This is a genomic window from Brevundimonas sp., assembly GCF_035561115.1.
Lineage (GTDB): Bacteria > Pseudomonadota > Alphaproteobacteria > Caulobacterales > Caulobacteraceae > Brevundimonas.
This window is the reverse complement of sequence record NZ_DATMYH010000060.1, coordinates 1-55453: the sequence shown is the minus strand read 5'-3', so window position 1 is coordinate 55453 and position 55453 is coordinate 1. Positions and strand designations below refer to the sequence as shown.

The 55453-nt window shown below is 68.1% G+C and carries 61 protein-coding genes (1 of these 61 cut by a window edge); 46 read left to right on the top strand and 15 right to left on the bottom strand.

The window, feature by feature from the left end; genetic code table 11:
* On the bottom strand, positions 1-680 hold the 5' portion of the coding sequence (locus VN378_RS08080) for a cytochrome b/b6 domain-containing protein (RefSeq protein WP_325742687.1). It extends 22 nt beyond the left edge of the window; 680 of the gene's 702 nt are visible here — the first part of the coding sequence; the start codon lies at positions 678-680; its stop codon lies beyond the left edge, outside the window.
* Positions 681-1003: 323 nt separating this feature from the next.
* Here VN378_RS08080 and VN378_RS08075 point away from each other — a divergent pair, with 323 nt between their 5' ends.
* From VN378_RS08075 to VN378_RS08000, 16 genes are all read left to right on the top strand, one after another.
* The gene (locus VN378_RS08075; RefSeq protein ID WP_325742685.1) at positions 1004-1720 is read left to right on the top strand and encodes a TorF family putative porin; all 717 of its coding nucleotides are present in this window, start codon (positions 1004-1006) and stop codon (positions 1718-1720) included.
* 30 nt (positions 1721-1750) lie between these two features.
* Positions 1751-4051 (top strand): methyl-accepting chemotaxis protein, encoded by a 2301-nt coding sequence (locus tag VN378_RS08070; RefSeq protein ID WP_325742683.1) that lies wholly within the window; start codon positions 1751-1753, stop codon positions 4049-4051.
* A complete protein-coding gene (locus tag VN378_RS08065) occupies positions 4051-4344 on the top strand; it encodes an STAS domain-containing protein (protein ID WP_325742681.1) in 294 nt (97 codons plus the stop codon). The genes VN378_RS08070 and VN378_RS08065 overlap by 1 nt, the downstream gene beginning before the upstream one ends.
* 2 nt (positions 4345-4346) lie before the next feature.
* Complete coding sequence (locus VN378_RS08060) at positions 4347-4706, top strand: response regulator (RefSeq protein ID WP_414642227.1); 360 nt, start codon at positions 4347-4349, stop codon at positions 4704-4706.
* A 10-nt stretch (positions 4707-4716) separates the two neighbouring features.
* Positions 4717-6840, top strand: coding sequence for a chemotaxis protein CheA (locus tag VN378_RS08055; protein WP_325742678.1), 2124 nt, complete (start codon positions 4717-4719; stop codon positions 6838-6840).
* 3 nt (positions 6841-6843) lie between these two features.
* Positions 6844-7317 carry a chemotaxis protein CheW gene (locus VN378_RS08050; RefSeq protein WP_325742676.1) on the top strand — a complete coding sequence of 158 codons (474 nt, stop codon included), beginning with the start codon at positions 6844-6846 and terminating at the stop codon, positions 7315-7317.
* Positions 7314-8174, top strand: a complete 861-nt coding sequence (locus VN378_RS08045) for a protein-glutamate O-methyltransferase (RefSeq protein WP_325742674.1) — start codon at positions 7314-7316, stop codon at positions 8172-8174. The genes VN378_RS08050 and VN378_RS08045 overlap by 4 nt, the downstream gene beginning before the upstream one ends.
* The gene (locus tag VN378_RS08040) at positions 8171-9199 is read left to right on the top strand and encodes a chemotaxis response regulator protein-glutamate methylesterase (RefSeq protein ID WP_325742672.1); all 1029 of its coding nucleotides are present in this window, start codon (positions 8171-8173) and stop codon (positions 9197-9199) included. The genes VN378_RS08045 and VN378_RS08040 overlap by 4 nt, the downstream gene beginning before the upstream one ends.
* Positions 9200-9589, top strand: a complete 390-nt coding sequence (locus VN378_RS08035; RefSeq protein WP_325742670.1) for a response regulator — start codon at positions 9200-9202, stop codon at positions 9587-9589.
* On the top strand, positions 9589-10140 hold the full coding sequence (locus tag VN378_RS08030; protein WP_325742668.1) for a chemotaxis protein CheD: 552 nt from the start codon (positions 9589-9591) through the stop codon (positions 10138-10140). Before VN378_RS08035 ends, VN378_RS08030 begins: the two co-directional genes overlap by 1 nt.
* Before the next feature lie 9 nt (positions 10141-10149).
* Positions 10150-10506: a hypothetical protein gene (locus VN378_RS08025; protein ID WP_325742666.1), complete on the top strand. Its 357-nt coding sequence runs from the start codon at positions 10150-10152 to the stop codon at positions 10504-10506.
* Positions 10503-11114: a response regulator gene (locus VN378_RS08020; protein ID WP_325742664.1), complete on the top strand. Its 612-nt coding sequence runs from the start codon at positions 10503-10505 to the stop codon at positions 11112-11114. Before VN378_RS08025 ends, VN378_RS08020 begins: the two co-directional genes overlap by 4 nt.
* The gene (locus tag VN378_RS08015; RefSeq protein WP_325742662.1) at positions 11111-11605 is read left to right on the top strand and encodes a hypothetical protein; all 495 of its coding nucleotides are present in this window, start codon (positions 11111-11113) and stop codon (positions 11603-11605) included. Before VN378_RS08020 ends, VN378_RS08015 begins: the two co-directional genes overlap by 4 nt.
* A 100-nt stretch (positions 11606-11705) precedes the next feature.
* Complete coding sequence (locus tag VN378_RS08010; RefSeq protein ID WP_325742660.1) at positions 11706-12320, top strand: response regulator transcription factor; 615 nt, start codon at positions 11706-11708, stop codon at positions 12318-12320.
* A 151-nt stretch (positions 12321-12471) separates the two neighbouring features.
* Positions 12472-13563, top strand: coding sequence for a sensor histidine kinase (locus VN378_RS08005; RefSeq protein WP_325742658.1), 1092 nt, complete (start codon positions 12472-12474; stop codon positions 13561-13563).
* Positions 13556-14182, top strand: a complete 627-nt coding sequence (locus VN378_RS08000) for a response regulator transcription factor (protein WP_325742656.1) — start codon at positions 13556-13558, stop codon at positions 14180-14182. Before VN378_RS08005 ends, VN378_RS08000 begins: the two co-directional genes overlap by 8 nt.
* Positions 14183-14248: 66 nt before the next feature.
* Here VN378_RS08000 and VN378_RS07995 read toward each other — a convergent pair whose 3' ends face one another.
* Both VN378_RS07995 and VN378_RS07990 read right to left on the bottom strand, forming a co-directional pair.
* Positions 14249-15844 (bottom strand): EAL domain-containing protein, encoded by a 1596-nt coding sequence (locus VN378_RS07995; RefSeq protein ID WP_325742654.1) that lies wholly within the window; start codon positions 15842-15844, stop codon positions 14249-14251.
* A 216-nt stretch (positions 15845-16060) separates the two neighbouring features.
* Positions 16061-16879, bottom strand: a complete 819-nt coding sequence (locus VN378_RS07990; RefSeq protein ID WP_325742652.1) for a hypothetical protein — start codon at positions 16877-16879, stop codon at positions 16061-16063.
* Positions 16880-17055: 176 nt separating this feature from the next.
* On the opposite strand from VN378_RS07990, the gene VN378_RS07985 reads away from it, so the two are divergent.
* Together VN378_RS07985 and VN378_RS07980 are read left to right on the top strand one after the other, a co-directional pair.
* On the top strand, positions 17056-21405 hold the full coding sequence (locus VN378_RS07985) for a hypothetical protein (protein ID WP_325742650.1): 4350 nt from the start codon (positions 17056-17058) through the stop codon (positions 21403-21405).
* An 823-nt stretch (positions 21406-22228) separates the two neighbouring features.
* Positions 22229-22867, top strand: coding sequence for a hypothetical protein (locus VN378_RS07980; protein WP_325742648.1), 639 nt, complete (start codon positions 22229-22231; stop codon positions 22865-22867).
* Positions 22868-23058: 191 nt separating this feature from the next.
* Here the strand turns inward: VN378_RS07980 and VN378_RS07975 are convergent, their stop codons facing one another.
* Positions 23059-23466 carry a DUF983 domain-containing protein gene (locus VN378_RS07975; protein ID WP_325742646.1) on the bottom strand — a complete coding sequence of 136 codons (408 nt, stop codon included), beginning with the start codon at positions 23464-23466 and terminating at the stop codon, positions 23059-23061.
* Between the two features lie 134 nt (positions 23467-23600).
* Between VN378_RS07975 and VN378_RS07970 the strand changes: the two genes are divergently transcribed.
* The gene (locus tag VN378_RS07970) at positions 23601-26471 is read left to right on the top strand and encodes a hypothetical protein (protein ID WP_325742644.1); all 2871 of its coding nucleotides are present in this window, start codon (positions 23601-23603) and stop codon (positions 26469-26471) included.
* A 12-nt stretch (positions 26472-26483) separates the two neighbouring features.
* Here VN378_RS07970 and VN378_RS07965 read toward each other — a convergent pair whose 3' ends face one another.
* The 3 genes from VN378_RS07965 to VN378_RS07955 all read right to left on the bottom strand — a co-directional run bounded on the left by VN378_RS07965 (position 26484) and on the right by VN378_RS07955 (position 28121).
* Complete coding sequence (locus tag VN378_RS07965) at positions 26484-26762, bottom strand: HU family DNA-binding protein (protein WP_284223625.1); 279 nt, start codon at positions 26760-26762, stop codon at positions 26484-26486.
* Positions 26763-26880: 118 nt separating this feature from the next.
* Complete coding sequence (fliP, locus tag VN378_RS07960) at positions 26881-27690, bottom strand: flagellar type III secretion system pore protein FliP (RefSeq protein WP_325742693.1); 810 nt, start codon at positions 27688-27690, stop codon at positions 26881-26883.
* Between the two features lie 161 nt (positions 27691-27851).
* Positions 27852-28121: a flagellar biosynthetic protein FliO gene (locus VN378_RS07955; protein WP_325742692.1), complete on the bottom strand. Its 270-nt coding sequence runs from the start codon at positions 28119-28121 to the stop codon at positions 27852-27854.
* A 116-nt stretch (positions 28122-28237) separates the two neighbouring features.
* Between VN378_RS07955 and flgB the strand changes: the two genes are divergently transcribed.
* From flgB to VN378_RS07935, 4 genes are all read left to right on the top strand, one after another.
* Positions 28238-28645, top strand: coding sequence for a flagellar basal body rod protein FlgB (gene flgB, locus VN378_RS07950; RefSeq protein ID WP_325742640.1), 408 nt, complete (start codon positions 28238-28240; stop codon positions 28643-28645).
* An 11-nt stretch (positions 28646-28656) separates the two neighbouring features.
* Positions 28657-29076, top strand: a complete 420-nt coding sequence (gene flgC, locus VN378_RS07945; protein WP_325742639.1) for a flagellar basal body rod protein FlgC — start codon at positions 28657-28659, stop codon at positions 29074-29076.
* Between the two features lie 10 nt (positions 29077-29086).
* A complete protein-coding gene (locus tag VN378_RS07940) occupies positions 29087-29386 on the top strand; it encodes a flagellar hook-basal body complex protein FliE (RefSeq protein ID WP_325742638.1) in 300 nt (99 codons plus the stop codon).
* 90 nt (positions 29387-29476) lie between these two features.
* Positions 29477-30052 (top strand): hypothetical protein, encoded by a 576-nt coding sequence (locus VN378_RS07935; RefSeq protein ID WP_325742636.1) that lies wholly within the window; start codon positions 29477-29479, stop codon positions 30050-30052.
* A 10-nt stretch (positions 30053-30062) separates the two neighbouring features.
* Here the strand turns inward: VN378_RS07935 and VN378_RS07930 are convergent, their stop codons facing one another.
* Positions 30063-30941 (bottom strand): 2OG-Fe(II) oxygenase, encoded by an 879-nt coding sequence (locus tag VN378_RS07930; protein ID WP_325742634.1) that lies wholly within the window; start codon positions 30939-30941, stop codon positions 30063-30065.
* Positions 30942-31054: 113 nt separating this feature from the next.
* Between VN378_RS07930 and VN378_RS07925 the strand changes: the two genes are divergently transcribed.
* The gene (locus VN378_RS07925) at positions 31055-31438 is read left to right on the top strand and encodes a VOC family protein (protein ID WP_325742632.1); all 384 of its coding nucleotides are present in this window, start codon (positions 31055-31057) and stop codon (positions 31436-31438) included.
* Positions 31438-31887, top strand: a complete 450-nt coding sequence (locus VN378_RS07920; RefSeq protein WP_325742630.1) for a GFA family protein — start codon at positions 31438-31440, stop codon at positions 31885-31887. The genes VN378_RS07925 and VN378_RS07920 overlap by 1 nt, the downstream gene beginning before the upstream one ends.
* On the opposite strand, the gene VN378_RS07915 is transcribed toward VN378_RS07920, so the two are convergent.
* From VN378_RS07915 to folE, 3 genes are all read right to left on the bottom strand, one after another.
* Positions 31884-33032, bottom strand: a complete 1149-nt coding sequence (locus VN378_RS07915) for an acyltransferase (RefSeq protein WP_325742628.1) — start codon at positions 33030-33032, stop codon at positions 31884-31886. The genes VN378_RS07920 and VN378_RS07915 overlap by 4 nt on opposite strands.
* A gap of 54 nt (positions 33033-33086) precedes the next feature.
* Entirely contained in the window at positions 33087-33599 is a 513-nt protein-coding gene (locus tag VN378_RS07910; RefSeq protein ID WP_325742626.1) for a hypothetical protein, read from the bottom strand.
* A 61-nt stretch (positions 33600-33660) separates the two neighbouring features.
* Positions 33661-34236, bottom strand: coding sequence for a GTP cyclohydrolase I FolE (folE, locus tag VN378_RS07905; RefSeq protein ID WP_325742624.1), 576 nt, complete (start codon positions 34234-34236; stop codon positions 33661-33663).
* A 239-nt stretch (positions 34237-34475) separates the two neighbouring features.
* Here folE and fliQ point away from each other — a divergent pair, with 239 nt between their 5' ends.
* From fliQ to flhA, 10 genes are all read left to right on the top strand, one after another.
* Complete coding sequence (fliQ, locus tag VN378_RS07900; protein WP_055830786.1) at positions 34476-34739, top strand: flagellar biosynthesis protein FliQ; 264 nt, start codon at positions 34476-34478, stop codon at positions 34737-34739.
* Between the two features lie 164 nt (positions 34740-34903).
* Positions 34904-35674 (top strand): flagellar biosynthetic protein FliR, encoded by a 771-nt coding sequence (fliR, locus tag VN378_RS07895; protein ID WP_325742621.1) that lies wholly within the window; start codon positions 34904-34906, stop codon positions 35672-35674.
* Positions 35667-36743, top strand: a complete 1077-nt coding sequence (gene flhB, locus VN378_RS07890) for a flagellar biosynthesis protein FlhB (protein ID WP_325742619.1) — start codon at positions 35667-35669, stop codon at positions 36741-36743. The genes fliR and flhB overlap by 8 nt, the downstream gene beginning before the upstream one ends.
* Before the next feature lie 96 nt (positions 36744-36839).
* A complete protein-coding gene (fliF, locus tag VN378_RS07885) occupies positions 36840-38480 on the top strand; it encodes a flagellar basal-body MS-ring/collar protein FliF (RefSeq protein WP_325742617.1) in 1641 nt (546 codons plus the stop codon).
* A complete protein-coding gene (gene fliG / locus VN378_RS07880) occupies positions 38480-39517 on the top strand; it encodes a flagellar motor switch protein FliG (RefSeq protein ID WP_325742615.1) in 1038 nt (345 codons plus the stop codon). Before fliF ends, fliG begins: the two co-directional genes overlap by 1 nt.
* 1 nt (position 39518) lies before the next feature.
* On the top strand, positions 39519-40187 hold the full coding sequence (locus VN378_RS07875) for a flagellar assembly protein FlbE (protein ID WP_325742613.1): 669 nt from the start codon (positions 39519-39521) through the stop codon (positions 40185-40187).
* Positions 40187-40519: a flagellar motor switch protein FliN gene (gene fliN / locus VN378_RS07870; protein ID WP_325742611.1), complete on the top strand. Its 333-nt coding sequence runs from the start codon at positions 40187-40189 to the stop codon at positions 40517-40519. The genes VN378_RS07875 and fliN overlap by 1 nt, the downstream gene beginning before the upstream one ends.
* A 37-nt stretch (positions 40520-40556) precedes the next feature.
* The gene (locus VN378_RS07865; protein ID WP_325742609.1) at positions 40557-41951 is read left to right on the top strand and encodes a sigma-54 dependent transcriptional regulator; all 1395 of its coding nucleotides are present in this window, start codon (positions 40557-40559) and stop codon (positions 41949-41951) included.
* A gap of 2 nt (positions 41952-41953) precedes the next feature.
* Entirely contained in the window at positions 41954-42847 is an 894-nt protein-coding gene (gene bla, locus VN378_RS07860; protein WP_325742608.1) for a class A beta-lactamase, read from the top strand.
* A gap of 20 nt (positions 42848-42867) precedes the next feature.
* Positions 42868-44961: a flagellar biosynthesis protein FlhA gene (flhA, locus tag VN378_RS07855; protein ID WP_325742691.1), complete on the top strand. Its 2094-nt coding sequence runs from the start codon at positions 42868-42870 to the stop codon at positions 44959-44961.
* Between the two features lie 57 nt (positions 44962-45018).
* Here the strand turns inward: flhA and VN378_RS07850 are convergent, their stop codons facing one another.
* Positions 45019-45729 (bottom strand): hypothetical protein, encoded by a 711-nt coding sequence (locus VN378_RS07850; protein WP_325742606.1) that lies wholly within the window; start codon positions 45727-45729, stop codon positions 45019-45021.
* A gap of 115 nt (positions 45730-45844) precedes the next feature.
* Here VN378_RS07850 and VN378_RS07845 point away from each other — a divergent pair, with 115 nt between their 5' ends.
* The 5 genes from VN378_RS07845 (at position 45845) to VN378_RS07825 (ending at position 49587) form a co-directional block, all read left to right on the top strand.
* On the top strand, positions 45845-47371 hold the full coding sequence (locus VN378_RS07845; RefSeq protein WP_325742604.1) for a sensor histidine kinase: 1527 nt from the start codon (positions 45845-45847) through the stop codon (positions 47369-47371).
* A complete protein-coding gene (locus tag VN378_RS07840; RefSeq protein WP_325742602.1) occupies positions 47368-47793 on the top strand; it encodes a response regulator in 426 nt (141 codons plus the stop codon). The genes VN378_RS07845 and VN378_RS07840 overlap by 4 nt, the downstream gene beginning before the upstream one ends.
* Before the next feature lie 7 nt (positions 47794-47800).
* Entirely contained in the window at positions 47801-48847 is a 1047-nt protein-coding gene (locus tag VN378_RS07835; protein WP_325742600.1) for a sensor histidine kinase, read from the top strand.
* 8 nt (positions 48848-48855) lie between these two features.
* Entirely contained in the window at positions 48856-49314 is a 459-nt protein-coding gene (locus VN378_RS07830; RefSeq protein WP_325742598.1) for an NUDIX domain-containing protein, read from the top strand.
* 87 nt (positions 49315-49401) lie between these two features.
* A complete protein-coding gene (locus VN378_RS07825; RefSeq protein WP_325742596.1) occupies positions 49402-49587 on the top strand; it encodes a CsbD family protein in 186 nt (61 codons plus the stop codon).
* A gap of 56 nt (positions 49588-49643) precedes the next feature.
* On the opposite strand, the gene VN378_RS07820 is transcribed toward VN378_RS07825, so the two are convergent.
* The 3 genes from VN378_RS07820 to VN378_RS07810 are packed head-to-tail and all read right to left on the bottom strand — an operon-like array spanning position 49644 to position 51927.
* The gene (locus VN378_RS07820; RefSeq protein WP_325742594.1) at positions 49644-50147 is read right to left on the bottom strand and encodes a hypothetical protein; all 504 of its coding nucleotides are present in this window, start codon (positions 50145-50147) and stop codon (positions 49644-49646) included.
* A gap of 35 nt (positions 50148-50182) precedes the next feature.
* Positions 50183-51373 carry a VWA domain-containing protein gene (locus VN378_RS07815; RefSeq protein WP_325742592.1) on the bottom strand — a complete coding sequence of 397 codons (1191 nt, stop codon included), beginning with the start codon at positions 51371-51373 and terminating at the stop codon, positions 50183-50185.
* A gap of 20 nt (positions 51374-51393) precedes the next feature.
* The gene (locus tag VN378_RS07810; RefSeq protein WP_325742590.1) at positions 51394-51927 is read right to left on the bottom strand and encodes a GNAT family N-acetyltransferase; all 534 of its coding nucleotides are present in this window, start codon (positions 51925-51927) and stop codon (positions 51394-51396) included.
* Positions 51928-52134: 207 nt separating this feature from the next.
* Here VN378_RS07810 and VN378_RS07805 point away from each other — a divergent pair, with 207 nt between their 5' ends.
* The 6 genes from VN378_RS07805 to VN378_RS07780 all read left to right on the top strand — a co-directional run bounded on the left by VN378_RS07805 (position 52135) and on the right by VN378_RS07780 (position 55444).
* The gene (locus tag VN378_RS07805) at positions 52135-53055 is read left to right on the top strand and encodes a histone deacetylase family protein (RefSeq protein WP_325742588.1); all 921 of its coding nucleotides are present in this window, start codon (positions 52135-52137) and stop codon (positions 53053-53055) included.
* A 60-nt stretch (positions 53056-53115) separates the two neighbouring features.
* A complete protein-coding gene (locus VN378_RS07800) occupies positions 53116-53748 on the top strand; it encodes a histidine phosphatase family protein (RefSeq protein ID WP_325742586.1) in 633 nt (210 codons plus the stop codon).
* 7 nt (positions 53749-53755) lie between these two features.
* Positions 53756-54088, top strand: coding sequence for a DHCW motif cupin fold protein (locus VN378_RS07795; RefSeq protein WP_325742584.1), 333 nt, complete (start codon positions 53756-53758; stop codon positions 54086-54088).
* Positions 54089-54163: 75 nt separating this feature from the next.
* Positions 54164-54790 (top strand): peptidylprolyl isomerase, encoded by a 627-nt coding sequence (locus VN378_RS07790; protein ID WP_325742583.1) that lies wholly within the window; start codon positions 54164-54166, stop codon positions 54788-54790.
* 55 nt (positions 54791-54845) lie between these two features.
* Entirely contained in the window at positions 54846-55094 is a 249-nt protein-coding gene (locus VN378_RS07785) for an exodeoxyribonuclease VII small subunit (RefSeq protein ID WP_325742582.1), read from the top strand.
* A complete protein-coding gene (locus VN378_RS07780; RefSeq protein WP_325742580.1) occupies positions 55094-55444 on the top strand; it encodes a tRNA-binding protein in 351 nt (116 codons plus the stop codon). Before VN378_RS07785 ends, VN378_RS07780 begins: the two co-directional genes overlap by 1 nt.
* Positions 55445-55453 lie beyond the last annotated feature (9 nt).

Here is a 55453-nt window from a genome sequence, read left to right as displayed (position 1 = left end):
TCTTCCCCTGCTTCCCCGGATTCTCCGGCCTCGGCGCGCGCGCCGGGTGTGAAGGCGGCGGGGTCGATCCGGGTCGCGGCCCAGGCGGAACCGGCCACGACCAGCGCCGCCAGCGGCACGGCGAGGCGAACCGGCGGCGCGGCGTCCCGGGCGTCGGGGAAATGGGTCGTCTTCTTCCGGCCGGTGATCATCGCGCCGATGAGATTGTCTCTCGACAGGAACGACATCGCGACGACCGCGGCGACGTGCAGGCCGATCATCGCCAGCAGGGTCCAGGCGATGACCTCGTGCGAATCCTCGCCGCCCGTGACGCCGGTGAAGACCGTCGCGGCCGTCAACGCGAGGAGCCCCAGCACCGCGATCCCGCCCAGCGGATTATGGCCCAGCGACGCGTGGACCCTGCCCGCGAAGAGGCCCCGGACGTGCCCCGCCATCCTCGACGGGCGGATCAGGTTCGCGAAGCGGGCGTGCTCCCCCCCGACAAACCCCCAGACCAGCCTGAAGGCGATCAGGACCGCGGCGGCCCAGCCCGCGGGAATATGCCAGGCCGAAAGGGCGCTCTCCTCCTCAGATGAGAGGAACGCCAGGGCGACCGATACGACGAGCAGCCAGTGGAACAGGCGCACGCCCAGGTCCCAGGTTTTGACGGTTCTGATCGAAGGTGCGGGGGCAGCTGACATTGGGGATCTCCGTTCGAGCGGAAATCTGTGCGTTGAAGCTGACGGCGGCCTGACGTCGGAGATTCGAAGCTTGGCCGACAGCGGACCTCTCGAACCGCTACTTCGGTCAAAATGCGACCGGGCGCTCTCGAAGCGATGAACTAGTAAAATCACCTATAAAAAATCGGGAATGCGACCGCTCAGATGCCTATGTATAGGTATTCACGCATATAGTTATGGCAGTGGAGATACACTTCTTATTGATTGTTCGTGACTAAACCTGTCCTCACGTCGATTGCATAGAAATCATATCTTAAGCATCGACGGCGGGATTCAGGGGCATCATGGACATTTATACTAAAAAGTGCCGCACCCCGGCGCAGGTAGGGGGGGCTATACTTACGGCGACCTTCGTCGGCTGCCTTGCCATGGCCGCACCCGCATCCGCGGACCCGATCTCGGGGCAGGTGGGCGTCGCCAGCGAGTACACCGGGAAGGGCCTGGGCAAGAGCGACGAGGATCCGGCGTTCTTCGGCTCGATGCGCTGGGAGACGAACGGCTTCTACGCCAGCGGCTTCTTCTCGCAGGCCACCTCTTCCAAGGGAGCGGACGCCGAGGTCATCGCCGCGGTCGGCTATCAACGCGACATCGGCGACTGGGGTGTCGACGTCCAGGCGATGCACCGTCAGATGGCCCACGAGACCAACGGGGTCGACAGCGCCTATGTCGAGGTTCAGGCGGACGTTTCGCGCGACCTGACCGATCAGCTCGGCGCACGTATCCGCGTCAACTATTCCCCGGACACCTACGGGGCCGGTGACGCGGCCTGGTGGTCGGAAGCCCAGGCGACGGTCAAGCTTACACCCCGGGACAAGTTGAGCGCGGCCTACGGCCTGCGCCGCATCGAAAGCGGCGTGGACTACGACGCATGGAATGTCGGGGTGAAGCACAAGTTCTCCCCTGCCATTTCGGGTGATCTGCGCTGGTACGACACCGACGGGCATGACCTGGGCAGCCGCTACGAAAGCCGCCTCGTCGCCTCCCTCTCCTACAGCTTCTAAGCCTCACGGCGCGCAATCAAGGATCGCACCATGCAGTTCTCCAATTGGAAAATCGGACACAAGCTCGCCACGGCCTTCGGGTTCATGGCCTTGATCACCGCGATCGTGGGCGGGGTCGCAGTCAGCGAGCTTCGCTCGATCGACGCCGGGCGAACCGAACTTGCCGCGCAGACAGATTCTCTTGGCCGCCTGCGCAGCGCCAAGCTCTACATGGCGCGCCAGGAAAACAGCTTCCGCGGCTTCGTCATCAGTGGCGATCCCTATTATCTTGAGCGGCTCGCCAGCCACAATGAGAACTATCTGAAAGATCTGGCGGCAGCCCGTGAGTCCTATGCGGGCGACACCGTCGGCCTTGCCCGGATCGAGGCCGCCGAGAAGGCGACCGCGGCCTGGTACGGATTGGTCGAGAACGCCGGCAAGGCCGTCGTCGCCGGCGGCGACATCACGGCTGCGGCCGCCCTCGTGGGCAGGGACGGCGTCGCCGACGCGGCTATCGGGCCGGCCGAGGATGCTCTCGACACCCTGGTCGACACCGCGGTGGCCGCCCGGACCGTCACGAGCAAGAACCTCGAGGCATCGGTGAAGAGCGCGAGCATCTATCTGGTAGTCGGCGCCGTTCTCGCCGCACTGTCGGCGGGTCTTCTCGGCTGGTTGATCACGCGCGCCATCGCCGGTCCGCTGGTGTCATTGACGAAGGTGATGAAGGACCTCGCCGCCGGCATCCTGACGGTTGAGGTCGGCGGACTGGAGCGGCGCGACGAGATCGGCGCCATGAGCCAATCGGTCCAGATTTTCAAGGAGCAGGCCATCGCTCTGGAGGCTTCGGCCATCGCGGTCAACGACGCCCGGGCCATGTTGGCCGGCGCCAATCGCGCCATGGGCATCATCGAGTTCGATCTCGGCGGCAATGTACTGACCGCCAACGAGAATTTCCTGCGGGTGCTCGGCTATTCCTTGTCCGACATTCAGGGGCGACACCACCAGATGTTCGTCGACCGCGACTACGCGTCCTCGCCCCAGTACGCCGAGTTCTGGCGTCGCCTGAACGCCGGGGAAGTGATCGCCGAAAAGTTCACCCGCTACGGTCGGGGCGGCGCCAAGGCGGTCATCGAGGCCAGCTACAATCCGATCTTGGGCGCTGACGGCAAGCCCTACAAGATCGTCAAGTTCGCGACCGACGTCACGGCCGCCGAGCTGGAGCGGGAACAGCGGGCTGAAGCGGACGCGGCGGCTGCTCGTGAGCAGAGCGAGGTCGTCAATGAAACCGCGTCGGGCCTGAGCGCTCTGGCCGCCGGCGACCTCGCCCACCGGATCACCATGACCTTCCCGGGCGAATACGCACGGCTGCAGACCGACTTCAACGCGGCCATGAACAAGCTGGAAGAAGCGATGGGCGTGATCGGCGCCAATGCTTCGGCCATGCAGTCCGGCGCCGGCGAGATCAGCCAGGCGGCGGACGACCTGTCGCGCCGCACCGAACAACAGGCGGCGACGCTGGAGGAAACGGCGGCGGCGCTGGACGAGATCACCGCCACTGTGAAGCGGACGGCCGAGGGCGCCGAACGGGCCGGCACGGTCGTGACCGGGGCCAAGGCCGCGGCGGAAGACAGCGGCATCGTCGTCGGCCGCGCCGTGGCCGCGATGGGCGAGATCGAGCGCTCGTCCGACCAGATCAGCCAGATCATCGGCGTGATCGACGAGATCGCCTTCCAGACCAACCTGCTGGCCCTGAACGCCGGCGTTGAAGCGGCGCGGGCCGGCGACGCAGGCCGGGGCTTCGCGGTCGTGGCGTCCGAGGTGCGGGCCCTTGCCCAACGCTCGGCCGAGGCGGCCAAGGAGATCAAGGGACTGATCGCGGCCAGCAGCAGCCATGTGAAGGATGGCGTCGGCCTCGTCGGCGAAACGGGGCAAGCCCTGACCGCCATCGTCGAACGGGTCTCGGAGATCAACGGTCTGATGGCCGAGATCACGGCTTCCGCCCAGGAGCAGGCCACGGCGCTGAGCCAGGTGAACACGGCCGTCAACCAGATGGACCAGACCACCCAGCAGAACGCAGCCATGGTCGAACAGTCGACTGCGGCCAGCCACAACCTGTCCCAGGAAGCCGAGGAACTGGCCGCCCTGGTCGGCAAGTTCCACGTGTCGGAAGACGGCCGCGGTGCATCCCGGGCAGGCAAGTCCAAATCCAACGTGGTCCGTCAGGCGCAATCCCGGATCGCTGACTTCGCACGCCAGTCCGGCGCGACGCCGGCCGCAGCCCCGATCCGCCGGGTCGCGGGCGGCGGCGCGGCGCTGGCCCAGAGCGCCGAGCCGCAGTGGGAGCAGTTCTGATGAGCTCCCATCTGCCGCCCGTCTTCGTGCTTCCAGCCCGGATGGACGCCTCCACCCTCCCCGGGACGCACAGCGACCTGGCGAGCCGGCGCGGCGCGGACCTCGACCTGGAAGCCTCCCAGGTCGACCGGTTCGGGGCCCAGGCCCTGCAGCTGGTGTTGTCGGCCTTCGCCTCCTGGCGCGAGGACGGCTTCCGCCTGCGAATTCTGGACCCGAGCGAGGCTGTCAGGACCGCATTTGACCAACTCGGCTGTGCGTCCGTCCTCGACCGCCAAGAGGAGACTGCAGCGTGAGCATGATGATTTTGACGGTCGATGACTCGCGCACCATGCGGGACATGCTGAGACTGGCCCTGGCAGGCGACGAGTTCGAGGTCGTTCAGGCCGTCGACGGGGTGGACGGGCTGGACGTGCTGGGGCGAAGCGACCCGGACGTCATCATCACCGACATCAACATGCCCAACCTCGACGGCTTCGGCTTCATCGAGGGGGTCCGCCGGACCGAGCGCCACAGGTCGACCCCGATCCTGGTCCTGACCACCGAAAGCGACGGAACCAAGAAGCAGCGCGCGCGGGATTCCGGGGCGACCGGCTGGATCGTGAAGCCGTTCGATCCGGTGAAGCTGATCGACGCGATCCGCCGCGTCGCGAACTGAGGATCAGATCATGGATCCGATGGAAGCCATCAAGGTCACCTTTTTCCAGGAATGCGACGAGCTGCTCGGCGACCTTGAAGGGGGACTGCTGACGCTCGAAACGGGCGGCGGCGACGACGAGACCGTGAACGCCGTTTTCCGCGCCGTTCATTCGGTCAAGGGCGGCGCTGGCGCGTTCGGGCTCGAGCCTCTCGTGCGGTTCGCCCATGTCTTCGAAACAACGCTGGACGCGGTTCGCAGTGGATCCGTGGCGGCCGAGCCGGAGGTCATCAAGGTGCTGTTGCGGGCCGCCGATCATCTGGCGGATCACGTCAACGCCGCCAAGGCCGGCGGCGCGCCGTTGGGAGGCGGCGAGGGGCTGATCGTCGCCGAATTGGAGGCGTTGATGACCGAAACGCACGCCGCGCAGGCGGCCTCGCCCGCGCCGGCCGAGGACGATTTCGGTTTCAGCCCGATGATGATCTCTCTCGATCCGGAGCCGACGGAACAGGAGCCGGACTGGCAGGTCTGCTTCACGCCCAAGGACGTGATGTACCGCAACGCCAACGACGCGATTCCGCTGATCCGCGAGCTTTCCCGCCTGGGCGAATTTTCCGTCGTGTGCGACCTCAGCGCCCTGCCGCCCCTGGACAGCCTCGACCCGCTGGGCGCCTATCTGACCTGGAGGGGCGTCCTGACGGCCCCCGGCGTCACCCGGGAAAGGATCGTCGACGTCTTCGAGTTCGTGGACGGAGACTGCGTCTTCAGTGTCGAGCCGATTGAACCCCTCGCGCCCGTCGCGGCCGATCAACCCGCAGAGCCCCTGCCTGCGGTCGAGGTTCTCCCGCCACTGGATCCGATGGTCGCGCCGTTTGAGCAGAAGCCCGCGGAAGACCGGATCCCGGCCGGAGACACGACCCCCGCGAACGACACACGGGGCGCCGAAGCTCCCGCGCAGGCGACGATCCGCGTCGATCTCGACCGGGTCGACCGGCTGATCGACCTTGTGGGCGAACTGGTCATCAACCAGGCCATGCTGGCCCAGCGCGTCATGGAATCGGGCGTTGCGCGGTCCTCGAATATCGCGCTCGGCCTCGACGATCTCGAACAGCTGACGCGGGAGATCCAGGACAGCGTCATGGCCATCCGCGCCCAGCCGGTGAAATCGGTCTTCCAGCGGATGCCGCGCCTGGCGCGGGAAGTCGCCGCCATGACGGGGAAGCGCGTCAGGCTGGTCACCGAGGGCGAAGGCACCGAAGTCGACAAGACCGTGATCGAGCGTCTGGCCGAACCGCTGACCCATATGCTGCGCAACGCCATCGACCACGGCCTGGAAACGCCGGAGGAACGACGAGCGGCGGGCAAGCCCGAAGAGGGGGTCATCAAGCTGGCCGCCCTGCACCGCTCGGGCCGGATCGTCATCGAGATTTCGGACGACGGCCGCGGCATCAACCGTGAGCGTGTTCGCGATATCGCCGTCAAGCGCGGCCTGATCGAACCCGAAACGGTCCTGACCGATGAAGAGGTCGACAACCTGATCTTTGCGCCCGGCTTTTCGACGGCCGAAACCATTTCCGACGTCTCGGGCCGGGGCGTCGGCATGGACGTGGTGAAGCGGTCGATCCAGGCCCTCGGCGGCCGCATCACCATCGTATCCCGGCCGGGGCTGGGATCGACCTTCACCATGAGCCTGCCGCTGACACTGGCCGTCCTGGACGGCATGGTGGTCACGGTGGGCGAGCAGACGCTGGTGGTTCCGATCACGGCGATCGTGGAATCCCTCCAGCCCAAGCCGGGGGATGTTCAAGCCCTGGGACCCGAAGGCAGCGTGTTGTCGGTCCGGGGCGCCTATGTCCCCCTGATCGATGTCGCGGAGGCCATGAGCTGGCCCGGGACACACGAAGGTCCCGGCGTCACCCTGCTGGTCGAGAGCGGCATGGGCGGGCTGGCCGCCCTTCGGGTCGACGCCATCCAGGGCCAGCGCCAGGTCGTCATCAAGAGCCTGGAGCTGAACTACCAGCAGGTCGACGGCATCGCGGCGGCGACCATTCTGGGCGACGGCCGGGTGGCTCTGATCCTCGATGTCGACGCCCTGATCACGCTTCGCAAGCGCACCGCGCCGATCTCCTCCATTCCCCTTGCCATAGCGAGCTGACCGATGTCCGCGACCCTCAACACCTCCGTCGCCACCCCCCGTCGGGAACTCGTCGCCTTCCGCATGGGCGCCCAGGAATACTGCGTCGACATTCGCTCGGTCCTGGAAATCCGGGGCTGGGCGCCGGCGACGCCGCTGCCGCAGTCGCCGCCTTTCGTCCGGGGCGTCATCAACCTCCGCGGCACTGTCCTGCCGATCATCGACCTCGGCGCCCGCCTCGGCCTGCCCGTCAGCGCCCCGTCCGCCCGCCATGTCATCATCGTCGCCAGGATCGATCGCAAGACCGTCGGCCTGCTGGTCGAGGCCGTTTCCGACATCCTGACGGTGGGCGAGGAGCTGATCCAGCCGACGCCGGACATCGCCTGCGAGGTCGTCCGCGCCTTCGTCAAAGGCATCATCGCCGTCGACGGCGAGATGATCAGCCTGATCTCTCTCGACGGGCTGCTGCCCGACGAAATCGCGCAGGAGGCGGCGTGACCGCGCTGGCGGCCAGCGCGTCGGATGCGGGCTCCCATGACGGCGAGTTTCCGTTCACCGCGGCGGACTTCCGCGCGATCGCGGACCTGCTGTACGCCGCGTCAGGCATCCATCTGGCCGACGCCAAGGCGACGCTGGTCTATTCCCGCATCGCCAAGAGGGTTCGCAAGCTCGGCCTCGACAGCTTCCGCGACTATTGCAGTCTGCTGAAGTCCGATCCGGATCATCCCGAACACGCCGCCATGCTGAGTGCGCTGACCACCAACGTCACGCGCTTCTTCCGCGAGCCTCACCATTTCCAGCACATGGCGAGCGATCTGCTGCCGCCCCTGATCGAGAAGGCGAAGGCGGGCGGTCGCGTGCGCCTGTGGTCGGCGGGTTGCTCGGCGGGCCATGAGCCCTATTCGATGGCCATGACGGTCCTCGAGGCCTTTCCGGACGCGGGGCGCCATGATTTCCGCATCCTGGCCACGGACATCGATCCGCTCGTGGTCGAGCACGCTCGCCGCGGAATCTACAACGCCGGCGACGTCGAACCCATCGCCGCGGCGTTGCGCGCCAGGTTCCTGACCGCCTCGGGCGGATCCTGGAAGGTCACGCCGGCCGTGAGCGAAATCATCAGCTTCGGATCGCTCAACCTCATGGAAGAGTGGCCGATGCGCGGCAAGTTCGACGCCATCTTCTGTCGGAACGTCGCCATCTATTTCGACGAGCCGACCCAGACCCGGCTGTTCACCCGCTTCGCCCAGAGACTGACCGCCGATGGCCGCCTTTACATCGGCCATTCCGAGCGATCGCTCATTCCCGAGCTCGTCTCCGCGGGTCTGACCATCTATCGCCTCAAGGGTTCATCATGAGCGCGGCGATCAGAGTCCTCGTCGTCGATGACTCGTCGACGATGCGCGCCCTCATCATCGACGCCCTGCGCGTCGATCCCGACTTGCACGTGGTTGGCCAGGCCGCGGACCCCATCGAAGCGCGCAGCGCGATCAAGGCGCTGAATCCTGACGTCGTGACGCTCGACATCGAGATGCCGAACATGAACGGCCTGGAGTTTCTGGAGCGGCTGATGCGGCTGCGGCCCATCCCCGTGGTGATGGTTTCGACCCTGACCCAGAGGGGCGCCGACATCTCGGTCGCCGCGCTTGAGCTCGGGGCGGTCGACTGCATCGGCAAGCCCGGGGGCGGCGGCGAAGGCTTCCGCGACCTGGCCGCCAAGGTCAGGGTGGCGGCGATGGCCCGGCTTCAACCCGCGGCCGCGCCGGGTCGGTCCTCCGAGATCGGGTCTGACTACAAGCCCTCCGGCGCCGTGGTGGCCATCGGCGCCTCGACAGGCGGGGTGGAGGCTCTGATCAAGGTCATCACGGCCTTTCCAGGGAACTGCCCGCCCACCGTCATCACCCAGCACATGCCGTTGACCTTCACCGCCAGCCTCGCGTCCCGGCTGGACCGGCTGAGCGCGCCTGCGGTGAGCGTCGCGGAAGAAGGGGCCGAACTCACCGTAGGCCAGGTTTATCTGGCTCCCGGTGACCGGCACCTGCGCATCGCCGGCGGGCGGACGCTCAGATGCACCCTCGGCGACGATGGCCCGATCAGCGGTCACAAGCCGTCGGTCGACGCCCTCTTCGGCTCCGTCGCTGCTTCAGCAGGGGCCCGCGCGGTCGGAGTGATCCTGACCGGTATGGGCAAGGACGGCGCCGCCGGCCTGCTTGCGATGCGCCAGGCCGGCGCCGCGACCATCGGTCAGGATCAGGACACGTCGGTGGTCTTCGGCATGCCTCGCGCCGCCTTTGAAATCGGCGGGGTCGGCCGTCAGCTCGCGCTGCCGCGGATCGCCGCCGCGGCCCTTTCCGCCGCCTCAATCTCTCCCGGAGCTCGCTAGATGCCAGCCGCATCATCCCTTCGCGTCCTGGTCGTCGACGATCAGCAGACGATCCGCTCACTCGTCAGGATCGGTCTCAAGGAAATCGGCATTACGGACGTCGAGGACGCCGTGGACGGAGAGGCCGGCCTGCGCGCGCTTCTCCTCCACCGCAGCAATCTCGTGATCTCCGACTACAACATGCCCAAGCTCGACGGCCTGAACTTCCTCCGGGCGGTCAGGGCGACCCCCGCACTCAAGAATACGGGCTTCATCATGCTGACCGGTCGCGCCGACAGCGACCTGGTCCAGCGCGCCCAGCAGTTCGGCGTGAACAACTATCTGGTCAAACCCTTCACCGTGGCGATGCTTCGGCAGAAGATCGAAGCGGTCTACGGGGCCCTGACCTGATGGGCGACGCCCTGCAGCAGATTTCCGAGCGGCGGGTCCACGTGGGGCAGGGGTCCCATCATGTCACCGGAGATCGGTCTGTGGTGTTCTCGACCATCCTCGGCTCGTGCGTCGCGGCCTGTATCCGTGACCCGCTCGTCGGCGTCGGGGGCATGAACCATTTCCTGTTGCCGGAGGCGCCGGGGGGCGGCGCCGGCGATCGGCGCTACGGCGCCCAGGCGATGGAACTGCTGATCAATGGTCTGTTGGCGCTCGGCGCCCGCCGGGACCGGCTGGAGGCCAAGGTGTTCGGCGGCGCGCGAATGACGGCCGGCTTCAATGACATCGGCGGCAAGAACGCCGAGTTCGTCCGCCGTTTCCTGCACGAGGACGGCATTCCCATCGTCAGCGAGAGTCTGGGCGGCATGCTCGCTCGGCGGATCCATTACACCCCCTCGACCGGCGCGGCTGCACAACATCTGGTTCAGGACGCCGCAGTCATCGCGCGCGAGCGGGTCGTCATGGTGCGAGCCCCGGCCCGCGATAGCGGCGCCGTCGAACTGTTTGACTGAGGCTGAGAGATGACCACGGACACCACTCTTGAAAACCTGTTCCTCGGCCTGTCGGACGAACTGGCGTGCTGGGCGCTTGCGGGCGAGGGCCTGCAGCATCTCGCCGGCCAGATTCTGGAATGCCATCCCCGGCCCAACGAAGCGCTGATCGAGGTTCAGCAACTGGACGCCCTGGTTCAGCACATCGAACAGATGGCTGTTCTGTGCGGGCGGCTTTCAATGGCCGCCGCCGCCAATGGGGGCTCGCTCGATACAGGCCGGGTCCGGGCGGCGGCGGAGGCCTCGACATTGAGCGGACTGTCGCACCGCTTCAAGGGCGGCGTCGCTCTGGAAGCGGCGCTGACGGGGGAGTGCGAGCTGTGGTGACGGAACCAAAGCCGACGCGAGCCGGCCCCCGCATCAATCTTCGGGCGCTCAAGGCTCTGTGCGTCGACAGCAACGCCCAGGGGCTCGACATCCTGAGTCAAACGCTCCTCGGCTTCGGCGTGGACCGGATATTTCGTGCGCCGACCGCCGACGAAGCCAAGGCGATCCTCAAGAAGCATACGATCGATCTCATCCTTTGCGACGCCCAGTTGGGCGACGAGAGCGGAAACGATTTCGTCCGGTGGCTCCGACTCTCCGGAGACGAACCCAACTGCCACGCCCCGGTGTTCGTCGTTACCGGCCACGCCGTCGAGCCCGAGGTGTTGAACGCGCGGGATTGCGGATCGAGTTTCGTCCTCACCAAGCCGTTGTCCCCGGCCGTCCTGATGCAGCGGATCCTCTGGGTCGCGGGCGCCGACCGGGCGTTCATTGAGGCGGAAACCTATACCGGGCCCGACCGGCGCTTCAAGTTCGAGGGGATGCCCGCCGAGGTTCCCGCCGGGCGCCGCAAGGTGGACAGGAGCGGGGTCCTGAGTGAACCGACCGGCGCCAACATGAGCCAGGAAGAACTCGATGGGCTCGTCAAACCTCAGAGGCTTTCGCTTTGAGCGTCGTCATCCGCAAGATTCGCACCGCTCTTCAACGCGAATACCAGAGACCGGGCGGCATCCGGATTGAAGAGGCGATCGATCAGGCCCGGCACAACTTGACCGGTCTGGCGGAGCAGTGCCTCGACCGGATCGACCTGGCGATCGCCGTGCTTACGGAGATGACTGCGGACCCTGGTCGGCGACCGACGCCCGCGGAACTGCGCACCATCCATCAGCTGATCAATGAGATGCTCGGGTGTTGCGCAACGGTCGATATCGAAGGTCTCCCGGATAGCCTCTACGCTGTCGGCCGCCTCGTCGGAGCCCTGATGGCCGCGGATGTCTGGCTGGAGGGATCGCTGACGCCGGCGGTCAGTCTTGTCCGACTCGTTCGCCGAAACGCGGTCCCGCCTGAAGACCTCCGGACCCTGATCGCCGGTATCGACCAGTGCGCGGCCCGGATCAGCGCCCACACGGAGTGCACGCGCGATCCCCGAAATCAGGCGTGACGGGACCTGCGCTACGTAAAAGCGCTTACTTTTCTTGACGTGGAGTAACGAGATAGGTTCGAAACTTCTTCTCGCGACTTGCAGTTCACAGGAGCGAGATTTGCCCCCGACGGTCGTCCTCATCGATGATGACGACTCGGTGTTGGCGTCGCTTGAGGCGGTCTTCGAAACGGCCGGCTACGCCGTCCATGCGTTCACATCGGCCGAGGACTTCCTTGCGACCAGGGAATCACTCGCCGTCTGCTGCGTGGTGACGGATCTGCGCATGCCCACAATGGATGGCCTGACCCTGGTCCGCCAGCTTGCGGCCTCCACACCCGCCTGGCCGACGGTCGTTATCAGCGGGCACGCCGATGTGTCTGACGCCATAGAGCTCATGCATGCCGGGGCGCTGGATTTCCTCGTGAAGCCATTCCACCCGCGGAAGCTCGTCGCGGCGGTGGAATCGGCATCCGGCCGGCTGGCCCCGCCGGCCGAAATCCCCCTGAGCGAAGTCGAGAGACGATACGCGAGTCTCACGCCCCGGGAGAAGGAGGTCGTTGAACATCTGGTCGCCGGAGCAACCAACCGGGCCTGCGGAGCCATCCTGGGGATCAGCCCCAGAACCGTCGATGTGTTTCGCGGCCGGATCCTTCGCAAGATGGATTCGCGCAACATCGCAGCCCTCTCGACGGCGATCTCCACCTTGCCTCCGACATCGAGGTCCCGGCGCTGAAAATCGCCTGCCGTCTCGCGGACGCACGTAGGCGTTTCCGCTTAGAACGCAATTTCGTCTTAACGTCAGTATGCGTACAATTCCTCAATGGTGCGTTGTGGCGACGGGTGGCAACCCTCATCGGATGCAATGCCGGTGGGAAGAAGACAGAGTGGAAGCGTCGTTTGCCAGAAGCATCCTGGTCGATGCGCCGATGGCGGTTGTGGCTGTCGATCGGACGGGGGCGATCAGAAGCTCCAATACCACGGCTGACGCCTTCTTCGGTCGCTCCCTGACCTGCGAACCGGCGTTGCAAATCGCCCAGTTCATCGATGATCTCGAACTCCCCTGTCTTACCTCTCCCGAGGAGATCGCCGGCTTCAACGCCCGCAGCCGCAGCGCGGGGGACGGCGTTCACCTGCGAGCGCAGGGCGCGTTGGGGGGGCAGGCCTTCGTGGACGTCCGGGTCGCGCCGTTTTCGGTGCGGGACGAAGATTTCCTGACGATGTTCATCAATGACGTAACCCCGATCGTGACGGCCCAGACAGCCGTGCAGGATCTGCAGTTCCAGATTACCTACAACTGGCGCCTCAACTCCCTGGGTGAAATCGCCTCGATGGTGGCCCACGAGCTCAACCAGCCATTGTCGGCGGTGATCAATTTTCTTGATGCCGCCAAGACCCTGGTGGCGCGGGACTCGCCCGACCAAACCAAGATCACCAACTACATCGAGAGAGCCCAGGGGCAGGCGGAACGGGCCGCGGACGTGATCCGCCGCCTGAGATCGCTGATGTCCCATGACACCGGCTTTCAGGCCCCTGAGGTCATGGCGGAGGTGGTGGCGGAGATCATGCCGATTCTCGTTCTCAGCGCCCGGGAGACCGACGCCGAGATCTTGATCGAGGTGTCTCCGGAGGACGTGGTCCGGTGTGATCGTGTCCAGATACAGCAACTGGTTCTCAATCTGGTCCGGAACGCCCTCGATGCTCCCGTCACGGACAGGCGGCGGCGGGTGATGATCTCCGGCCTGTCCACTGAGCGAGGCTATCGCATCCTGGTCGAGGACAATGGTCCTGGCGTCGCGCCCGAGATGACGGACCGCCTGTTCGTGCCGCTGGCGAGCACCAAGGTCGGCGGGATGGGGCTGGGGCTGTCGATCTGCCGCACCATCGTCGAGGCGCACGGCGGCGAAATTCGCACGGAGGCCAGTTCCCTGGGAGGAGCAGGCTTTTCCTGCACGTTGATGGATAGTGAATATGTCTAGGGGGCGGGTCTTCGTCATAGACGACGACACGGCAGTGCTTGCTTCGCTGGAGGCCGTGCTTGATGTCGCAGGCTTCGACGTGACGATTTTCAGGTCGTCACGAGCCTTTCTCGGCGCTCTCGACGAGGTCGGCTTTGGCTGCGTGGTGACTGACGTCCGCATGCCGGACCTTTCCGGTCTCGCCCTCGTCGAACGCCTGACCGCCAGTGGTCGGCGCCATTGGCCGGTCATCGTGATCAGCGGTCACGCCGACGTGCCCATGGCGGTCGCGGCCATGAAGGCGGGGGCCTGCACCGTTCTTGAGAAGCCGATATCTCCCCCGGCCCTCGTAGAGATGATCGACGCGGCGTTCGCGGCCCGTTCGTCCGTGTCCGGGCCGGCTACCGAAGACGCCGATGCCGCTGCAAGACTGGGGTCGCTTTCGCGACGCGAAAGGGAGGTGCTGTCCCACCTGGTCAATGGCGCCAGCAGCAAGGTGGCCGCTCTGGTTCTGGGCATCAGCCCCCGCACGGTGGATGTGTTCCGGGGCAACATCCTGCGCAAGACCCGGGCGCCCAACGTGGCGGCGCTCGCAACTCTCGCCGCCAAGGGCGGCTGGTTCTCCGGCGCCCTGCAATAATCCGAAGATCATTGATCCCGGGAGCGCGGGTCGGCGGGCGTCAGGGCTGCCGGTCCGGAAATTTCTTCATCCCCAACTGCTGACGGCTCCGAGCCGTCGGGGGGCGCCGCGACTTCTGTCGGGCTGGGCGGTCACGGGTTGCGGGGTGGGACGACCAAAGTGCCAGCCCTGGCCATAGTCCACTCCCATGGACCCAACGAGTTCGGCGACCGCTTCGGTCTCGACCATCTCGGCGATCGTGGTCAGGTTCAGAGACGCGCATAGCTCCACAAGATGGGTGACCACGGTGCGGACGCGCTGATCGGCCTCCAGGTCACGGATGAAATTGCCGTCGATCTTTACCGAGTCGACGGAGAGCCCCCGCAGATAGTCAAAGGTCGCCGAACCGGCGCCGAAGTCGTCGATACAAACCTTCACGCCCGACCGTCGCAATGCGCGCAGGCGACGGTCAGCGGCGTCGATGTCGGCCAGAGCGGCGGTTTCTGTCACTTCAATCATGAGGCGACGGCGTTCACCCGGGTCCGCGGCGGTCAGATGCAGCAGTGCGTTCACGTATGCATCGGTCGCCAGGGATGCTCCGGAAACATTCACTGCGACCTTGATCAGGCCGTTTCCGGGCTGACGGATTTTGCGAACGACCTTCTCCAGCGCGGCCAGATCGAATTCCTCGATCAGTCCAAGCTCTTCCGCCATGTGGATCACGTTTGCCGGGGCCGTATCACCGAAGCGCGCCAGCGCCTCGAAGTGGTGGACCACGCCGGTGCGCAGATCGACGATCGGCTGGTAGTGCAGGGCGAACTGACGCGCCTTCACCATGACGCGAAACCGGGATGCGTCGCGCAAGGTGTTCTTCAGCGCTTCCGAGAACGCCTGCTCTGGCCTGTCTAGGCCGCCATCGCGCAGGCACCCCTCAATTGTGAAGCGCAACGCCTTGAGAATACTCACCGGATCGGCGCCGACCGCAATCGGGGCCTCGGTTGCGCGGGATGACAGATCCAGACCCTCTGCGGCCGCGGCCTCCCGGACCTCGGTGGCGAGGTCGCGTCCGTCCGCGCCGTCTTTCAGCAAGGCAAAGCGCTCCGGGGACAAGCGCGTCGCGGATGACCCGTCGATGGATGCGGTCTGCAACGCCGCCTGGACACGGGCCGTCGCGCGCTGACCGCGCTCGCCGGCAACGGAATCGAGGCCGGAAACGTCGACGAAGGCGATCGCCATGGGCCCTCTGGCGGCCGCCTTGTCGAGCGTAGCTCGCGCCCGCTCCAGAAAGCCGTCTCCCGTAAGCAGCGGCGGTGACTGCGGCACGGTCAAGCTGAAGGGGCTGCCTTCAAATGTAATCGCGCAAGAAAGCGCCGGGGCGAGTTCCGGCAGACGGAAGGCGCGTATGCGGGCGCGTCGAACCCGGTCCTCGTCGCATATCAGCAGGACTTCCGCGGTCGGAGATCGGACTCCGACCGCCAGACCTTCCACGGCTGTATCGAAGGCGGCCCGGCTGGCCTTGCCGAAAAACTCCAACAGATGGCGACCCGGCCAGCTTTCGGGAGCCGCACAGTCAGGCGCGGGCGGGGAGCCGATCGCGAGGACAATCCTGCCTTCCTGATCCAGTTCAATCAGGATGTCAGCCGATGCAAAAGCCAGACCCAGCAAACGCGACTTGGTGTTCATTGGCTGAGACTAATGAGACCCGGTGAAGTTTCTCGCACCGAACACGCTTAACTACCCTCAGCTGTATCCGTGCCGATGCTTGTTGAACACTGTCGTAGTCCCTGGCCCGCTTACCGTGCGCGACGACGGCCCGGTGTTTCCGAGGCGTTCGAGGACCGGCTGTTTCAGCGGTTCGCGAGGTCTGACGCCAGGGGTGATGGGCGAACCAGACCGGCTTCACCGGGTAGCGGCGTCGAGGGCGCGCCGGCTGCAATGGTCCATCAGCAGGAAGCTGGAGGCCAGGAATTTGCCCACCCCCTCGACGAGCGGCGGCAGCACCACCACCGGATCACCCTCCATCCGCCCGCGGTGCAGCAGTCCCTGCTCCTGGGCGTCGCGCAACACGCTGATGACGTGGGCGCGGGACACATGGAAACGCCGCGCCAGTTCGGAGACCGACAGGTCCGCCACCTGTTCGCCGCGTTCGCCTGGCCGGCGGGCGGCGAACAGGCTGAACAGGATCACGATCCCTGCCTTGCGCTGCCCGATCAGGCTCAATTCCGTGACGTTGGCGCCGATCAGTCGGAACCCGGCGAGGTAGTGATCGAACAGGTCACTGACCAGCGACCGATCGAAGGCGGGATCGCCCATGGCGGCCAGGGAGCGCCTGGCGGCGGGCCGGAGGTGGGCCAGGGCGGCGAGGACGCAGCGCCAGCGTTCCCACTGGCCGTTCATCAGCCGCTCGGTCGGCGCCAGCCGGCGTTCGCGACGGTCACCCGAAGGGACGGGGGCGAGATAGCCCGTCGCCCGCATCAGTCCGACGATGGCGGCGGCCCGTCCCGCGCTGCAGACGCGGTGGCGTTTGCACAGGGCGATGATGCGCGACAGCGTCAGCCCTTCTCCGCCGGACAGGTTCAGGTAGATGGCGAACCAGCCGATCACGACCCGCCCCTGGTCGTTGATCACCAGGTTCAGGAGGCCGCTGTCGCGGTAAAGGCCAATGACGTTGGCGGCGCAAATCCGGGCGGCTTCGTCAAATCCGGGCTCGGCCCGCATCGTCGAGATGGCCGCGGGAGAGGCTACGAGGAGGCGCGGATCGGCACGTCCGTCGCCTGAACCCGTCCCGTCATCCAACGCCATCATGACCCTCGAAAAACACCCAATTTTCTACAGTTGAGGGCCGCGGACAAGCGATATTGATTATCGGCCTTTCTCGGGAAGGGCTGCCTGCAATGACCGTTTTGGGACCCCGGCGACCCGTAGCCGCCGCGCCCTTCCGCTTTCCGCGCCTGCGGGGCGGCCTGCTCGCGGGCGCAGCCGGCGCCGCCATCCTCTGCGGCTGGGCGGTCCTGCCGACATCCGCCGCGGCGCAGGCGACCTGCTCCAGCGGGACCGCGTCCGGCGCCAACGCCACCGCCTGCGGTCCCCTGGCGACGGCCAGCGGCGGACAGTCGACGGCGGTCGGCTATTCGGCCAACGCCACGCACCAGAACGCCACCGCCGTGGGCTCAAACGCCGAAGCCGCCAACACGGGCGCCACGGCCGTCGGCCTGAACAGCACCGCCGCCGGGGTCAACGCCACCGCCCTGGGCTCGGGGGCCGACGCCGGCGGCTCCGGCGCCGTCGCCCTCGGCAGCGCCCTCGCGAGCCAGCAGAACACCATCGCCATCGGCACGGGCGCTGAGGCCGTGTCGACCAGCGCGATATCGATCGGCCAGAACAGCGCCGCCGGCGGCGTCGGCGCCATCGCGTTCGGCGGCTCCGCCTTCGTGAGTCAGACCAACGGCGTGGCCATCGGGACGGGGGCCGGCGTCCAGGCCGTCAGCGGCGTGGCCCTCGGCCCAGGGTCGAGCGTCGACGGCGCGCGCGGCACGGCCGTCGGCGCTCGCGCCCACGCGGGGGCCGAACATGCTCTGGCGCTGGGCGGCGGCCTCAACGGCTCGATCGACGGCGCCCAGGCCACTGGCATCGGCGCCGTCGCCATCGGCACGGACAGCGTCTCCAGCGGTTTCAACGGCGTGGCGCTCGGCTTCGGATCGACGGCCACCGCCCAGGACAGCGTGGCCGTCGGCGAAGACAGCGAGGCGAGCGGAACCTTCGCCGCCGCGTTCGGGTCCGGCGCGACCGCCAGCGGCGCGGACTCGGTCGCCCTCGGCCATAACAGCGCCGCCAGCGACGTCGGCGCCATCGCCTTGGGCCGGGCCGCCAACGCCACGTCCGCGGTGGCGATGGCGCTGGGTTACGACAGCAGCGCCAGCGCCCTCTATGCGACCGCGATGGGGGCCTCGAGCCGCGCCGATGGCGAAGGCGCGCTGGCCTCCGGCTACGGGGCCCGGGCCGCCGGCACCTCCTCGGTGGCCGTCGGTCAGGATTCGGTCGGCATGGGCATCGAGTCGGTCGCCATCGGCATGGGCGCGAAGGCCGGCGGCGACGCTCTGAACGGCATCGCCAACGACGACACCATCGCCATCGGCACGGGCGCCCAGGCCGGGGCGGCCGCCCTCAACCAGGGTCAGGCCATCGCCATAGGCGACCAGGCCCGGGCCAACGCGGCCGCGGCGACGGCGCTCGGAGCCGAGGCCGAGGCCTCGGGCCTCAGCGGGGTGGCCCTCGGCGCCAGATCGACGGCGGCGGGCGTCGGCGGCATCGCCATCGGTGGCTCCGACAGCGTGGGCGGCGGGGCGTCCGTCGACGCGGGCGCGGACTACGCCATGGCCATCGGCGTCGGGGCGAGGATCGGCGCCGACGGCGACCGGTCGATCGCGATCGGCAATCTGGCCCTCGCCAGCGCCGATTCCAGCGTCGCGATCGGCGAGTCCGCCCGCACGAATTTCTCCAATGGCGTGGCCGTGGGCTATCAGGCGCTCTCGAACGCCAGCCAGAGCACCGCCATCGGCCCCGGCGCCGTGGCCGGCGGCATCGCAAGCTTCGCCGGCGGCTCCGGCGCATCGGCGACGGGGAACTACGCCATCGCCATCGGCATCAGCAGCGGGGCCGCGAGCAGCAACGCCATCGCCTTCGGCAACGACGCGACCGCCAGCGCCAACCACGGCCTCGCCTTCGGCGCCAACGCCGCCGTGACCCAGGTCGGCGGTCTGGCCCTGGGCGCCAACAGCGCTGTCGGCGGTCTGCGGGGCGTGGCGCTGGGATTCGGGGCGAACGCCGGCGCCGAGGGCGGACTGGCGCTGGGCTACAACAGCAGCGCCAGCGGCGTCGGCGCCATCGCCCTCGGCTCGGGCTCCGTGGCCAGTGCTGACAACACCCTGTCGGTCGGGGCGGTCGGGGCCGAGCGCCGGATCGTCAACGTCGCCGCCGGAAGCCTGGTCTCGGGCGGTACGGACGTCGTCACCGGCGGCCAGCTGTACACGACCAATCTGTTCGCGGCGGGGCTCGACACCCGGCTGGGGACCGCCGAAACCTCGCTGACCGCCCTGGGCGGCCGGGTGACGACGGCGGAGAGCGACATCGTCGACCTGCGCGGCCAGATCGGCGCGGTGGGCGCGGGGCTGGTGATTCAGGACCCGGTGACCGACCTGATCACCGTCGCCGCCGCATCCGGCGGAACCGGCATCGACATCTCCGGGACCGGGGGGGTCCGGACCCTGGCGGGGGTCGCCGACGGCGCCCTGACGGCGGGGAGCGCCGAAGCCGTCACCGGCGGCCAGTTGTACACGACCAACCAGTTCGCGGCCGGGCTCGACGGCCGGCTGGGAACGGCGGAGACGTCGCTGACCTCGCTCGGCGGCCGGGTGGGGACGGCCGAGGGGGCCATCGCCCTCAACACGACAGGCATCGCCAGCGCGACCGCCGACATCGCGACCACCAACGACCGGGTCGTTTCGGCCCTCGGCGGCGGAGCGGGCGTGGACGCCGACGGTCTTCTGACGGCGCCGAGCTATTCGGTGCTGGGCGTGAGCTACGACAATGTCGGCGGCGCCCTGACCGGCCTGAGCATGCGGGTGACGACCAACACCGCCGACATCGACGCCCTCGAGGCGGTGGTCGCCAGCGGCGCGGGGGGGCTGGTCACCCAGGATGCCGGAACCCTGGCCCTGAGCGTGGCCGGCGGCGCCGGCGGAACGGTCATGGACGTCTCCGGGACCGCGGGCGCCCGGCGGATCACCGGGCTCGCCGACGGCGTCGTCGCGGCGGGCGGGACCGACGCGGTCACCACCGGCCAGCTCTTCGCGACCAACCAGTTCGCCTCGGCTCTCGACGGCCGCCTGGGAACGGCCGAGATCTCGCTTGGCGCGCTGGGCGGGCGGGTGACGACCGCTGAGAGCGACATTGTCGATCTGCGCGGACGTCTGGGCGCCGTCGGGGCGGGGTTGGTCATCCAGGATCCGGGGACCGGGGCGATCACCGTGGCGGCGACCACCGGGGGGACCAGCGTCGATGTCCAGGGGACGGCCGGCAAGCGGACGCTGAAGGGCGTGGCCGCCGCCGACCTCTCCGGAACCAGCGATGAGGCGGTCACCGGCGCCCAGCTGTTCGCGACCAACGGAACCGTGGCCGCCAACGGCCAGGCCATGGCCGCCAGCCTCGGCGGCGGCGCGGCCTATAACGCCGCCACCGGCGTCTTCGCCGCGCCGAACTATGTCGTCCTCGGCGGCGCTCACAACAATGTCGGCGGCGCCCTGACCGCGCTGAGCGGCCGGGTCGAGAGCAACACCACCGACATCGCCACGCTGCAGGCGGGCGCTGGCGGCGGAAGCGGCGGCGGCAACGCGGCGGAGATCGCCGCGCTGCAGGCCCAACTCGCCGCGCTGCAGGCGATGATCGGACCGCTGCAGGCCGAGGTCGCGCGGTTGGCGGCCGGGACCGGAACCGCCACCGGCGCCGGAGCCACCGCCGTCGGCGCCGGCTCGGTAGCCAGCCAGCCCGGAGCGACCGCGGTCGGCGCCGGCGCCCGGGCGATTGGCGATCCGACCACTGCGATCGGTTATATGGCCCTGGCCTCCGGACAGCACGGCGCCGCCGTTGGCGGCAACGCCGGGGCGACCGGCGACCTCTCGACCGCGCTGGGACAGGGCGCGGTGGCCAGCGGAGGCTCGAGCACCGCCCTGGGGCAGGGCTCTACGGCAGCCTACGTCAACAGCATGGCCATCGGCCAGGGCGTCGCCACCACCCGCGCCAACCAGGTCGCCATCGGCGGGGCCCGGGCCACCTACACCCTGGCCGGCGTCACCTCGGATGAGAGCCGGTCCGCCCAGAGCGGCGACACCTGGGTCGTCACCGCCGACAGCCTCGGCAACCTGGCGACCATGGACATGAACCCGTGGTTCGACCGGCTGGAAGGGCTGGAGACCGAGTTCGACCAGCGCTGGAAGGTGACCACCGACACCTTCGACCGTCAGGCCGACGGCATCGCCATGGCCCTGGCGCTCGGGGGCGCCCAGGTGCTGCAGGCCGGCCAGCGCTTCGCCATATCGGCCAACCTCGGTCACTTCGACGGGGCCAACGCCGCTGGCTTCGGCGCCATCGGCCGGGTCAGCGACAGGGTCAGCTTCAATGTCGGTGCGGGCGTAGGCTTCCGGACCGGCGTGGTCGCGGGCAGGGCCGGCGTCAGCATGGCCTGGTAGGGCCCGGCGACCGCCAGAAGTCAGGAACGCCGGGCGGACCTCCTGCCCTGGCCCGCAAGCGGACCTTTGTCCCGCGATCGGGAACCCGACATTGCCGGCGAGGCGGCGGCCCGCAGCAGGCCCGGGCAGGATGAGCGGCTGCAACAGCAACGCCGGGCGCCCGGCCGGCGCGGTCTGGATCGCGCACCCGGACGGTCTTTTCGTCCACAGGGTTCTGCCTGCCCCAAGATGGTTTCCCTGTTTACCGGACTGCCGCCGTCCCGCGGCGCCGGCCGCCCGACGGCGCACGTTTCGATAGAGATAAGTATAGTTTTCTATCCTTCGGGGTGTGTGGCCCGAACTTTCCGCGCTGTTGACGAAGAAACCGATATGACGAACTGACACTGTTCCGGATTCATTGGCCGGCTATCCGGATATATTCTAAGTATATAAAGGTAAACATGACTGTAGGTTAAAAGTAGAACGATATATATTATGGATCACAACGTGTTGCTCACTGAAAATATGAATTATGTATGGCGCCGGTTAATTCCCAATATCAATGTGGAGGTGCATATCTGAATATCATTACTGCGTTAATGGTGTGGCTTAACCAGAATGCTAAGGTCGGAGTTAATCTATCAGCGTTCATTGAAATAAGCAGGAAGAGGTGGAATTCAGGGGAGAGCCAGACATGCATGCAGGACGGGGGGACCGGGGATACGGGCCGGTGCGCGACGACGCAGAGTCGGGGTCCGCCCCACAGCGGCGCGCCTTCGGCACGCCGTATGAAAGCGTCACCTTTTCAACGGCGACCCGGTCGCGGTGTGAACTGACCGTCACCTTGGCCTCCCAGCCCGTGTTCGACCTGGCCTCCTCCGCGCCGATCAGCCAGCGCCTGAGGCGCACCATCCGGCGCTGTGGAGAACGCTCGGTCTTCGAACGCAAGACCCTGGAAATCGACGACCTCAGGCAGATCGACGTCCTGACCATCGAACACGGCATGCGGCTGTTGCGGCTGGGGCCGGGCGACAGCGGCATCGTCCCCGCCTTCTGGCGGACCTTCGCCGCGGGGCGGGGGCCCTACGCCTTGCTTTGCGCAGCCAGCCAGCACAGCGCCGAGCCCGGCAGTCTGCTGATCGAGGTCTTCGGCGGCATCGAACACGCGCCGGTGGATGTCATCGACGACGCCCTGTCGCATTTCCAGACCCGGACGCGCGGGGTCGTGCTCCACATCGCGCCCGACGTCGATGCTGCGCGGCGGCTGAACGGCGTGCGCGCCCACTGCATCGCCATCGATTTCGCGGGCGTTGCGCATGAGGGCGTGAGGGACTGGCTTGGCGCGGCCGAACTGGTGACGGCCGCGCGTCAGATCTGCAACCAGCTGCTGCTGGTCAACCTGCGGCCGGATCGCGCGCTTGCGGCCCAGGCCGCCGGGGCGACCCATGCGGTCTTCTGCACCCTGGAGCCGAGAACGCTCTAGCTGCGGCGCCGGGAGCGCCGGCGTCGACCGCCTATTTTCGCTTGCGCGTCAGGATCATGCGAACGCCCATCCCGAGGATGACGACGGGCACGAGAATGAGGAGCCACGACAGTATTTGCTCGACGTCCATGGCGCCCCCTCCTCGAGGCCCGCGCAGGGAGCGCGCCGCCGCGCCCGGAGTCAAACGGCGATCAGCGCCATTTCGACCCTTCGCCGTGTCCGCCGACGCTTTCGAACTCGGGCGGCGCGGCCTTGTGGACATACTGCTCGGAAACCAGCCAGCCCTTCAGCGGACGCAGAACAGCGAGGCAGCCCAGCACAAGCAGCGGCATGGTCACCACCAGATGCACCCAGATCGGCGGATGGGCGCCGAACTCGAACCACATGAACAGGATCATGCCGATGACGCCGACCAGGCTCATGCCGAAAAAGGCCGGACCGTCGGCCGGTTCGGCGAAACTGTAGTCGAGGCCGCAGGCGGGGCAGGCGTCGCGGATGGTCAGGAATCCCTTCAGCAGCGGGCCCTTGCCGCAACGGGGGCAGCGGCAACGCAGGCCGGTGGACAGGGTGTTGAGGCGGGGAAACTTGAGATCGGTCACAGTCGGGGGTCCTGACAGGAAGCCAGGGTTCATGTCGGCGTGCGGGCCCTCCTGCGCAACGGGCCGCATTGTCGCGGTCACGGTCACCAACCGTTAACCGCGTTGTAAGGCCGGTCGCGCGAGGGTGCGCGCGTATGTCCGGGGTCTCCGTCAGCAAGCGCGTTCTCAGAACCACCGTGGCCGCCGCCGCGGCGGGCGCGGTCGTGTTTGCGCCCATGGCGCCGATGGCCCAGGAAGCCGGCGCCGTCGTCGATCCGATCTCGATCCGCATCGGAGCCAACGCCGAATTCACCCGCATCGAGTTCGCCGGCGTCATCGGCGCGCGCTCGAAGGTCCGCCGTGAGGGCCGAGACGTCATCGTCCGCATCGGCTCGACCGCTGCGCCCGACGTCTCGCGGCTGAAGGTCGATCCGCCCCCGGGGGTGGACAAGGTCGAGACCCGCGCGGTCCAGGGCGCCACCGAACTGGTCCTGACCCTGTCCGAGGGGGCCGACGCCCGCAGCGGCTCGGCCGACGGCGCCGTCTATCTGAACCTGTTCGCCTCGGCGCCGGATGCGCCGCCGCCGCCGGCCGTCGCCGCCCCGACCGTCGCCGTCGTCGCCCGGGCCACGCCGGCCAAGGTGTCGCTGGCCTTCCGGTGGGACAAGCCGGTCGGGGCCGCCGTCTTCCGCCGCGGCGAGGCTGTCTGGATCGTATTCGACACCCCGGCCCGGTTCGACATGTCCGGCGCGCGGCAGCTGGGTCCCGCGTCCGACGCGCACTGGACGGCCGGGCCGGATCATGTCGCCGTTCGCATCGCCGCGCCGGCCGGCCTGGCGGTCTCCGCTGTCGCCCAGGGCTCGACCTGGACCGTCGTCATAGGCGGCCAGCCGGTCGCCGTGGAGGGCGTGACCGTCGACCGCGACGACAGCGGCGAGCCCGTTCTGGTCGCCCGTATGGCCGGCGCCACCCGAGCCGTCTGGCTGACTGATCCGCTGGCCGGAGACCGTTTCGCCGCCATCACGGCCCTGGCCCCCGGCAAGGGCTTCGCCGATCGCCGCCGCACCGTTGACCTGGCTCTGCTGCCGACCGCCCAGGGACTGGCCGTCGAGACCACGTCCGCCGATCTGGGCGTCCAGGCCGACGGGGACCGGGTCACCTTCAGCCGCCCCAACGGCCTGATCCTGTCGCCGCCCTCCGCCGCGCTGGAGGCTGCGGCGGATGAAAACGGCGCGCCGCGGAAGGCGAAATTCCCGGCCCTGATCCTCGCCGAATGGGCCGACGTCGGTCACGCCGGCTTCCCGGCCCGGCATCGCCAGCTTCAGGACGCCGCCGCGCGGGAGGCGATGGCGGCCGGAGACGATCCGCGCGCGCCGGCCGAGGCGCGGTTCGCCCTGGCGCGGTTCCTGGTCGGCTCCGGCCTCGGCTATGAGGCCGTCGGCGTGCTCAACAACATCGCCGCCAAGGCTCCGAACATGGCCGGCGAGCCCGAGCTTCGCGGCCTGCGCGGCGCGGCCCGCGCCTCCATCGGCCGGATGGAGGAGGCGCAGGGCGACTTCGCCGCCGCCGCCGTGGCCGGCGACCCTGCCGCCGCCATGTGGCGCGGCTATATCGCCTCGACCCAGGGCGACTGGGCCGGGGCCCGCCAGGCGTTTGCCGCCGGAGCCGTCGCGGCCGACGCCTTCCCCGCAGCATGGCGCGCCCGCTTCGGCGCCGCCCATGCGCTCGCGGCGCTTGAAACCGGCGACCTGCCCGCCGCGCGGGCCTTGCTGGCCTACAGTTTCAGTCAGGAGGCGCCCGCCGCCGACCAGCTGACCGCGCGTCTGGTGCAGGCCAGGGTGTTCGAACTGGACGGCCAGTCCGACCGCGCCCTGGCCGTCTATAACGCCATCAGCCGGGCGCCGCTGGACGTCGTCTCGGTGCCGGCCAGGCTGGGCGTCGTCCGCCTGTCGCTGGCCAAGGGCCGGATGAAGCCGGACGCCGCCGCCATTGAGCTGGAAGGGCTGCGCTGGCGCTGGCGCGGCGACGCCACCGAACTGGCCGTCATCCGCCAGCTGGGCCAGCTCTATCTGTCCCAAGGCCTCTATCGCGAGGCCCTGACCGCGCTGAAGGGCGCCGGACCGGGCCTGAACCGGCTGGAAGGCGCCGCCGACATCCAGGCCGATCTGGGCGCGGCCTTCCGCATGCTGTTCCTCGAGGGCGGGGCCGACGGTCTGCAGCCGGTGCAGGCGCTGGGCCTGTTCTACGACTTCCGCGAACTGACCCCGATCGGCGCCGACGGCGACGAGATGGTCCGCCGCCTCGCGCGCCGTCTGGTCGACGTCGATCTGCTGGACCAGGCCGCCGAACTGTTGAAATACCAGGTCGATAACCGACTGGAAGGGGTGGCCAAGGCCCAGGTCGCAACCGATCTGGCCGCCGTCTATCTGATGGACCGGCAGCCCGAACCGGCGCTGCAGGCGATCTGGAGCTCGCGGACCACCATCCTGCCCACCGCCCTGAACGCCGAGCGTCGCGCCCTCGAGGCCCGCGCCCTGGCGGGGTTGGGGCGGTTCGATCACGCACTGGAGGTCCTGGGCTCGGACGCCTCGCCCGAGGCCGGCGACGTCCGGGCCGAGATCTTCTGGAAGCAGCAGAAATGGCTTCAGGCGGCCGCTCTCTATGACGCCCGTCTGGGCCAGCGGTACGCCGATCCCGCGCCGCTTGCCGCGGAGGAAGAGGCGCGTCTGATTCGCGCCGGCATCGGCTATTCCCTCGGACGGGACGGTGCGGCGCTGAACCGTCTGTCGCGGAACTATCGCCCGTTCGTGGCGGGCGCGCGAGCGAAGACGGCCCTGTCCATCGCCCTGGATGACGACGGCGTCGCGCCGGGAGATTTCGCGGCCCTGACCGCCTCGGCCGACACCTTCGCCGGCTGGGTCACGGCCATGAAGGGCGATCTCAGAACGAAAACGGGCGGGAACCGCGCCGCGGCCCCCGCCCGTCCTCAAGCTGCGGCGGCGGCCCCTGCGAGGCCGGCCGCCTGAGACCCTGTGGTCTTACTTGTTCACCGCATCCTTGAGCGGCTTCGACACGCGGAAGCGCACGGCCTTGGAGGCGGCGATCTTGATCGTCGCGCCGGTGGCCGGGTTGCGGCCTTCACGGGCGGCGCGGGCGGCGGTGTCGAACACGCCGAGGTTCGAGATGCGCACGTCGCCGCCGCCGATCAGCGACTTGTGGATGTTCTTGACGAGGGCGTCGAGCATGCGGCCGGCGTCGGCCTGGCTGACGCCGGCGTCCTTGGCGACGGAGGCGATGAGTTCTGCTTGGGTGGTCATGTGGGTCGTTTCCCGATGAAAGCTCGCCCCGATTCAGGGGCGATGACGGACGGATTGACGCCGCTTTTTATTCCCTTGGCAAGCGACTTCGCCGCTGTAAGCCCCACGGGCTGGGGATTTACCCGGCGCCGGAGGCTCTCTGGAAGCTCTCGACGAGGCTTCCCGCGACCAGTCTCCAGCCGTCCACCAGCACGAAAAAGATCAGCTTGAACGGCAGGGAAATCACCACCGGAGGCAGCATCATCATACCCATGGACATGAGCACGCTGGCGACCACCAGATCGATCACAAGGAACGGAACGAAAAGGAGAAATCCGATTTCGAAGGCCCGCTTCAACTCGCTGATCATGAAGGCCGGCGTGACCACCCGGAGGGGCAGGTCGGCGGCCGCCGTCGGGGCCTCCAATTGCGACAGCCGAACGAACAGGGCGAGGTCGTCGCGGTCCACCTGGGCCAGCATGAAAGTCTTCACAGGTTCCGAGGCCGCATCGAAGGCCTGGGGCAGCTCCATCTGCTGGTCCAGCAGGGGCCGGATGCCCGAATCATAGGCGTCCTGCCAGGTCGGAGCCATGACGATGGCGCTCAGGAACAGGGCCAGGGACACGAGAACGGCATTGGGCGGCGACTGCTGCATGCCCAGGGCGGTGCGCAGCAGCGACAGCACCACGACGATGCGCACGAAGCTGGTGGTCATGATCACGATTGACGGCGCCAGCGACAGGACGGTCATCAGCCCGACCAGCTGGACGACCCGCTCGGTCAGCCCGGCCCCCGTGCCGAGATCGACATTGATGGCCGCCCCGGGGCCGCCGGCCGCCGCTATGTCCTGGGCCAGGGCCCCCAGCGGCCACAGCAGGCAGGCGAGGGTGGTGATCAGCGACAGCAGGGCCGCGCGCTTCAGCTCGGCGCGCCCTGGGAGTGCAAAGATTTTCTCCCTCCCCCTTGTGGGGAGGGTGGTCGCGCAGCGACCGGGTGGGGAGGGCTGGGCGACAGACACGCCGCCGACGCCCTTGCCGAAGCGTCCCCACCCCGCCGCTGCTATGCGGCGGCGACCCTCCCCCGGAGGGGGAGGGAGAACGTCCGCGCGTCTCACTTGGCGTCCCCGCGGGGCTCGATCAGCTCGCGGCCCTCGCCCAGCATCAGCAGGCGCTCCTCGTCGTCGATTCGCACGAGAACCAGCCGGCGCGCGGGGTCCAGCATCAGGGTCTCGACCACCTTCATCCGCCGTTCCCCGCGCTCGGCGCTGAGGCGGGCCAGCAGCTGCGGCGCATAGCGGCGCGCGCCCCAGGCGGCCAGGCCGATGATGCCCAGGGTGATGGCGAGCGCGAACATGGCCCGCAGCAGGTCGAGGAAATCCATGCGCCAGCCTTCGGCGATCATGGTTAACGCCGCGTTGAGATAACCCCCCGTTAACCATGCAGGCGGCAGTTTCTGCCCATCTCGAAGGGGCGATCCGCGCCCGGGAGCGCCAATCCGTGGGTTTCACCGACCTGCCGCTGCTCAGCCAGATCAAGGGCCGCCTGTCCTGGCTGGACGAGCGCCAGCGCGTCATCGCCCAGAACGTCGCCAACGCCGACACGCCCGGCTATGTCGGCCGCGACCTGAACCAGCCGACCGACTTCGCCGCCGCGCTGCGGGACGGGGGAGGCGGGGTCCGCATGGTCCGCACCAGCGCCATGCACATCGCCCCGGCGGGCCAGACCGCCCGTTTCGAGACGCAGACCGCGCCCGATTCCGAGACCACGCTCGACGGCAATTCCGTCGTGGTCGAGGAGCAGATGCTCAAGATGGCCGAGAGCCGCATGGCCTACGACGCCGCCATCGGCCTGTACCAGAAGTCCATGCAGATGCTGCGCATGGCCGCCCGCGCGCCCGGCCGCTGAGGAGCTGACCGATGCCTGACCCCATCCCCCCGCGCAACAGCGCCATGGCCGTCGCCGCCAGCGCCCTGAAGGCGCAGCAATCGCGCATGCGGGTCATCGCCGAGAACATCGCCAACGCCGAATCGACCGCCCAGGTCGCCGGCGGCCAGCCCTACCGCCGTCAGATCCCCGTCTTCCAGGCGCGCGAGATCGACGGCGCAACCGGCGTGACCCTGGCCGAGGTCCGCCCCGACATGGGCGACTTCCGCTCCGAATACGATCCATCCCATCCCGCGGCCAACGCCGAGGGCTATGTCTTGCGTCCCAATGTCGACACCCTGGTCGAGGCCATGGACATGCGCGAGGCCCAGCGCGCCTACGAAGCCAATCTGAACATCATCGAGACCGCGCGCTCGATGGACAGCCGCACCCTCGACCTGCTGAAGAAATAGGGCCTGACCGATGAACCCCCTGATGGCGGCCAAGGCCTATGCGGCGATCCAGGACGGCGCCTCGCCCGTCGGGGGAGCGGCGGGGGTCGGCCAGTCCGGCTTCGCCGACATGCTGACCAGCGTCATGGGCGACATGACCCAGAGCTCGCGCGCGGCCGAGACGCAGATGGCGTCGGCGGTGCAGGGGCAGGGCAGTCTGATCGACGTGGTCACCGCCGTCTCCTCGGCCGAGGCCTCGCTGGAAACCGTCATGGCCGTCCGCGACCAGGTGATCCAGGCCTATCAGGAGATCATGCGGATGCCGATCTGACCGGTGTCGGCTTAAAGCGCCGGTAAGGGCGCAGGGGCGATCATCGCCCACATGAAGACCTTTCTGGCGGCCCTCGGCCTCCTGTTCTGCATGGCGGCGCTCGCGGCCTGCGACAGTCCCTCGAACGATCTCGGCGACATCGCCCGGCTGCAAGCCGAGACGGGAATCGGCCCGAGCGTCCAGTTCGGCGGACGGGCCCTGCGCCACCTGCCGGGCGGGACGCCGTGGTCAGTCTCGCCGAACGGTCAGGGGGCGAACGGAGCGATGCCTTCGCAGGCGATGTTCGAGGACGCCATGGAGTTGCAGCGGCGAACGGGCGGACCGTCTTCCCGAAACGGGGTGGTGATCCATATTGGCGTCGGCGGCGATCCGTCGTCAGATGCGCCGCGCAAGGTTGTCGGCACGCGCGAGGGACTGTCGGTGATGCACCAAACTGACGTGCCATATCCGGAAGACGAGCTCCAGCTGCCGAGCCCGTTCGACGGCTATATTAGCTGCCGTCAGGGCGCGTCCGCTGCGCGGCGCGACAGTTGCCGGGTGACCATGAAGCATGCCGGACTGACACACGGGTTTCCGCTTCCGGTCGCGGCCTTGTCCGACTGGCGGCCGCACGTCGAAGGATATCAGCGGCTGTTTGATCATCTGGCTGCGCCCGCGCCCGATTGATCGCGAGCTTTCAGACTTTCGGCGCCCGTCCCCTGAGCCACTGCGACAGCACCCATTTCTCGCCCCTGGTCGGCGGCAGGCCCGCGTGCCGGGTGCGCCGGTCGACAGAGCCGTCGGGCAGGGTGTTGGCCCACAGCAGGGCGTCGCCCTTGCGGCCGCGATGGCGCAGGCCGCCCGCCTCGAACGCTGTCTCGCCGCCCTCGAAATCGTCGTTGAGAAAGACCAGCAGGGTCGCGATCCGCTGACCGCGCGCCGCCAGATCGGCCGCATAGCCCGGAGTCGCCGGGTCCAGCCAGTCCACGTGCCAGTCGAAGGTCTGGCCGACGGCGTAGTGGAGGATCTGGGTCCATTCCAGACCTGGAACCGGCAATCCGGCGGCGCGCGCGATTCGTTCGCGGACCAGCGTCAGAACGACGTCCATCCGGTCCAGATCCAGCTGCGCGGCGGCGTTTGTGCGCACGCTCTCGCGACGCCCGGAACCCGTATCCGGATCATAGACGAGAGCGGGTTCGACCGCGGCCCCGGCTCGCGCCCTCATCCAGTCGCACGCCGCCGGAGGGAGAAAACCGTCGATGGCGAGGATCGCCGGGCCTTGCGACAGCACGCGCGGGCGCGGCGCGGTCAGCCAACCGGCGACATCGATGCGGCGTGCTGTCTCCAGCCAGTTTCCCGTCCCGGAGCCGCTGGCCAGCAAGGCGATCTGATCCATGGCGGGCTCGAATCCCAGACTCGCGGCGCGGCCCAGAAGGTCCATCGCCCGGCTCCAGTCCTGCGCGACCCCTAGCCCCATCCCCGTCAGAACGGCCAGACGGGCGGCCGCCGCGCCATCGCCGGCCTCGACGGCCGCGGCGAGCGCCGAAGGACTTCCGGATGTCGGGATCGGTTTCATGGCGCTGTTCTAGGAGGACGCGCGGCGCGGACCAAGCGGGCGGCCGCGCACAAAACGGGGAACCCTGTGCGCGGTCCACACGCTCGTTCAGCGACAAGCTTGAGGAGACCGCCGTGCTGAAGGACCGCAACTCATCCGCCATCGTCGCGGTCAGCGACATCGCCCGCGCCCGAACCTTCTATGAAGACACCCTGGGCCTGACCCTGATCCAGTCCGATGACGAAGACGGCGTGCTCGGCTTCCGCACGGGCGACACCGAACTGACGGTCTATCGGTCCGACTTCGCCGGGACGAACAAGGCCAACGCCGTCAGCTGGGACATGAAGGGCGATCTGGTCGAGACGGTGCAGGCGCTGAAGGCGAAGGGCGTGACGTTCGAACACTATCCCGACATGGGCATGACGCTGAACGGCGACATCCATGAGGCCGGCGGGATGAAGCTGGTCTGGTTCAAGGACCCCGACGGCAACATCCTGCATCTGGTCGAGGGGGTGTGATGATCAGGACCCGGCGCGGCAGCTGCCACTGCGGCGCGGTGAAGTACGAGTGCGATATCGATCTGTCGCCCCCGGGCGAACGCTCGGAACAGATCCGGCCCGGCCCGTGGTTCGCCTCGACCCTGCGCTGCAACTGCACCTTCTGCGGCAAGACCCGGATGTGGAAGAACCACACCCCGGCCGAGGCCTTCCGTCTGCTGCAAGGGGCCGATCGGCTGACATCCTACCGGTTCGGGGAAGGGACGATCGACCACACCTTCTGCAAGGTGTGCGGCGTCTATCCCTTCGTCAACGCCAGCATGGAGTTGCTGGGCGGCGACTTCTACTGCGTCAACATCGCCACCCTGGACGATGTGACGCCGGAGGAGTTCGCGGCCGCGCCCATCGTCTATGAGGACGGGATCAACGATGACTGGACCCGTTCGCCGAAGGTGACGAGCTACCTCTAGCCTTCCAGCGACACGACCGGCTGCAGCCCGGCGGGCGCACGGCGCGACCGGCCTTTGAGCCAGTCCCGGATGCGGTTCTGGATCGGCGTGTCGATCGCGACGTGGAACGCCCAGGCGAAGGCGAAGGCCGCGGCCACGCCGCCGGCCCACAGCGCCCATTGGGCGGAGACCGGCAGGGCGAAGCGGGCGATGGCGACGTTGGCGACGCCGAACCATGCGATGCGCACCACCTCGTTGGTGATGAACATCGAGAACGAGACCTGGGCGGCCTTTTCGATCCATTTCGAGGGGCGCGGCGTCGGAATGGCGCCGGCCGCCAGAATGATGGTCGAGATGCAGGCCAGCGAGATCAGGGCGTTCTTGTCGAAAGACTGGGCCACGGCCAGCCCCAGCGCCGCCGCGATCCCGGCCCACCCGGCCAGCTTCGGCGCGATCCAGACCTTCTGGGCGAACCCGGCCAGCGCCATGCCGAGGAAGAACAGCGGCAGGGCCCGGAAGAAGCCGAAGCCCATCGGCATCTGGTAGACGGGATAGCCGAACAGGCTCCAGGTCAGCTGGTTGGCCAGCAGATACAGGCCGACGCCCAGGGCGAGCACGGTCCACGGCCCCAGCCGGACCAGACCCTTCAGCATCCACGGGAAGGCGAGGTAGCAGCCGATCAGGGCCGAGATCGACCAGCTGGGCGCGTTCCAGCCATAGCCGCCGGGCACGCCGTAGGCCTGGACCAGTCCCATCTGCGCGGGCAGCTGGCTCCAGTCGAACCATTCCGGAGCGCGGGGCCCGAGCCCGAGCGCCGCGCTGATCGTGACCAGGGCGATCAGGGTCAGACCCATCATGATGTGCGCGGGCCAGACCCGCAGGAAGCGTTTGGCGAAGAAGGCGCCGGCCGACATCCGGCCCCCCGAGACCGAAGCCCCGTACACGCGCATCAGCACATAGCCGCTGTCGATCAGGAAGAAGTTGGTCAGCAGGAAGCCGCCCCGCTCGAACACCGGATGCAGCTGTTCGGCCAGGGGCGCGGGGCCCGCGCCCTGGAAGTGGTGCAGGATGATCAGCGAGGCCACAATGAAACGCAGGGCGTCCAGCCACCCGCCCCGAACGATGGGCGTTGTTTCATTCCGGGTCGAAATCGCGGTCCAGACCAAGGCGGAACTCCCTTTCGAGGGGAGTTCCGCAAGGACCGGGCCGCGACGGACCGCCTACAGCTTGCCGAAGGCGACGCCCCGCCAGCCCCAGCCCGCCGCCAGGACGGCGGCCTTGACCGGATTCTTGATCTCGCTGGTGTCGAACCGGTAGTCGTAGACCTCGCCGAACGACCCGTCCTCGCGGAAGGCGTAGACGGTCTCGAAGCTCTTCTCCCAATTCTGGCCGCGCGAGGCGCTGCCGCGGGCGCTCAGCGTCGGCACGCCGGCCCGCCATTCGACCTCCCAAAGCTCGTCGACCGCCCGGACCTCGCCCCTGGCCTCATCGAACTTCATCAGCACCTTGAAGACCTTCTTGATGCCCGCCTTGGCGAAGATCTCGTACCATTTGGCGTCGACGACCCGCCATTCGGCGACCATGTCGACGCCTTCCTTCTTCCCGTCCCGGATGACGAACGGCGCCGTCGCCCGGTTCACGTCCATCAGGCTCTTGCGCAGGCCGGCCGTGGATTGGCGCGGCGTTCCGGCCGGAGGAGCCTTGGTCCCCGTCAGAAAATCGAAAAGTCCCATGGTCATCCCCCGAACGTTGTCGGATGACAGTGGTCGATAGCGCCGGCGATGACCAGCGTTCTCAGCCCCGCACCAGCCGCAGAAACTCCTCGCGCGTCCGCGGATCGTCGCGGACCACGCCGCTCAGATGGCTGGTCGTCAGGCTGGCCCCCGGGGCGTTGACGCCGCGCAGGGTCATGCAGCTGTGTTCGGCCTCGATGACCACGCCCACCCCCTGGGGCCGCAACACCTCCTCGATCGCCAGCGCGATCTCGGATGTCATCTTCTCCTGGATCTGCAGCCGCCGGGCGTAGCCGCGCACCACCCGCGCCAGCTTGGAGATGCCCACCACCCGGTCGGTCGGCAGATAGCCGACATGGGCCACGCCGACGACCGGCAGCATGTGGTGTTCGCAGAAGCTGACGAAGCGGATGTCCTTCAGCACGACCAGCTGGTTGTAGCCGCCGACTTCCTCGAAGGTGCGCTCCAGATACTGGCGCGGCTCGACCTCATAGCCCGAGAACAGCTCCTTGTAGCTGCGCGCGACCCGGCCCGGCGTGTCCAGCAGGCCCTCGCGGTCGGGATCGTCCCCGGCCCATTCGATCAGGACGCGGACGGCGGCTTCGGCTTCGGACTGGGAGATGGCGGGCTTGGTCATGCTGCACCCTTACATCCTTCTTCCCTTGCGGGTGAAGGGCACGCCCGCCGGCTTTATCGGTGTGGCTCACATGGAGACTCTCGCGCCATGGCCGCCCTCGGCGGCGCTGGTCGTCCGACATTTTTTGCGGGAAGGCGGGGACTCTCTGCCTTCGTGCCCGACCGGGAGAAGAGTTCGTTAGCGGCGCATTAACCACGCTCCCGGCATTTTCTGCCCGGTATCCCGGGAGTACGATTTCAATGAACGGCGCGGAAGTTCTGGATGTGGGGCGCGACGCCCTGTGGCTGACGATCCAGCTGTGCCTGCCGGTCCTGCTGGTCGGTCTGGTGGTCGGCGTGGTCATCGGCCTGGTCCAGGCCCTGACCCAGATCCAGGAACAGACCCTGATCTACGCCCCCAAGATCATCGCCATCTTCGTCTCACTGCTTCTGTTCCTGCCGCTGATGGGCGCCCTGCTGGGCGGCTTCATGCGCGAGATCGCCGCCCGCATCGCCGGCATGTGACGATGACGCCCCGCGTCATCGTCATCCTCGGGCTCGACCCGAGGATCGGATTGTCCGGTGCGCGTCGAGGGACGACGGGACACCGGCTGGCGGGCCATCGCCAGAACGCCAGGGCGCTTCCGCCTCTGATCCTCGGGTCAAGCCCGAGGATGACGGGGTAGGGGGTGGAGCCTTACGCCACATCGGACCAGGTCTGGCAGGGCGCGCTGATCTTCGCGCGGATCGGCGCCGTGCTGATGATGCTGCCCGGCATCGGTGAAAGCTATGTGCCCCCGCGCATCCGCCTGTCGCTGGCGCTGGTGGTGTCGCTGGCCCTGTGGCCGGTCATCGCCGGCCTGCTGCCCGCCCTGCCGGCCAGCGTCGGGGGCATGGCGGGCTGGATCATCCGCGAGGTCATCGTCGGCCTGATGATCGGGGCCCTGCTGCGCAGTTTCACCACGGCCCTGTCGACGGCGGGCGAGATCGTGGCCCTGCAGACGACGTTGGCCTTCGCCCAGACCGCCAACCCCATGCAGGCCCAGCCGGGCGCGACCCTGGCCGCCTTCCTGATGCTGCTGGGCACGACCCTGGTGTTCGCCACCAACACCCATCATCTGTTCATCGCCGGGCTGGTCGGGTCCTATGAGCTGATCGCTCCGGCCCGGCCGCTGGTGACAGGCGACTTCGCCCAACTGGCCATCAAGACCCTCGGCGACGCCTTCATGCTGGGGGTCCAGCTGTCGGCGCCGTTGCTGGTCTTCGCCCTGATCTTCAACATCGCCTCGGGATTGATCGGCCGCGTCATGCCGCAATTCCAGGTCTTCTTCGCCGCGGCCCCGCTCAGCATCATCCTGGGCCTGTCGGTCTTCGCCCTCAGCCTCGGCGTGGTGGGAACGGTCTTCATCGACCGCTACCGCGCCCTGGCCCAGATCTTCGCGGGAGGCGCCGGTGGCTGAATCCGCCGATCCCGAGTCGAAGACAGAAGAGGCGACACCCCGAAAACTCGAGGACGCGCGAAAGAAGGGCGATGTCGCCAAATCGCCCGACGTCGCTTCGGCCCTGTCGCTGGCGGGGGCCTCGGCCGCCGTGCTGATGACGGGGGGCTGGTTCGCCACCTCCATGGCCGAGCAGCTGCTGCCCTTCATCGCCGCGCCCCACACCATGATGGGCGGTCTGGATGCAGGGGCGGGCGTCGAGATCGGGGCCATCGCCCTGTGGGCCGTCGCGCCCTTCCTCGGCGTCGTCATGCTGGCCACCATCCTCGGCGGGGTCGGCGGCAACCTGGCCCAGTCCGGCCTGATCTTCACCGCCGAAAAGCTGAAGCCCGACTGGTCCAAGGTCAGCCCCATGAAGGGCTTCCAGCGCATCTTCGGCCCCGACGGCCTGGTGCAGTTCATCAAGACCTTCATCAAGCTGGTGGCCGTCGGCTTCATCTGCTGGATGGTTCTGAAGCCGCACCTGCGCGACCTGGAGAACATGGCCGCCATGCCTCCGGCCATGATCCTGCCGGCCGCGCGCGACCTGATCCTGGCGCTGGTGACGGCGACCCTGATCCTGCTCGGCTTCACTGCGGGGGCGGACTTCCTCTGGCAGAAATACCGCTTCGCCGAGCGGATGAAGATGACCAAGGAAGAGATCAAGGAGGACTACAAGCAGTCCGAGGGCGATCCGCACGTCAAGGCCAAGCTGAAGCAGATCCGGGCCCAGCGCAGCCGCCAGCGGATGATGCAGAACGTCCCGAAGGCCACGGTCATCGTCGTCAACCCGACCCACTATTCGGTGGCCCTGCGCTACGAGCCGGGCGAGGGCGATCCGGCCCCGATCTGCGTCGCCAAGGGCGTCGACGCCCTGGCCCTGCGCATCCGCGAGGTCGCCCGCGACCACAATGTGCCGATCGTCGAGAACGTCCCGCTGGCCCGGGCCCTCTACGCCGCCGTCGAGGTCGACGAGACCATCCCCCGCGAACATTTCGAAGCGGCCGCCAAGGTCATCGGCTTCGTCATGCAGAAGCGGAAGAAGCGTTGATCGTTCAAGGCTCTTAACGCGCCATTTACCATGCGCCCGGCATTTTCTGCCTGGCGGGCCTCCAGTCGGTACCCGTGAGTAATCGGGGCGGGACGCGTGGGCGGCTTCACGGCGGCATTGCAGAGATTCGGGATCGGTCGGCTGACTGTGGTGCTGGGCGTCGCCGCCGGCGTCGCGGCGGTGCTGGTCGCCGTCATGCTGCGCATCGGTCAGGCCCCTGACGCCCTGCTGTATTCCAATCTCGACCTGCGCGAGGCCTCCGAGGTCACCTCGGCCCTGGACGGCGCCGGCATCAAATATTCGTCCAAAGGCGACGGCTCGACCATCTTCGTCAGCCGCGACGAGGTGGGCGAGGCCCGCATGCTGGTCGCGGGCAAGGGCCTCGTGACCTCCGGCAGTGTCGGCTACGAGATCTTCGACAACCAGTCGGTGCTGGGTCAGACCGAGTTCCAGCAGAACCTCAACGCCAAGCGCGCGCTCGAGGGCGAACTGTCGCGCACCATCATGAGCATGCGCGGCATCAATTCGGCCCGCGTGATGATCGCCCTGCCGCAGCGCGAACTGTTCCAGTCCGAAGCCGCCGCCCCGACAGCCTCGATCGTGGTCGGCGTCACGGGCGGCCAGCTGGCCGCCGCCCAGGTCCAGGCCATCCGCAACGTCGTCGCTTCCTCGGTGCCGAACCTGAAGCCGGAAAAGGTCACCCTGACCGACACCTCCAACCGCACCCTGGCCGCGGGCTCGGACGCCGAGGGGTTCAGCGCCGCCTCCGCCCAGGACGCGCAGGAAACCACCGAATCCCGGCTGCAGGCCCGCATCAAGGACATCGTCGAGGGCGTCGTCGGCGTCGGCGGCGCGCGGGTCCAGGTCACGGCCGACATCGACCACAGCCGCTCGACCACCCAGGAACAGCGCTACGATCCGGACGGCCAGGTGGTGCGCTCGACCTCGACCAACGGCACGGAATCCAGCGACACGACGCCCCAGTCGGACGGCGGCGCCACGGCGACCAACAACATCCCCGGCGGGGCGGATCCCGCGACCGCGACGGCCGGATCACGCGACACCGCCAACACCGAAACCACCAACTACGAGATCTCCAACACCACCACCACGACGGTGAAGGAGGCCGGGGAGATCAAGCGTCTGGCCGTCTCGGTCGCCGTCGACGGCAAATGGACGCCCGGCGCCAACGGGGCCGCTCCGACCTACGCCGCCCGCACGCCTGCCGAGATCGAGCAGATCAAGGCCCTGGTCTCGGCCGCGGTCGGCATCGACCTGACGCGCGGCGACAAGCTCGAAGTGCTGAACACCCGCTTCAACCGCGACCTGGCGGTGGTCGGCGGGGAAGAGGCCAAGTCGTCGCTGTTCGACTTCACCAAGAACGACCTGATGCGCGGAGTCGAGCTGCTGGTGCTGCTGATCACCGGCGTGCTGCTGATCTTCTTCGTCCTGCGTCCGCTGCTGAAGTCGGCGTCGGGCGGCGGCGGCGCGATGCAGCTGGCCGGCGCCCTGCCGGGAGGCGGGACCGTCACCTCCCTGCAGACGACCACGGTCATGGGCGGCGGCGGGGCTATTCACCAGCTGACGGGTCCGCCGTCGGAGATGGAGCAGCGGCTCGACATCGCCCGCATCGAGGGCCAGGTGAAGGCGTCGTCGGTCAAGAAGGTCGCGGACTTCGTCGAGAAGCATCCTGACGAATCCACCTCGATCCTGCGCAGCTGGGTGCACGAAGGCTGATGGCCGCGCGCCTCGTCTCCAAGAAGCCGGCCGTCGAGGACGCCAGGAAGCTGACGGGCCCCGAGAAGGCCGCCGTCATCCTGCTGTCCCTGGGCGAGGACCACACCCGCCTGTGGCAGAGTCTGGACGACGAGGAGATCAAGGAAATCTCCCAGGCCATGGCCAGCCTGGGCACGGTCACCTCCGCCGTCGTCGAGGAGCTGATGGTCGAGTTCGTCTCGGGCATGAGCGGCTCGGGCTCGGTCATGGGCAGTTTCGAACAGACCCAGCGCCTGCTGGCCTCCTTCATGCCCCCCGAGCGCGTCGAAGGCCTGATGGAGGAGATCCGCGGTCCCGCCGGCCGGACCATGTGGGACAAGCTCGGCAATGTGAACGAGGCCGTCCTCGCCAACTATCTGAAGAACGAATACCCGCAGACCGTCGCGGTGGTCCTGTCCAAGATCAAGCCGGACCACGCCGCCCGCGTCCTGACCAGCCTGCCCGAGGATTTCGCCCTCGAATGCGTCCAGCGGATGCTGCGCATGGAGCCGGTCCAACGCGAAATCCTCGACAAGATCGAACAGACCCTGCGCACCGAATTCATGTCCAACCTGGCCCGCACCTCCAAGCGCGACAGCCATGAGATGATGGCCGACATCTTCAACAGCTTCGACCGCCAGACCGAGGCCCGCTTCATCGGCGCCCTCGAGGAACGCAACCGCGAGGCGGCCGAGCGCATCCGCGCCCTGATGTTCGTGTTCGAGGACCTGGCCAAGCTGGACCCGGGCGGGATCCAGACCCTGCTGCGTGCGGTCGAGAAGGATTCGCTCGGGCTGGCCCTGAAGGGGTCGTCGGAATCCCTGCGCGAACTGTTCTTCTCCAACATGTCCGAACGCGCCTCCAAGATCATGCGCGAGGACATGGAGTCGATGGGTCCCGTCCGCCTCAAGGACGTCGATCAGGCCCAGATGGCCATGGTCCAGGTCGCCAAGGATCTCGCCGCCAAGGGTGAGATCATGCTGGTGGGCCAGGGCGGCGACGACGAGCTGATCTACTGACATGACCCATCAGCCGCTCAGCACCCCCTTCGCCTTCGATACCGAGTTCGACGCCTCGGGCGTGGTCGTCCACGCCTCGTCCTTCCGCCCGACCAAACGGTCCTATGCCCCCATGGAGGTCGACGCCCTGATCGCCCAGGCGCGGCTGGAGGCCCGCACCGAAGCCCTGGCCGAGAGCGAGAACATGCGGGCCATGGCCCTGTCCGCCATCGCCCAGGCTCTGGACTCGGCGATCCCCGCCCTGACCCAGGTGGCCCAGTCCCACCGCGAACAGTCCGCCGCCCTGGCCCTGTCCGCCGCCCGCGTCGTGGCCGCCTCGGCCCTGGACCGCTTTCCCGCCGCGCCGCTTCAGGCTGCGCTGGAGGCCCTGGGCCAGGAGATCGACGCCTCGCCCCGCCTCGTCGTCCGCACCGGCGACCTGGACGACGCAACCCGCGCCCGTATCGAACAGCTGTGCGCCGACGCCGGCTTCTCCGGCGTGGTGGCCTTCCGCAACGAGCCGATGATGCCCGCCGCGGCCTTCCAGCTGGAATGGGCCGACGGCCGCGCCGCCTTCGATCCCGCCGACGCCTTCGCCCGTATGGGCGAGGCCCTGAACTCCGCCCTGGCCGCCGAAGCCGGTCACGCCGAGGCCCTGACCCCCGAAACCCCGCTGGAAGAGAGGCCGTAATGGCGTCCGACACCATGTCCCTGGAGGAGTTTCCGGACTCCGCCGCGATCACCGTCAACGACGAGGCGACCGACAAGACGGCCAGCGACCTGGCCCCCGTCTTCGACGTGCCGGTCAACATCTCGGCCGTGCTGGGCAAGGCCCATATGTCGGTGGCCCAGCTGCTGAAGCTGAACCGCGGATCGGTGCTGCAATTGGACCGCAAGGTCGGCGAGGCCATCGACATCTTCGTCAACAACCGTCTGGTCGCCCGCGGCGAGGTCGTCGTCGTCGAGGACCGGCTGGGCGTGACCATGACGGAAATCATCAAGACGGAAGACTCCGGCGCCTGATCGGCGGCCGGCTGTAAGAGATTAGAGGAGAAGACCCATGCGGCTTCTGGTGGTTGGCAGGCTCAGCGGACAGCTGGCGACGGCGGTGAAGATGGCCATGGCGCACGGCGCCAAGGTCAGCCACGTCGAGCGCGGCGATCAGGCGACGGAACAGCTGCGTCGCGGGCAGGGCGCCGACCTGCTGATGGTCGACTACCGCATCGACATCGCCGCCCTGATCGCGGCCAATGAGGCCGAGCGCATCCATGTGCCGGTGGTGGCCTGCGGCGTCGACGCCGACGCGACCGACGCGGCCAACGCCATCCGCGCCGGGGCCAAGGAGTTCATCCCGCTTCCCCCGGAAGCCGATCTGATCGCGGCCGTCCTGTCCGCCGTCGCAGACGACGACCGTCCGCTGATCTCGGCCGACCCGGCGATGAAGGCCGTGGTCATGCTGGCCGACCAGGTCGCCCGCTCGGAGGCCTCGATCCTGATCACCGGCGAAAGCGGCGTCGGCAAGGAGGTGATGGCCCGTTACCTCCACTCCGGCTCGAAACGCGCCGACCGCCCCTTCATCAGCGTCAACTGCGCCGCCATCCCCGACAATCTGCTGGAGTCGGAGCTGTTCGGCCACGAGAAGGGGTCGTTCACCGGGGCCATGGCCCGCCGCATCGGCAAGTTCGAGGAGGCCGACGGCGGCACCCTGCTGCTGGACGAAATCTCCGAGATGGACGTGCGCCTGCAGGCCAAGCTGCTGCGCGCCATCCAGGAGCGGGTCATCGACCGCGTCGGCGGGACGAAGCCCGTCCCGGTCAATATCCGCATCATCGCCACCTCGAACCGCGACCTGGCCAAGTCGGTGGCCGAGGGGACCTTCCGCGAAGACCTGCTCTACCGCCTGAACGTCGTGAACCTGCGCCTGCCCGCCTTGCGCGAGCGGCCGGGCGACATCGCGGTGCTGGCCGATCACTTCGTCAAGAAATACGCCGCCGCCAACGGCGTTCCGGTGCGGCCGATCTCGGTCGACGCCAAACGCGCCCTGGTCTCGCACCGCTGGAACGGCAACGTCCGCGAGCTGGAAAACGCCATGCACCGCGCCGTGCTGCTGGCCGTCGGCCCCGAGATCGACGTCGAGGCCATCCGCCTGCCGGACGGCCAGCCGCTCAGCGCCGGCTCGCACGGCGCCGCGTCGTACGACAGCCCTGCAGCCCGCGCGGCCCAGACCGCCGACGCCGTCACCCGCGCCCACGTCGGCCAGACGGTGGCGCAGATGGAGAAGACCCTGATCCTCGACACCCTGTCGCACTGCCTCGGCAACCGCACCCACGCGGCCACCATCCTCGGCATCTCGATCCGCACCCTGCGCAACAAGCTGAACGAATACGCCGACGAGGGGACCAGCATTCCCGCGCCCCAGTCGGGCATCGCGGCCGTCGGCTACGCGGCGGCCTGAGCATGACCCGGAAAGCGGACCGCAGAAGCGTCCTGTTGGGCTTTGCAGCGACCGGGGTTGTCGTCTCGGCCTGTGAGCCGATGTCGCCGATGAAGGCCGAGGCGGTCGATCACGCCCTTGATCTTGCTGATCTGGAAGCCCGTCACGGTGGTCGCATCGGCCTGACCATCCAGGGTGTAGACCGGGCCAGCTGGCGCGGTGCAGAGCGCTTCCTGTATTGTTCGACGTTCAAGCTGTTTCTCGCCGCCGCCACGCTCCAGCGAGTTGCGCAGAACACCGAAAATCTGGCGCGCGCCATCCCGATCAATGCTGCGGACATCCTGCCCCACTCGCCGGTCACGGAGACGGCGGTCGGCGCGACCATGACGATCATGCAACTGTGCAAAAGCACCGTTGAGGTCAGCGACAATGGCGCTGCCAATATCCTGATCCGTGAGTTTGGCGGGCTGGACGCCTGGCGCGCTTGGTATCCTTCGATCGGCGACGGTGTCACCCGTGTCGATCGTCTTGAACCCGAACTCAATCTCGCGGACGGCGACCGCGACACAACCACGCCGGACCAGACCATCGCCAATCTCTCTCACGTGCTGCGAAACGACCCCCTTACCCGGGGCATGCCGCCGTACCTGCTTTCCTGGCTGCTCGCTTCACCGACCGGCGCGAAGCGGATCAAGGCGGCTTTGGCGCCGGGTTATCTCGCGATGCACAAGACCGGAACGTCCGGTCGGGGCCAGGCGAACGACATCGGACAGATCCAGACACCGGACCGGAAAGGGGTCCTCATCGCCGTCTATTTCGAAGGTCCCTCGTCTGCGAGCGCAGACCAGCTTGACGCCGTAATCGCCGACGCGACGCGTCGAGCGCTCATGGCCCTCGGCCACGACGTGGCCGCATGACGGACATCCCCGCCTCGGTGATGATGAAGGACGGCTACGCCCGTCCGACCGGCCGAGACATGATGGGCTGGGTGGCGCGCGGCGAGGTGGCCATGGCCATCGGCGTCATCGGCGTGATCCTGCTGCTGATCCTGCCGGTGCCGAAATTCCTGCTGGACCTGCTGCTGGCCATCTCGCTGGTCTCGTCCGTGCTGATCCTGATGACGGCCGTGATGATGAAGCGGCCGCTCGACTTCGCCATCTTCCCGACGGTGCTGCTGGTCACCACCCTGTTCCGGCTGGGGCTGAACCTGGCCTCGACCCGGCTGGTCCTGACCCATGGTCACGAAGGCCACGGCGCCGCCGGCCAGGTCATCCAGTCGTTCGGGGCCCTGATGATGGGCGGCAGCTTCATCATCGGCATCATCATCTTCGCCATCATCCTGGTGGTGAATTTCGTCGTCATCACCAAGGGTTCGACCCGCATCGCCGAGGTCTCGGCCCGCTTCACCCTGGACTCCATGCCGGGCAAGCAGATGGCCATCGACGCCGACCTGTCGTCCGGCCTGATCGACGAGGAGACCGCCAAACGCCGCCGCAAGGAGCTGGAGCAGGAATCGACCTTCTTCGGCGCCATGGACGGCGCCTCGAAATTCGTCCGCGGCGACGCCGTCGCCGGGCTGATCATCGTCTTCATCAACGCCATCGGCGGCATATTGATCGGCACGATCCAGCATGGCCTGCCGATCTCGGAAGCGGCCGACACCTATGTCGCCCTGACCATCGGCGACGGTCTGGTGACCCAGGTCCCGGCCATCGTCATCTCCATCGCCGCCGGCTTCCTGGTGTCCAAGGCGGGCGTCGAGGGCACGGCCGACAAGGCCCTGGTCGCCCAGCTGGCCACCAACCCCGTCAGCCTCGGCGTCGTCTCGGGCGCGGCCGGCCTGATCGGCCTCATCCCCGGCATGCCGCTGATCCCGTTCGCGGCGCTGGCCATCGGCACGGGCTTCATGGCGTGGAAACTGGGTCGCCAGCGGTTGAAGCCCCAGCCCACCGAGGCCGAGATGGCCGCCACCGCCTCGGGCCCCCGCGAAGAAGTCGAGGAACCCATCGGAACCGCCCTGACCATCGACGAGGTCAAGATCGAGCTGGGCTATTCCCTGCTGTCCCTGATCAACGATCTCGAAGGTCGCCGGCTGACCGATCAGGTCCGCGCCCTGCGCCGCTCGCTGGCCCAGGAGTACGGCTTCGTCATGCCGTCGGTCCGCATCCTCGACAACATGCGGCTCGGCACCCAGGGCTACGCCATCCGCATCAAGGAGATGGAAGCGGGGCAGGGCGAGGTTCGCCTCGGCTCCCTGATGGCCATGGATCCCGCCGGCCGCCAGGTCGAACTGCCGGGCGAGCACACCCGTGAGCCCGCCTTCGGCCTCCCCGCCACCTGGATCGACGAAAGCCTGCGCGAGGAAGCCACCTTCCGCGGCTACACCATCGTCGACCCCTCGACGGTGTTGACCACCCACCTGACCGAAATCCTCAAGGAGAACATGGCCGACCTGCTCTCCTACGCCGAGGTGCAGAAGCTGCTGAAGGAACTGGGGACCGAAGAGAAGAAGCTGGTCGACGAACTGATTCCCTCGGTGGTCACCGTCACCACCCTGCAGCGCGTGCTCCAGACCCTGCTGCGCGAGAAGGTCTCGATCCGCGACCTGGCCGCCATCCTCGAGGGTCTGGCCGAGGCCGCGCCGCACACCTCCAGCGTCACCACCCTGGTCGAGCATGTCCGCGGCCGGCTGGCCCGCCAGCTGTGCTGGCAGCACAAGGGCGACGACGGCGCCTTGCCGATCGTCACCCTGTCGCCGGAATGGGAGCAGGCCTTCTCCGACGCCCTGGTCGGTCAGGGCGAGGATCGCCAGCTGGCCATGGCGCCGTCCCGTCTGCAGGACTTCATCCGCGCCGTCCGCGACGTGTTCGAGCGCGCGGCCATGGCCGGCGAGACCGCCGTCCTTCTGACCGGCCCGCAGATCAGGCCCTACGTCCGCTCGATCATCGAACGCTTCCGCGGCCAGACGGTCGTCATGAGCCAGAACGAGGTCCACCCACGCGCGCGGTTGCGGACGATCGGCACGGTCTAACGTCTCCTCCCCATCACAGATGGGGAGGGGGACCGCGAAGCGGTGGAGGGGCGCCTGCTACCGCACCTCGGTCCATCCCCCCGACGACGCCGTGCGCGCCACGTCGTTCGCCGGCCGCGCAACGAGGCCGGACTGGGTGATCCAGACCTCGTATCTCGCGCCGTCGGCCATCGGCATATAGGCGCCGCCGCCGTACAGGGTGTCGACCGCATCGACATAGCGTCGGTAGCGGCGCGCCGTGTCCCAGGCGCTGACCTTCCACGGAAGCCAGGTGACGGACTCGTCGCCGCCTGACAACGGATGGACGCTGCGCGCCGCGTTGATCTCCTGGTCGATCGAGGCGTACCGCCCCGACAACCGGTCCAGCCGGTATTGCGTGTCCAGCCCCAGGACATTGGCCCACGGCTTCCATTTCAGGACCTGGGCCTCGATGCGCCATTCGTCGCCGTGCAGCGGGTACAGATTGGTCGCGGCCGGCGCGTGCTCGCCGCGGTCGGGCTGGATCACCGTAGCCTCGAAATACTGCGGCCCCAGCTGCCGGGTCTCGATCGTCGCCACCGGCCGCTCGTAGGTCAGCCGACCGTAGGTCTGGATGTCGAGCGCCAGCAGGGAGGCGATGACCGCCGCCGCCATGAAGCCCGCACCCCCGGCGCCGACCAGGAAGCCGCTGAAGATCCGGCCCCTGAACAGGGCTGCCAGACCTTTGAACAGCAGGACGACCCCAAGCACGCCCACGACCGCCGGAACGATCCACCACCACCAGACCATGTCGCTCTCCCCCGATCCTGACGGGCGCACCTTTACCCTAAATCGCGAGATCGGTGGGGGTTTCTCCCGGGACGCGACTGGACAGGGCCGAACGCCCCGCTAATGCTCGCGTCCGATGATCCCGGCGCTGCGTCCCACGCTTCAGGCCTTCAGCCATTTCCTGCGCATGCCGTCGCTCAGCCGGTCCGTGGCGGCCCTGCTCACGGGCGCCATCGCCCTGCTGCTGATCGTCAACGTCGGCGTATTCGTGATGCTGCAGCGGACCAGAGACTTCAACGAGCAGGTTGATCGCGGTCAGCGCATTCGTCTGGCCGCAAACGAGGTGATGGCGCTGTCGCTGGACGCCGAGACCGGGCAGCGCGGCTTTCTCCTGACCGGCCGCCCGGAATATCTCGAACCCTATTCCCGAAGTGTCGCCCGACTGCCCGAAAAGCTCGCCGAACTGACCGAACTGACCGCAGGAGACCCTGACCTCGCGCAACGGGTCGAGCGTTTGGACACGCTCTCGGAGCAGGGGATCGATGTCATCGACCGGACGATCGTGCTCGGGCGGATGGGGCGGCGGGACGACGCCGTCCAGATGATCCGCGACGGGGCCGGCAAACGCATCATGGATCAGATGCGCGCAGAGACGGCCGCCGTCGATGAAATCCAGGCGACCCGCCTTCAGTTCGGCACGCGTCAGACGGAATGGGCGGCCGCCATGACGGTTCTGGTCAACGGCCTTGCGGGCCTGTTGATCCTCGGCCTGGCCGGAGTCAGCGGCTGGCTCATCCGCCGCTATGTGCTGGAGCTCCAGGAGGCGCGCGAGGCGCTGGACCGGATGAACGCCGGTCTCGAAAGCAAGGTCCGCGACCGCACCTTCGAGCTGACCCGGGCCAATGAGGAGATCCAGCGCTTCGCCTATATCGTCAGCCACGACCTGCGCGCGCCCCTGGTCAACGTCATGGGCTTCACCTCGGAGCTGGAACAGGCCGGCAAGGTGATCGACCAGGCCATCGCCGCCGCCGGGAAGGATCGCAAGGTCGATCCCGCCGCCATCGCCGCGGTGCGCGAAGACCTTCCCGAGGCCATCGGCTTCATCCGGGCCTCGACCGAAAAGATGGACCGGCTGATCAACGCCATCCTGAAGCTGTCCCGCGAGGGCCGCCGCAATCTGGTTCCCGAACCGCTGGACGTGACCGCCATGGTCCGGGGCGTGGCGGACAGCGTCCGGCACCAGACCGAGGCTTCTGCCTCCGAGATCGTCATCGAGCCGCTGCCGGACATCGAGAGCGATCGGCTGTCGATGGAGCAGGTGCTGGGCAATCTGATCGACAACGCCGTCAAATACCTCGATCCGGCTCGCCCGGGGCGTATCGTCGTCTCGGGACGGGAGACCGGCGACGGCTGGGTCCTCTACCGGATCGCCGACAACGGTCGCGGCATTTCCGACCGCGACCACGAGCGTGTCTTCGAACTGTTCCGGCGTTCCGGAAAGCAGGACCGCGCGGGCGAGGGTCTCGGCCTGGCCTTCGTGCGCAACAGCGTGCGCCGCCTTGGGGGTGACGTGACCGTCGAGTCAGAGCTTGGAAAGGGCTCGACATTCACGCTGAAATTCCCCAAACGCCTCGTCCTCGCGGACGTTGGAGACCATGGATGACCACTGCCGTGAAGATCGTGATGGTCGAGGACGATCTGGGTCACGCCAAGCTGATCGAAAAGAACATCCGGCGCGCCAATATCGCCAACGAGATTGTCCATTTCGCCGACGGCGGCTCGGCCATGGACTATCTGTTCAGCGAGGAGGTCCGCATGAACGGGCCCATGCTGATCCTGCTGGATCTCAACCTGCCCGACATGTCCGGAACCGACATCCTCGTCCGCGTGAAGGGTGACGATCGCCTGCGGCGCGCGCCGGTCGTGGTCCTGACCACCACGGACGACCAGGGCGAAATCGACCGCTGCTACGATCTGGGCTGCAACGTCTACATCACCAAGCCGGTCGACTACGAAAGCTTCGCCGGAGCCATCCGCCAGCTGGGATTGTTCCTGTCGGTCATGCAGGCGCCGGACATCGAGTGAGCGCACAGTGAAGACCCAGGGGGAGGTCATCCGCCTGCTCTATATCGACGACGACCGCGCCCTGTCGCGGCTGGTCGAGAAGGAGCTGGGCCGCCACGGCTTCGCCGTCGCCTGCGCCTCCGACGGAGACGCGGGTCTGGAAATCCTCACGGCCCGCGCCGACGACTTCGACGTCGTCGCCCTGGATCACTACATGCCCGGCCGGGACGGCCTTGAGGTGCTGCCGGACATCATCGCGCTCGGGAATCCGCCGCCCGTGGTCTACGTCACCGGCGCCCAGGAAGGCCGTATCGCCGTCGCCGCCCTGCGCGCCGGCGCCGCCGACTATGTCATCAAGGACGTCTCCGAGGACTTCACCGCCCTGCTGCGCAATGCGCTGGAGGAGGCTGTGTCGCGCCGCCGGCTGCAGCGCGCCAACGACGAGGCCCAGGAACAGGTCCGCATCGCCCGCGACCGCGCCGAGGCCATGCTGCGGGAGGTGAACCACCGCGTCGGCAACTCCCTGCAGCTGGTGTCCAGCTTCATGTCGCTGCAGCTGCGCCACCTCGCCGACGAGGGCGCCCGCGCCGCCCTGAAGGAATCCCAGGCCCGGATCGAGGCCGTGGCCCACGTCCACCGCCGGCTCTACACCTCGGGCGACATGACCTCGGTGGCCATGGACGAATATCTCGAGGGCCTGATCGACGAGCTCGGCAAGTCGGTCGGCCCCGGCGACGCCTCGCCCCGGATCATCCTCCATGCCGAGCCGATGCGGGTCTCGACCGACCAGGCCGTGTCGCTGGGCGTGGTCGTCACCGAACTGGTCACCAACGCCGTCAAATACGCCTATGCGCCCGGCCAAGGCGGCGAGATCCGCGTCACCCTGACCCATGATGCAAGCGGCCGCGCGGTGCTGATGGTCGAGGACGACGGCCCGGGCATGGGCGACGGCGCGGCCCGCGGCACCGGCCTGGGCGGCAGGATCATCACCGCCATGGCCTCGGGCCTGCGCTCGGCGATGGAGTACGATCGCGCGCATCGCGGCGTCCGCGCCCGCCTGGCCTTCGATCTTTGACCTCGCACGTGCGTTACCCGCCCATGCTTCAGTTCGGCCTTCGCGATCCCGACCTCGACTACGCCCCGCGGCCCACTGCGTTCGGCCTCGTCTTTCATGAGACGAAACTGGCCTGCGTCCGGGTCGATCGGGGCGAAGGCAGCTATTTCGACCTCCCCGGCGGGGCCGTCGATGGCGACGAAACCGAAGAACAGGCCCTGATCCGGGAATTCGTCGAGGAGGCGGGCATGTTCGTGCGGCCCTTCGTCCGCATCGCCGAAGCCTCCCAGTATTTCCGCAAGTCGGACGGCGCCCCGATCAACAACACCGGCGGCTTCTGGATCGCCGAACAGCTGTCCCTGGACCCGTCCGCCAAGGTCGAGGCCGATCACGAACTGGTCTGGCTGCATCCGCATGCGGCGGTCGCACAGTTGCGTCACGACGCCCACGCCTGGGCGGTCACGGTCTGGCTGCGGCGTCACGGCTAGCGGGGCCATACGGAACGGGCCACTCCGCCGTTCGCTTTTCCTGCACAGGCGCCGTCAGTCCGAGGGCGTGTCAGTCAGGAGATTTCCATGCCCGATCAGGATCGTATCGACGGCGCCGCCAAAAACATGGGCGGCGAGATCAAGGAAGCCGCCGGCAAGCTGACCGGCGACGAGAAGCTGAAGGCTGAAGGCAGGGCGGACCAGGTCTCCGGCAAGATCCAGAACGCCGTCGGAGGCCTGAAAGACACCCTTCGCGAAGACAGGCGCAACTAGTCACGCGTCCTGCCTGACGACGCCGTCCGCATCGCGGGCGGCGTTCGCGCGTCCGCTCAGTCGCCGAACAGCTTGATCTTCAGACCCTCTTCGGCCGGCGCCCGGCCGTCGGCGGGCCGGCATTCCTCGGTCCAGGCGACGCCGCCTTCGGGTCGGGCGCGCGGCCGGGACTCGCAGGTCTGTTCCTGCGGCCGGACCTCGGCCCGTGCCGGACGGTCCGGCGCGCCGCACTGCAGGGCGTAGCGATCGCCCGCCGCCGCTTGCCGGCACTCGTCGGGCGCCCCGGCCGGCGCCAGGCCCGGCGGCAGGGCTTCGCCCAGATTGGCGGCCAGCGCGGCCCGCACGCGGGCCTGACACGCCTCCATCGATTCCGACGCCTTGCGGATCAGCGGGCTGCATTCAGCGCGTTCATAGCCGTACGGGTCAGCGCGGGCGCTGTCGGGGATGGTGGGGATTGCCGCCGGCGCGGCGGCGACCGGCGGGGGCGCGGCTGGTTCTTCCCAGACGACCTGACCGGTCGCGGCCTGTTGCAGCATCACGGCGAACACGATGGCGAGCATGGTGGAACCCTCCCGGAAACTTCGGCGACCCTAGCCTATTTGGCCAGCGCCCGCATCGCCTTCTCCAGCCCTTCCAGCGTCAGAGGGTACATCCGCTCGTCGACCAGCTCGCGCACCATGCCGACCGAGGCGGAATAGCTCCAGTACCGTTCGGGCGACGGGTTCAGCCACGCGACCTTGTCCCACTGCTGCGTCGCCCGCTTCATCCAGACGGCGCCCGCCTCCTCGTTCCAGTGCTCGACCGAACCGCCGGGCATGGTCACCTCATAGGGGCTCATGGTGGCGTCGCCGACGAAGATGGCGCGCCAGTCGGCGGGGTATTTGTTCAGCACCTCCCAGGTCGGGATCTTCTGCTCGTGCCGGCGCCGGTTGTCCTTCCACACCCCCTCGTAGAGGCAGTTGTGGAAGTAGAAGAACTCCAGGTGTTTGAACTCGGTCTTCGCGGCCGAGAACAGCTCCTCGCACATCTTCACATGGGCATCCATCGAGCCGCCGATGTCGAGGAACAGCAGCACCTTGATGGTGTTGCGCCGCTCGGGCCGCATGTGGATGTCCAGCCAGCCCTGACGCGCCGTGCCGTCGATGGTGGCGTCCATGTCCAGCTCGTCCAGGGCGCCCTGCCGCGCGAACCGGCGCAGGCGGCGCAGGGCGACCTTGATGTTGCGCGTCCCAAGCTCGACCTGGTCGTCCAGGTTCCGGTACTCGCGCTTCTCCCAGACCTTGACCGCGCGGCCCTGCCGCCCCGGCCCGCCGACGCGCACCCCCTCGGGATTGTAGCCGCCGTGGCCGAACGGGCTGGTCCCGCCGGTGCCGATCCACTTGCTGCCGCCCTCATGCCGGCCCTGCTGCTCCTCGAGCCGCTGTTTCAGCGTCTCCATCAGCTTTTCGAACCCGCCCAGCGCCTCGATCTGCGCCTTCTCCTCGTCGGTCAGGTATTTCTCGTTCAGCAGTTTCAGCCAGTCCTCGGGCACGTCCAGCGACGGTTCGTCTCCGGCGCCCACGGTCTCGATCCCGGCGAACACCTTGCCGAACACCTGGTCGAACCGGTCGTAGTGTTTCTCGTCCTTGACCAGCACCGCCCGCGACAGATGGTAGAAGTCGTCGACCTTCCGCCCTGGCCCAGAACCGATAATGTCCTTGTCCATGGCCTCCATCAGATGAAGCCATTCCTTCATCGACACGGGCACGCGCGCGTCTCTCAGGGCGGTGAAGAAGGGGAGGAGCATCCGGTCAACCTGGGCCCGGCTCAGCCGCGCCGCAAGATGAACTCGTCGTCCAGCCAGCGGCCGACCGGATACTGATACTCGCCGGCCTTTTCGAACCCCCAGGCCGCATACAGTTTCTGCGCCTTCAGGTTCCCGCTCCACACGCCGATCCACAGCGGCCCGTCGGTATTGGCCTCCATCCACTCCAGCGCCACCGCCAGCAGCTTCGTTCCCAGCCCCAGTCCCTGCGCGGCCTTCGACACATAGAGACGCCGCAGTTCGGCGTGGCTGGGCCGCGCGTCCGGATGGGGCAGGGTGTTGGGGCCGGTGTTGGCGAAGGCCAGCAGCGCGCCGTCCCGCTCGGCCACCCACCAGGCCGCGCCCGGCTCCTTCAGCTTCGACCGGATCGTATCCGCGCTGAAACTGGCGTCCAGGAAGGCTTTCAGGTCCTCGGCCGGGTAGGGGATGGCGAACCCGTCGGCGGCGACGAAGGTGTCGATGAAGGTCTGGCGGCCCAACACGCCGAGGGCTTCGGCGTCGGCGTCAACGGCGGGACGGATCACGGCTTCGGTCATCCTGCCGCTTTCAGCCATCGTGGCTCAGGGTTCAACCCCCTCCGTGCATCCCCGCGAAGGCGGGGACCCAGTGCTTTCGTGAGGCAGGGTATGTGGGATTGGCGGCGAGGCGCACCCGGAACCAGCGAGTCGCCCAAAGAACTGGGTCCCGGCTTTCGCCGGGATGAACGGATGATTTTACCGGACCGCCAGCCTATCCTCCCCATCATGAGCGTCGCCCTGTTCACCCACCCGGACATGATCGAACACCGGCCGGGCGTCGGTCACCCGGAAAGGCCCGAACGGCTGAAGGCCGTGCTGGACGCCCTCGACGACTCGGGCCTGTCCCTCGACCGCCGCGCCGCGACAGAGGCCGCCGTCGCCGACCTCGAACGCCTGCACCCCGCCCAATACGTCGCCCGCCTGCTGGACGCCTCGCCCGCCGCCGGCCTGAAACAGCTGGACGCCGACACCGTTCTGTCGCCCGGCAGCATCCGCGCCGCACGCCTGGCCGCCGGCGCCGTCGTCGACGCCGTCCGCGCCATCGCACGGGGCGAGACGACCCGCGCCTTCGCCGCCGTCCGCCCGCCCGGCCACCATGCCGAGCCGGACCAGGCCATGGGATTCTGCCTCTTCTCCAACGTCGCGGTCGCCGCCCGCGTGGCCCAGGCCGAGGGTCTGGCCCGGGTCGCCGTGATCGATTTCGACGTCCACCACGGCAACGGCACCCAGGCCGCGTTCAAACACGACCCGAACCTGTTCCTCGGTTCCATCCACCAGATGCCCCTCTATCCCGGCACGGGCGCGGCCTCCGAGACCGGCGTCGGCAACATCGTCAACGCCCCGGTCCCGCCCCACGCGGCCCGCGAGGCGTGGCGCGCGACCTTCTCGGCCGGGTTGATGCCAGCCCTGCAGGCCTTCGATCCCGACCTGATCCTGATCTCCGCCGGTTTCGACGCCCACCGCCGTGACCCGCTCGCCCATCAAAGTCTGGAGGCGGACGATTTCGCCTGGGCCACCCGCGCCGTTCTCGAGGTCGCGCGTTCGTGTTGTGGCGGCAAGGTTGCAGCCTCGCTCGAGGGCGGTTACGACCTAGAGGGGCTGGGCCGTTCCGCGGTCGCTCACGTTCAGGCCTTGGGGGAGGAATAAGGACGGTTCGCCAACGGCTTATCTCCGCAAATCATGCCCGCCCCCGCCCGAGACTCATTGATGGCAGACCCGCCGCTTCCCGTGACGCCGCAACCGCCTCGCGCGGCTCTCGTCTCGGTGCGCGCCGGCGCCATCATCCTGGCCCGGCACGGCGAGCCGGCGCTGTCGCGCAAATGCCTGCTGACCTCGGACCAGTACCGCGACTGGTGGGCGAAATACGAAGTCGGCGGCCTGCGCGCCGGCCAGACCCCGCCGCCCGAACTGCTGGCCACGGCCGAGGGCGCGGGCGCCATCTACGCCTCGACCCGCCCCCGCGCCCAGGAAACCGCCGCCGCCATCGCCGCCGGCCGCGAGATCATGTCGGACGCCCTGTTCATCGAGGCGCCCCTGCCGCCGCCGCATTTTCCGTCCTGGTTCAAGCTGCCGCCCAAATACTGGGGCGTGGTCGCCCGCATCTGGTGGCACGCCTTCAACCACCACGAGGGTCAGGAGACCCGCGCCCAGGCCGAGGCCCGTTCCGAGGCCGCCGCCCGGGCCCTGATCGCCCGCGCCGAGAGCGGGCAGGACGTGCTGGTTCTGGCCCACGGCTATTTCAACCACATGGTCGGCCGCCGCCTGCGCGCGGACGGCTGGGCGCTGGTTCACAACCAGGGCTTCAAATACTGGTCCCAGCGCCGCTACGAGAAGCGCTGACGTCCGCATGAAACTGCCCGTCCTCGCCTTCACCACGACCGACTGGTCGGCCGTGCCCCCAACGGAGCACCCTGGCGAAACCGGGATGGCCTTCTGGCGCACCTTCTCCGCCGACGAACTTCGGGTGAGGATGGTCGAGTACACGCCGGGCTATCTCGCTGATCACTGGTGCGATCGGGGCCATGTGCTGGTGGTTCTGGACGGCGAACTGGAAACCGAACTCCGGGATGGCCGCACGTTCAGGCTGACCGCGGGCATGAGCTATCAGGTCTCCGATTTTGGCGACGCCGCCCATCGTTCCTCCACCCGGACCGGCTGCCGGCTGTTCATCGTCGACTGACCGGAACCTCGTCCGCCCTGTTGAAGCCCGATGACGTCGCCTCTAGGGTCGGACCACCCGGCAAGGACAGGACAGATGAACCGACGGCCTCTGGTGTTCGCCCTCTGCCTCGCCGCGTTGGCGCTGCCGGTGGTCGCGCAGGAGCCGGCGTCGCCCCCGGTCCAGGCCGCCGCGCCCGCCCTGGCCGTCCGGGTCATCCTCGAGACCACCGCCGGCGCCATCCTCGTCGAGACCGACCCGCGCGCGCCGATCACCTCGGCCAACTTCCTGCGCTATGTCGATGAGGGCCGCTTCGACGGAACGACCTTCTACCGCGGCATGGTGCTCAGCCCCGCCGCCGGCCTGATCCAGGGCGGGCCCAGCGGCGCGTCGGACAGGGTCCTTCCCCCGATCGCCCATGAGCCGACCAGCGAGACCGGCCTCGGCCATGTCGACGGCGCCCTCTCCATGGCGCGGTTCGATCCGGGCACGGCGACGGGCGACTTCTTCATCATCGTCGGCGATCTCAGCTCCCTCGATGCTGGCAAGGGCGCCCCGGGCGACCCCGGCTTCGCCGTCTTCGGCCGCGTGATCGAGGGCATGAACGTGGTCCGCCAGATCCTCGCGGCGCCCAAATCCTCCACCGAGGGCGAAGGTTTCATGCGCGGCCAGATGCTGGACCCGCGCATCGGCATCGTCTCGGCGCGCCGCGTCTCTCCATAGCTAAAGTCGGCTCTCCGCTTGAGACCCGCCGCCGCCCCCTCTAGGGTCGGCGGCGATGACCGACGCCGCCCAAATCCCCGCCGATCTCAGCTTCGAGGACGCCCTGCAGCGCCTCGAGGCCATCGTGTCCAAACTCGAGTCCGGTCAGGCGCCGCTTGAGGAATCGATCGCCCTCTATGAGGAGGGCGCCCGCCTGAAAGCCCATTGTGAAAACCGTCTCAAGGCGGCCCAGCTGCGCGTGGAGAAGATCGTCGTCGGCCCGGATGGCCAGGCGAAAGGCGTCGAACCCGCCGAGTTCAGCTGATGCCGGCCCCGGCCGCACAGATCGCCTTCGACGACTTCATGAAGGTCGACGTCCGCATCGGCCGGGTCCTGACCGCCGACCCGTTCCCTGAGGCGCGCAAGCCGGCGTACAAGCTCACCATCGACTTCGGCCCCGACGTCGGCGTGAAGAAGTCCTCGGCCCAGATCACCGTCCACTACACCCGCGACGAACTGGTCGGCCGCATGGTCGCCGCCGTGGTCAACTTCCCGCCACGCCAGATCGGCCCCTTCATGTCCGAGGTCCTGACGCTCGGCTTCCCCGATGCGAACGGCGAGGTCGTGCTGGTCGGCGTCGACCGCGAGGTCGAGATCGGCGGGAGGCTGTTCTGACCCTCCACC

Bases quoted from the DNA above. Each gene is read 5' to 3' on its own strand.
- VN378_RS08075 (WP_325742685.1), top strand. From the start codon at position 1,004: ATGGACATTTATACTAAAAAGTGCCGCACCCCGGCGCAGGTAGGGGGG.
- VN378_RS08070 (WP_325742683.1), top strand. From the start codon at position 1,751: ATGCAGTTCTCCAATTGGAAAATCGGACACAAGCTCGCCACGGCCTTC.
- VN378_RS08065 (WP_325742681.1), top strand. From the start codon at position 4,051: ATGAGCTCCCATCTGCCGCCCGTCTTCGTGCTTCCAGCCCGGATGGAC.
- VN378_RS08060 (WP_414642227.1), top strand. From the start codon at position 4,347: ATGATGATTTTGACGGTCGATGACTCGCGCACCATGCGGGACATGCTG.
- VN378_RS08055 (WP_325742678.1), top strand. From the start codon at position 4,717: ATGGATCCGATGGAAGCCATCAAGGTCACCTTTTTCCAGGAATGCGAC.
- VN378_RS08050 (WP_325742676.1), top strand. From the start codon at position 6,844: ATGTCCGCGACCCTCAACACCTCCGTCGCCACCCCCCGTCGGGAACTC.
- VN378_RS08040 (WP_325742672.1), top strand. From the start codon at position 8,171: ATGAGCGCGGCGATCAGAGTCCTCGTCGTCGATGACTCGTCGACGATG.
- VN378_RS08035 (WP_325742670.1), top strand. From the start codon at position 9,200: ATGCCAGCCGCATCATCCCTTCGCGTCCTGGTCGTCGACGATCAGCAG.
- VN378_RS08030 (WP_325742668.1), top strand. From the start codon at position 9,589: ATGGGCGACGCCCTGCAGCAGATTTCCGAGCGGCGGGTCCACGTGGGG.
- VN378_RS08025 (WP_325742666.1), top strand. From the start codon at position 10,150: ATGACCACGGACACCACTCTTGAAAACCTGTTCCTCGGCCTGTCGGAC.
- VN378_RS08000 (WP_325742656.1), top strand. From the start codon at position 13,556: ATGTCTAGGGGGCGGGTCTTCGTCATAGACGACGACACGGCAGTGCTT.
- VN378_RS07995 (WP_325742654.1), bottom strand. From the start codon at position 15,844: ATGAACACCAAGTCGCGTTTGCTGGGTCTGGCTTTTGCATCGGCTGAC.
- VN378_RS07990 (WP_325742652.1), bottom strand. From the start codon at position 16,879: ATGCGGGCCGAGCCCGGATTTGACGAAGCCGCCCGGATTTGCGCCGCC.
- VN378_RS07985 (WP_325742650.1), top strand. From the start codon at position 17,056: ATGACCGTTTTGGGACCCCGGCGACCCGTAGCCGCCGCGCCCTTCCGC.
- VN378_RS07970 (WP_325742644.1), top strand. From the start codon at position 23,601: ATGTCCGGGGTCTCCGTCAGCAAGCGCGTTCTCAGAACCACCGTGGCC.
- VN378_RS07965 (WP_284223625.1), bottom strand. From the start codon at position 26,762: ATGACCACCCAAGCAGAACTCATCGCCTCCGTCGCCAAGGACGCCGGC.
- VN378_RS07955 (WP_325742692.1), bottom strand. From the start codon at position 28,121: ATGGATTTCCTCGACCTGCTGCGGGCCATGTTCGCGCTCGCCATCACC.
- flgC (WP_325742639.1), top strand. From the start codon at position 28,657: ATGCCTGACCCCATCCCCCCGCGCAACAGCGCCATGGCCGTCGCCGCC.
- VN378_RS07940 (WP_325742638.1), top strand. From the start codon at position 29,087: ATGAACCCCCTGATGGCGGCCAAGGCCTATGCGGCGATCCAGGACGGC.
- VN378_RS07935 (WP_325742636.1), top strand. From the start codon at position 29,477: ATGGCGGCGCTCGCGGCCTGCGACAGTCCCTCGAACGATCTCGGCGAC.
- VN378_RS07930 (WP_325742634.1), bottom strand. From the start codon at position 30,941: ATGAAACCGATCCCGACATCCGGAAGTCCTTCGGCGCTCGCCGCGGCC.
- VN378_RS07920 (WP_325742630.1), top strand. From the start codon at position 31,438: ATGATCAGGACCCGGCGCGGCAGCTGCCACTGCGGCGCGGTGAAGTAC.
- VN378_RS07910 (WP_325742626.1), bottom strand. From the start codon at position 33,599: ATGGGACTTTTCGATTTTCTGACGGGGACCAAGGCTCCTCCGGCCGGA.
- folE (WP_325742624.1), bottom strand. From the start codon at position 34,236: ATGACCAAGCCCGCCATCTCCCAGTCCGAAGCCGAAGCCGCCGTCCGC.
- fliQ (WP_055830786.1), top strand. From the start codon at position 34,476: ATGAACGGCGCGGAAGTTCTGGATGTGGGGCGCGACGCCCTGTGGCTG.
- fliG (WP_325742615.1), top strand. From the start codon at position 38,480: ATGGCCGCGCGCCTCGTCTCCAAGAAGCCGGCCGTCGAGGACGCCAGG.
- VN378_RS07875 (WP_325742613.1), top strand. From the start codon at position 39,519: ATGACCCATCAGCCGCTCAGCACCCCCTTCGCCTTCGATACCGAGTTC.
- fliN (WP_325742611.1), top strand. From the start codon at position 40,187: ATGGCGTCCGACACCATGTCCCTGGAGGAGTTTCCGGACTCCGCCGCG.
- VN378_RS07865 (WP_325742609.1), top strand. From the start codon at position 40,557: ATGCGGCTTCTGGTGGTTGGCAGGCTCAGCGGACAGCTGGCGACGGCG.
- bla (WP_325742608.1), top strand. From the start codon at position 41,954: ATGACCCGGAAAGCGGACCGCAGAAGCGTCCTGTTGGGCTTTGCAGCG.
- flhA (WP_325742691.1), top strand. From the start codon at position 42,868: ATGATGAAGGACGGCTACGCCCGTCCGACCGGCCGAGACATGATGGGC.
- VN378_RS07850 (WP_325742606.1), bottom strand. From the start codon at position 45,729: ATGGTCTGGTGGTGGTGGATCGTTCCGGCGGTCGTGGGCGTGCTTGGG.
- VN378_RS07845 (WP_325742604.1), top strand. From the start codon at position 45,845: ATGATCCCGGCGCTGCGTCCCACGCTTCAGGCCTTCAGCCATTTCCTG.
- VN378_RS07840 (WP_325742602.1), top strand. From the start codon at position 47,368: ATGACCACTGCCGTGAAGATCGTGATGGTCGAGGACGATCTGGGTCAC.
- VN378_RS07825 (WP_325742596.1), top strand. From the start codon at position 49,402: ATGCCCGATCAGGATCGTATCGACGGCGCCGCCAAAAACATGGGCGGC.
- VN378_RS07820 (WP_325742594.1), bottom strand. From the start codon at position 50,147: ATGCTCGCCATCGTGTTCGCCGTGATGCTGCAACAGGCCGCGACCGGT.
- VN378_RS07815 (WP_325742592.1), bottom strand. From the start codon at position 51,373: ATGCTCCTCCCCTTCTTCACCGCCCTGAGAGACGCGCGCGTGCCCGTG.
- VN378_RS07810 (WP_325742590.1), bottom strand. From the start codon at position 51,927: ATGACCGAAGCCGTGATCCGTCCCGCCGTTGACGCCGACGCCGAAGCC.
- VN378_RS07805 (WP_325742588.1), top strand. From the start codon at position 52,135: ATGAGCGTCGCCCTGTTCACCCACCCGGACATGATCGAACACCGGCCG.
- VN378_RS07800 (WP_325742586.1), top strand. From the start codon at position 53,116: ATGGCAGACCCGCCGCTTCCCGTGACGCCGCAACCGCCTCGCGCGGCT.
- VN378_RS07795 (WP_325742584.1), top strand. From the start codon at position 53,756: ATGAAACTGCCCGTCCTCGCCTTCACCACGACCGACTGGTCGGCCGTG.
- VN378_RS07790 (WP_325742583.1), top strand. From the start codon at position 54,164: ATGAACCGACGGCCTCTGGTGTTCGCCCTCTGCCTCGCCGCGTTGGCG.
- VN378_RS07785 (WP_325742582.1), top strand. From the start codon at position 54,846: ATGACCGACGCCGCCCAAATCCCCGCCGATCTCAGCTTCGAGGACGCC.
- VN378_RS07780 (WP_325742580.1), top strand. From the start codon at position 55,094: ATGCCGGCCCCGGCCGCACAGATCGCCTTCGACGACTTCATGAAGGTC.